This is a genomic window from Polaromonas sp. CG_9.7, from assembly GCF_015752205.1.
GTDB lineage: Bacteria > Pseudomonadota > Gammaproteobacteria > Burkholderiales > Burkholderiaceae_C > Polaromonas.
Window position 1 is genome coordinate 1 of record NZ_JADOVG010000002.1, and the last position, 55,416, is coordinate 55,416.

The following is a 55,416-nucleotide window of genomic DNA, read 5'->3' on the forward strand; positions in this document are numbered from 1 at the left end:
CATACGCACTGCGCGTTCGCGAACCTCGGGTGAAAACTTGTTTGACTTCTTCATGGCTCAATCCTCTCAGAGATTTGAGCCTCCTCAAAACCCGGGGCGATTCAGTTCAAACCCGGGGCGATTCAGTCTTCAACTTTGCGCCTGATGTTGCGCCCATCACTTTTTCAAAAGTCGAACTGCAAACAAACTGGTCAAAAACCTGCAGCGCTCTATACTGTATGCATGAACAGTATATTTTTGCTAACTCAACCGGTGCCTGTCTCCGACGCGCCGCTGTTGGCAAGGCTGCTGATCAGCCGGGTTTGTGCCGGTTTTCCATCACCCGCCGAAGACCTGGGCGCCCAGCGCATTGACCTCACGCAGGTGCTCATCACGCATCCGCAGGCAACCTTTTTATTGCGTGCCAAGGGGCATTCGATGGTGCAAGCGGGCATTTTTGACAATGACATCATGGTCGTGAACCGTGCTGTCGCACCCCGTCACAAGCATATCGTGGTGGCTGTGGTGGATGGCGAGTTCACCGTCAAGCGCTTGTACCAGCTGGGTGGACGCATCAAACTGCAGGCTGCCAATCCCACCTATCCTGACATCGTTCCGCATGACGACCAGACTCTTGAAGTCTGGGGCGTAGTCACTGCTTGCATCAAGCAATTCATTGCCTGAAAACAAGCAAAACGTGCTGTTTCCATGTACGCCCTGATCGATGGCAACAACTTTTATGTCAGCTGCGAGCGGGTGTTTCGTCCCAGCCTGGCAGGCCATCCGGTGGTCGTGCTCAGCAACAATGACGGCTGCGCCATTGCGCGGTCCAACGAAGCCAAGGCGTTGGGTATTGCCATGGGCGCGCCCTGGTTCGAAATCGAGCATATGGCCGAATCGGCGGGCCTTGTGGCTTTGTCGGCCAACTTTGCCTTGTATGGCGACATGAGTGACCGCATGATGAGCCTGGCCGCCGGACTGGGGCCTGCCCAGGAAATCTACTCGATTGACGAGTCGTTCATTGACCTTGCGGGTGTGCGAGGCTGCTTGGCAGACCGTGGCTTCAAGGTGAGGACGCGCATCCTGGACTGGATTGGCATTCCTTGCTGCGTCGGCATGGGCGCCACCAAGACACTGGCCAAGCTGGCCAACCATATTGCCAAGACCGCCGAACGCAAACCCGGCAGCTACCCGGCAGGCTTGGCCCAGGTGTGCAACCTGGCCGAACTCACGCCCGCGGCGCTCAATGAGGCGCTGGCCGCCACGGCGGCGAGCGAGGTCTGGGGTGTCGGGCGACGCATGACTGCGCAGCTCAAGGAAAACGGTGTGCATACGGCGCTGGATTTGGCCCGGCTGGACCCGGCGATGGTGCGCAGGCGCTGGTCGGTGGTGCTGGAGCGCACAGTGCGCGAGTTGCAGGGCATGGCGTGTATCGAGCTTGAGCTTGCACCGGCTCGCAAGCAGGAAATTGCCTGCACCCGTTCATTTGGGCAGCCGGTCACGGACCTGATCGACTTGAGCCAAGCCGTGACTGAATTTGCCAGCCGGGCAGCGCACAAGTTGCGCCGTCAGGGCAGTTTGTGCAATCAAGTGCTGGTCTTTGTCCGCACCAGCCCGTTTCGGCAAGCGCCCCAGTACAGCCGCTCGATCAGCATGCCGCTTCGCCGGCCCAGTGCGGATACGGGTGTGATCGTCGCGGCAGCGCTCAGGGGGCTTCGTGCCATCTACCGGCCGGGTTACCAGCTGGCCAAGGCAGGAGCCATGCTGCTGGAGTTGCAAGCCAATACGGTTCAACAGGCAGAGCTGGATCTGGACCACGGCGGTGTCCCTGAAAGAATCCAGAGAGAGCGCTTGATGACCGCAATGGACCAACTCAACCAGCGCTATGGCCGGGGCACGGTGCAGATGGCAAGTGGCACGCTGGCAGCAGACCCGAAGACCTGGGCCATGAAGCAAGAAAGGCTCACGCCGGGGTATACGACGTGCTGGGCAGACATGCCTGTGGCGAAGGCATAAATAACGGACCGGGTAAAGTTTGTCGTGGATGGCAGAAGGCATTCTCCTCTGACCGCTGCGCAGGCATTGCAACTGCGTCGTTCTTGATGTCCGCAACGCAGCGGGCTCGAATCAGATCAGCCGAGCAGGCCGATGATGATGTCCACGATCAGGTTGTTTTGCTGCTGCACCAGGACGATATCGCCACCGATTCGGGCGTAGCGATAGCCGTAGGGGGCAGGCGGCAGCAAGCGAATCACCGGTTGGGGAACGGTATAGACCATGACGCCCCTGGGCACCATCTGGCCGACTTGCCAGTTCCGGAGTTGCCCTGGAGGCATGCAGCCATTGTGTTTTTTGGCCAGTCCCGGAGGACAGTTTTTCCCATTGCCGTACGTCTGGAAATAATACTGGCGGACAACCGTGCGTTGCTGGTCATCAAAATAGCGGCCTTGCTTGATGTCTTCACGCTGGCGCTTTTCGGCGCGCTTTTCGGCCTTTTGATACTGCTTCTGGTCATCCTTGCGATCTTTGTAATATTCTTTTTCGGCGTGTTTTTGGGCTTTTTGGTATTCTTTCTGCGCGTGTTTTCCCTCGTCGTTTCCTTCATCGCCACGGTCTTTGGCAAAGCCGGGGGCAGCCGCAAGAAAAAGGGATGCCAGGGCCAGCGCGACAAGACGGCGTGGGGCGGTAGAGGGGCGGAAGTATGTCATTGTGTAGTCCATCGAGCTGGAAATAAGCTCATCAGTAAGTTTCACGCCGTTACGGACGGATAGCTGTAGGATACGCGCGCATATTGCTGCACCCGCTGGGTGCGACTTGCCCGGGCATGCGGCTAAAGGCACACCCATCCCGGAATGAAGCCCAAAGTCCTTCATCGTCCGGACAGGCTTTGCTGCCCCAACCTGCTCAGTCCAGAGAGTGGCGTGGCAGGTTGATGGTGAACGTGCATCCTGTGCCCGGCCTGTCCCGAACGCTCAGGGTGCCGCCGTCGGCCTCAATGCTTTTTCGGGCAATCGACAGGCCCAGGCCCATGCCCGTTTTGTCATCGCTGCGCTGACTGAACGGCTTGAACATCTTTTCTGTGTTTCCGGGTGGCAGGCCGCCGCAGTGGTCCTTCACGTCGATCAGGATGCGCTCGCCGACTGCGTAAGCCTCCAGCGTCACCTCGGTATGCCGGTGCGTGAACTTGAAGGCGTTGTGCAGCAGGTTCATCAGCGCGGCCAGTAGCAGGTCGTGGTTGACCTTGATGCCCAGGCGCGGGTCTACATCGGCCACGGTGAAGCGGCACCCTTGCGTGGTTGCATACAGGTCAGCGTCGCTTTTGGCGTCGGCAATGAAAGCTGCCAGCGAGAGGAGCGGCTGTTGTCCGGAAGCCTTGTTTTTAAGAGACACCTCGGCCAGGGCGTTGCTGATGAGACTGGCCATGGCCGCATGGCTGCGCCTCAACACCGCGCCTGTGGCCCCTGCCGGTGTCAGGTTGCCTATCTCCATGGCGGTGGCCGCAAGGCTGGCCGTGCCAAGCGCATTGCGCAACTCGTGCATCAAAAAGCCAAGCTGCTGGTTCTCATGGATGACGCGCTGCGCCGTGAGGGCCGCATCGCGCTGGGCGCTGAATTCGCTCACGGCGTCCGCAATGGCATTGTCCAGGCAACGGTTCAAGGTGCGGTATTCGTCAATGCTGAAAGGCGCATCCCGCTCGAAGGCCAGGTCGGTGATGGCCTGGCAGAGGTCGCCATAGTCATGCACGACCTGGTCCACGCTGTAGCCTAGGTGCAGCAATGCCTTGCCGTGCGCCGTCGCGGTCAGCCCCATCTCGGACAACCTGGAGACATCGCCGCCCGACGGGCCGGAAATTTGAAGGCTGATGCCGTCTTGATTGTCTTGCTCGGCCTTCAGTGTCCGGGTCAACTGGTCGATGAACATCGGAACGCCGTTTTTCAACTGCTGCTCGGTCGCGGCGCGTTTGGGCCTTCTGGCGACTTTTTCGATGCACCGGGCAATCAGGCTGTCGCGATTGTTGGCTAAAAACTCGTTCATCATGGTGTCAATGTTCCTTGCGTCAAGCATTTGTTTGCAATGAACGGAGTCCACTGACGTTGCGATCGCCCAATGCACAAGCGCTATCGGATCTGTGGAAACCAACGCAAATCACGCTGGATTTTCCTTGCAGCAGTGAATCTTCCTAGGCATTAACTGCTATAGAATTTATAGCTGCTGGCGCTTTCTGAACATGCGCTGCAAGCCTTTTTTATTCTGAAAACAGATGGACTGGCAAGAAAATACCTGTCAAGCCTCTCAGGTATTTCACACAAAAATTAACACATCGCAATGAAACAGTATGTGCGTTGCCGCACATAGCGGTCAACGTGCGCGCATTTGGTGCGCAGCAGACGGCTGGCCTGGCCAGGAAAAGGACGGAAAGGGCGCGCCCGCCTTAGGCGCAGGAAAGCAGGCGTCCTACATTTTCCGGCAGGACGCTGGTTACGCTTGTTCATGCAGTTGAGAATCTACATTGTTGAAGACAACCCGATCATTCTGGAGTGGCTGGCCGAAGCCCTTGAGGAATTGACCAGCACGCGTGTGATCGGCTCATCAGGAAGCGAATGCGAGGCCTGCCGCTGGCTGAGCACGCACCAGTGTTCCTGGGATGTGGTGGTGGTGGACCTGTGGCTTGCCCAGGGCAACGGGCTGGAGGTGATCAAGCGCCTTCACCCGACGCTTGCGCAGAAAGTTGTCGTGCTGACGAATTATCCGACCCCGCAAATGCGTGAACTGTGCATGTCTGCCGGTGCCAATGCATTTTTTGACAAGTCAACGGAACTCGACGAGTTCACGTCCTACGTATTTGAGGAAAGTGTCAATCATCAGGACGCACCCTGAGCCGAAAATACCTGGCGGCTCCGAATTGAAAACGTCCGCCATGCGTTTGCGAATTCCAGCCGGTGCATCTGGCCAAAGCCCTGTCTCGGACTTTGGCCTGTCGCAGTGAAGTGTGCAAGCCTGAAACCAGATTCAGGCCGGCCCCCAAGCCTTTAGCAGAAGTACTGCGACCAGTAGTAAGTACTGATGGTCGGGTTGTAGCCAGGGTTGGCGAATTTGGCCTTATACAACTTGTTGTTCGAATAGGTCACGATGCTGCCCGCCGCGTACTGCTTGCCCTGGCTCCAGCCGGCAGCGCTGCAGCTTCCCGCTATGGCGGTTTGCTGGGTTGGGGCTGGTGTTGAAGCTGAGGCCACAAAGCCGCCAGAAGACTTGAAGATGTTGTAGAACTGGAAGTCAGACTGCGCCACGCCACTGAACGATGACAGGTTGGTCGAGCCGTTGTAAGCCTGTGCGCGGTCTCTTTGAAAGGACCAGTAGGAAATCATGCCTACGCCGTTTTGCTTGGCAAAGTTGGCAACCATTTGCGCATCGTCAAGTGTGAAGCTCGAACCGTCGTCGTTCTTGCCAATCATCGGCGTGATGCCCATCATCGCGTAAAGCTGTGACTGGGTCTTGTTGCGAAAGATCGACGTCATCTGGTTGGCTGCAGCGCGGAATGTCATGAGCGACGCTTCGCCAACGCTGTTCGAGGGGACCATGGTGCGCAGGTTCGAGACGCCGAAGCTCTGCGCCATCACATTGACCATGTCGATTCGCACGCCAGCTGCAACGGTCGTGTTCAATAAATTAATGGAGTCGGGATTGAAGCCTAGCAGCCAGCCAGGCAGGGAAAAGGAAATATACAGGTCAGGATACTTCGCCTGCAGCCGCGCCAGAACACGCGCCCGGCGGGCCGTGGCGCCCACATCCTTGAGCTGAGGGCCTTCGATGTCGAAATCGAAGCGGCGGTTGTTCGAGTCGCGCATCAGGTTTTCCATCAGGCTGAACAGCTGGTCATCGTCCCTGCAGGCAACTTCGGCATACACGCCATTCGAACCGCCAAAGGAAATAAGCAAGCGTCCGCCGGACTCGACGAACTTGCGTGCGTCCGGGAGCTTGTTCGTCAGATCCGGAACCAGCGCGCAGTTGCCGTTGGTGACGGCAAAGGAAAGGATGGCACTGTTCATGCCGGCAGATTGTTTCGCATCATTCAGCGAACCGCCCCAGGAATGAAAATACGGGACTACTTCTGCAGCGCTGGCTGCCTGGCCCAGACAAAGGACAAGGGCGCCAGTCAGGGCTTTGGTGATCGAATTGAATTTGAAACGTGAATGCATCATGTTGAGTTTTGGGCGTGAAAGGATCATTTGATCCAATGAATGAACCGAACGACTGCGGATTAAATGGAAGCCTGGCAACCACACAATGCTGAAAATTCAGCTTGGCGCCGGGCAGCGAAGCCAGGGCTTGGCACGCGTTATCAGGCGATGCTTTCCCAGGCTGCAATTCATTCGAAGGCGGCCTATAAGCCGGTGAACGAAAAGTGATCGGATTTTGTCCGTCGAGCTAATGAGGGTCAACCAGCGTGAAGTAACACACGGTTTCTAGCGAAATAACAAGTAACCACAAGACCGGGTGGCCACGTCATGAAGTGCCGCTTGTGGTAGAGAATTCGTTAAAAAGGCTTGAAAAAGGACCGTGCAAGAGGAGAAAACAGTTCTGCAGCGAATTGACAGCGCGGTCTTGGAGCTTTAAAAACACGACAGTTTTTTCAGTGATTGTGTTAACGCGCCGTGAAGCTGCGGCAACAAATTGTTGCGATTGCGTAGAAGTGAAGCGAGGCTACACAGCTTTTATTCTGTTCTTGGTCCCTTTTTTTCCATGTATTTTCTGAAAATCCAGTCTGCTTGAAGGCGGCGCCTGATTTCAGCCCGCTAACACGGCCGTGACTTCGATTTCTACCTTGGCCTGGGTTTCAATCAACGCTGCGACCTGCACGCAGGTCATGGCCGGAAAATTTCGGCCCATGACTTCGCGGTAAACCGCACCGATTTCTTTCAGCCGGGTGGAGTATTCGACCCGGTCAACGATGTACCAGGTCATGCGCACCATGTGCTCGGGACCGGCGCCGCCAGCCTTCAGGACGGCCATGATGTTTTGCAGGGTCTGCCGGGTCTGGGCGACAAAGTCATCGCTTTCAAAGTGCTGCTGCGCATTCCAGCCGATCTGGCCGCCGACAAACAGCAGGTCGCCACGCGCGAGGATGCCGTTGGCATAGCCTTTGGGTTCTGCCCATTCGGGTGGCTGAAGTCTGGTGATCATGGTGTGGATTCCGAAGGTGTCTGGAGGAAGGGCTGCAGGGCAAGGCGCAAATCGTCCGGAATGCGCACCGTCTTGCCCTGCGGAACAGTTGAATGGACGACCACGCCTTGCGCTCTTAATTTAATAGCTGGTGGTGCGCCTGGGGTATGCGTTGGCGCATGAATTTCATAGTGCATGCCAAGGCTGGCGCCACCGATGCGCGTCAGTTCCAGCGTCAGGGTGAGCACATCGCCATGGCGGCACATGCCGAGGAATTCGGTCTTCATGTCGACGATAGGCAGGCCCATCCCTTTGGCAATCAGGTCGTGCTCGGGAAAGCCGATATGCGCCAGGAAATCCTCTTGCACCTCATGCAGCAGCACATAGAACTGCGGGTAAAAAACAATGCCCGCCGGATCGCAGTGCTGAAAGCGCACGCGCTTGTGGACGGTGAACTTCATGGCTTGCGCAGCTTGAAGCGCTGCAGCTTGCCGGTTTCGGTGCGCGGCAGCTGCGCCATGAAGGCGATCTGGCGTGGGTACTTGAACGGCGCGAGCATGGCCTTGACATGCTCTTGCAGGGCCTTGGCCAAGGCAGCATCGCCTATGTAACCAGGCCTGAGCACCACGAAGGCTTTCACAACCATGCCCCGGTCGGCATCGGGAATGCCGACCACGCCGCATTCGGCCACCGCCGGATGCTTGAGCAGTGCGTCCTCGACCTCCGGGCCGGCGACGTTGTAGCCGGCGGTGATGATCAGGTCGTCGTCACGCGCCTGGTAGAAAAAGTAACCGTCCGCGTCTTGCGTGAAGGCGTCGCCGGGGAAATTCCAGCCATCCTTCACATAATTACGCTGGCGCTCGTCGTCCAGGTAGCGGCAGCCGGTCGGGCCCATCACCGCCAGCCGGCCGATATGCCCAAGCGGCACTTCTGCGCCGTTGTCATCCACCACTTTCGCGCTATAGCCGGGCACGACCTTGCCGATGGCGCCCGGACGCACGTCGCCGGGTGTCGAGGAAATGAAGATGTGAAACATCTCGGTCGCGCCGATGCCATCGATGATCTCGATGCCGGTGGCGTCCTTCCAGAGTTGGCGCGTGGCGTCCGGCAGGCTTTCGCCCGCACTCACGCACAGCCGCAGGTCCGGTACGCCATGCAGCCGGGCAAACGCGGCCATCTGGCGGTAAAACGTTGGCGCGGTGTAGCAAATGGTCGCTCCGACCTGCTGGATGAGCTGGACCATCGCCTCGGGGGTGTAGGAAATCGACGGGTAGTACACCGACGCGCCAGCCCACATTGGAAAGATCAACAGGCCGCCCAGGCCGAAGGTGAAAGCCAGCGGCGGCGAACCCATGACGATGTCGTCAGGCCGGGCCTGCAGCACATGGCGCGGCCAGGCTTCGCAAGCGGCCAGCACGTCGCGGTGGCTGTGCACTGCCGCCTTGGGGCTGCCGGTGGTGCCCGAGGTGAAGGCCATCAGGGCAATGTCGTCGCTGGCGGTCGGGCAGGGCGTGAAACAGCCGTCTTTTTGCGCCGACAGCACCGCCATCGAGCCGGGGGCGTTCATCAGGTTGAAGGGAATGATGGTCTGCAGCGTGCCGCCGCGTGACTGTGCAATCTGCAGTTCTTCCAGCAACGCGCCGTCGCACAGCGCCAGCAGGGGCTGGGCCTTGGCAATGATTTCGCCCAGTTCCTTGGCGCGCAGCAGCGGCATGCCGGCAACAGCCACTCCGCCGGCTTGCACCACGGCCAGCCAGGCCAGCGCCATGCCGATGGAATTGCCGCCGCGCAGCAGCACGCGGTTGCCGGGCTGCAGCCCAAAATCCTCGGTCAGCACCTGGGCGATACGGTTGACGCGGTCCAGGGCATCGGCATAGCTCAGCGTGATGCGGTCCGAGCGCAGCATCGGCCGGTCGCCATTGCCGTTTTGAAAAGCCCGGTTGAACAGCACCTCGACCAGGTTGGCCTGCGCCGGAATGTCGCTGTCAGGCGGATACACACGCCGGGGCCACTGGTCTGGCGGCGGCAGGCGGTCATGCACAAAGCGGTCGGTCTGTGCAGACGCGGCACTGCCTGCCGGAGCGGTCGTTGAAGGGGAGGTCGTGTTCATGATTGCAGTACCGCCTTGCCAATGATGAGTTGCTGGACTTCGGTGGCGCCTTCGTAAATGCGCAATGCACGGATGTCGCGGTACAGGCTTTCGACCTTGGTGCCGACCTTCACGCCCAGGCCGCCGTGCAGCTGCAGCGCCATGTCGATGACGCGCTGGGCATTTTCAGTCGCGGTCATCTTGGCCATCGCGGCTTCTGCCGTGACCCGCACCGGGTTGCCCCGGCGTTCGCCTTCGTCGCGCAGCCAGGCGGCGCGGTAGGTCAGCAGCGCCGCCGCATCGATCAAGGCCGCCATTTCACCGATTTTGGCCTGCGTCAATTGAAAGTCGGCGAGCGTCTGGCCGAACATCTGGCGGGTTTTGGCATGTCGCACCGCCTCAAGCAGTGCGCGCCGTGCCATGCCCAGCGCCGCACCGGCCACCGAGGCGCGAAAGATGTCCAGCGTCTGCATCGCCAGCCGGAAGCCGCCGTTGAGCAGCCCCAGTTGCGCATCGCCTTCCAGCCGGCAATCGGTGAACTTCAGCGTGGCCAGCGGGTGCGGCGACATCACGGCGATGTGCTCGCTGGCGTCCAGGCCGGGCACGCTGGCGTCGATGATGAAGGCGGTGATGCCGCGTGTGCCCGCTGCCGGGTCGGTCTTGGCAAAGGTGACGTAGAAATCGGCAATGCCGCCATTGCTGATCCAGGTCTTGCTGCCGTTGACGGCCCATCCGCCTTCGGCCTGGGCCGCGCGGGTCGTCATGGCGCCGGCGTCCGACCCGGCATCGGCTTCGCTCAGGGCAAAGGCGGCTATTTTTTCGCCGCTGGCGACCTGCGGCAGGTAAGCGGCCTGCTGCGCCGGTGTGCCGGCCAGCGTGATGGCGCCGCTGCCCAGGCCTTGCATGGCGAACGCAAAATCAGCCAGCGGCGAATGAAAGGCCAGCGTTTCGCGCAGGATGACCAGCGCGCGCGAGTCGAGCGCGGGCAACGCACCACCCCATGCGCCGTCAGTACCCGCCGGTACGCAGTAGCGCAGCCAGCCCGCATCGCCCAGCCGCTGGACCCATTCGCGGCAGGCGCGCCGGTCGTCGTGTTCATCGACCTGCTGGCCGGGAATCCAGTCGGCCAGCCGCGCACCGAGTTCGCGGTGAACGTCGTCAAAGAAAGGCAGCGCCAGGTGGGTGGTTGTGGGGGTCATGGGCAAGGTCTTTCTGCGTGGGTGTGTTTGGGGCGGGTTCAGTCGCCTTGGAACACCGGTTTTTGTTTGGCGGCAAAGGCGTCGTAGGCACGTGTGAAGTCCTGCGTCTGCATGCAGATGGCTTGTGCCTGCGCCTCGGCTTCAATCGCCTGGTCCAGCGTCATGGCCCACTCCTGGTGCAGCATGGTCTTGGTCATGGCGTGCGCAAAGGTCGGGCCGCTGGCCAGGTCGCGCGCCAGCTTGTGCGCCGCCTGCATCAACGCCTCGGGCGCATGCAGCGCATTGAAAAAGCCCCATTGCAGGCCTTCCTCAGCGCTCATGGCGCGGCCGGTGAACAGCAATTCCGACGCCCGGCCCTGGCCAATCAGGCGCGGCAGCAGCGCACAAGCGCCCATGTCCGCGCCGGCCAGACCGACGCGGGTGAACAAAAAGGCAGTGCGGGCCTGCGCTGTTCCCAGCCGCAGGTCGGACGCCAGTGCCATCATCGCGCCGGCACCGGCGCAAATGCCGTCGATGGCCGCCACGATGGGTTGCGGGCAGGCGCGCATGGCCTTGATCAGGTCGCCGGTCATGCGGGTGAATTCAAGCAGCGCGGGCATGCGCATCCTGGTCAGCGGGCCGATGATTTCATGCACATCGCCGCCCGAGCAGAAGTTGCCGCCCGCGCCGGTCAGCACGATGACCTTCACGTCGGTGGCGTGGTTCAGTGCGCGAAACAGGTCGCGCAACTCGGCATAGGACGCAAAGGTCAGCGGATTCTTGCGCTCCGGGCGATTCAGCGTCAGTGTGGCAACGCCGTCGTCGAAGGCATAGGCGAAATGCTGCGCCTGGTAGGCGCCCAGCGCATCGAATTGCGCATGCATGGGGTTGGCCGGGCCGATGTAGTGTTTCATGCAGTTTCCAGTGGGGTGTCGAGTGAGGTGTCGTGGTGGTAATGCTGCTTGACCTTGCCCAGCAGCTGGTGCAGGGCTTCGACCTCGGCAGGCGACAGGCCGTCGAAAGCGGCGACGATCCAGCCTTCATGCTGGAGCGCCATGTCGGCGAACAGGGCGCGGCCGGGCGGCGTCAGGCGCACCCGGTAAGCGCGGCGGTCGCCTTCGACCTTGATGCGTTCGACCAGCCCTTCGGCCACCAGCTGGTCGGTGATGCCGGTGACGTTGCCGCCGGTCACCATCATGCGGCGCGACAGCTCGTTCATCTTCAGCCCCTCGGGCTGGCGTTCAAGCTGCGCCATCAAGTCAAAGCGCGGCAGCGTGGTGCCGAACTGCTCGCGCAACTGGGTGCGCACCTGCTTTTCAATCAGCTGCGTCAGCGTCAGCATGCGCAGCCACAGGCGCAGGGCTTCGGGGTGTTCGCTGTGGCCGCGTGCTTCCATGTCCATCGGTTTTTTCCTGTCGGTCATTAATGCTATATATTTGATAGCTGCTTGCGCTCGGCAGGATTGCGCTGAAGCCAAATTCTTCCTGAGTTTTTAAACAGCTGCCCAGCGCCCTGCATGCGCTTCATCTTCTCTTTTGTCGTTGCGGGCTTGACCCGCAATCCACAACCCCATGACTCCAACCCATTCAGCACCCGCTTGAAAGTTCCAGGCTGCGGTCGGCTTTGCACAGGTGGATCCCGGGTCTAGCCCGGGATGGCAACGCTTCCGGGATGACAATGCTTTTCGATCTTCAAACTCCTTATTTGATAGCTGCTTGCGCAGGTCCCGTCTGCGCCAGAGCCTCTTTTTGCTTGAAAATCTCGCGGTAAAGCTGGTCCCGGCCGCTCAAATACGGCTTGGGCCAGTCCACCTGCCGGCTTTGCAGTTTGGCTGCTTCATGCAGCGTCCAGGCCGGATCGGCCAGGTGCGGGCGGGCAATGGCGCACAGGTCGGCGCGGCCGGCGGCAATGATGCTGTTGACCTGGTCGGCCTCGGAAATCGCGCCGACGGCCATTGTCTGGATGCCGACTTCGTTGCGGATGCGGTCGGCAAACGGGGTCTGGTACATGCGTCCGTAAATCGGTTTGGCCGCGCGCGTCGTCTGGCCCGACGACACGTCGATGACATCGCAACCGGCCGCCTTGAACAGCCGGGCGATCTGCACGGCATCGTCGTCGGTGTTGCCGCCGGGCGCCCAGTCGTGGGCCGAGATGCGCACGCTCATCGGCAGGTGCGCAGGCCACACCGCCCGTATCGCGCTGAACACTTCAAGCGGGTAGCGGCAGCGGTTTTCCAGGCTGCCGCCATAGTCGTCGCCGCGCTGGTTGGTCAGCGGCGTAATGAAGCTCGACAACAGGTAGCCGTGGGCGCAGTGCAGTTCCAGCCAGTCGAAACCGGCTTCGACCGCCCGCTGTGCGGACTGCACAAACTTGTCCTTCAGGCGCGCCATGTCGGCGTGCGTCATGGCCTGCGGCATCTGGTTGGTCGGACCATAGGACACGGCGCTGGCGGCCAGCAGCGGCCAGTTGCCTTCAAGCACCGGTTCATCTGGTGATTCCCAGCCCACCTGCGTCGAACCCTTGGGGCCGCTGTGGCCCAGTTGCAGGCCGATCTTCGCGCCCGTGCCTGCAGCATGGACAAAATCGGCAATCCGCTTGAAGGCAACCATTTGCGCGTCATTCCACAAGCCGGTGCAGGCCGGCGTGATGCGGCCCTCGGGCTCGGGCGACGTCATTTCAACCAGTACCAGCGCCGCCCCGCCCAGCGCCCGCGCGCCCAGATGCACCAGGTGAAAGTCCTGCGGCACGCCATCGACCGCGCTGTACATGGCCATGGGGGAGACGACGATGCGGTTTTTCAGCGTCAGACCGCGCACTGTCAGCGGCAGCAACATCGGCGGGGGCGGAGTGGCCCTAACGCTCGCCACACTTCCCCGTTCGTCCTTAGCCTTTCGAGGGCCGCCATCCGACGAAGCCTTATTTTCCAAGACGGGGCCGCGGGACTGGCTTTGCCAGACCGCAGGCGCAGCGGCCCCCTCGGGGGGCAGCGAACCACACGAAGTGGGAAGCGTGGGGGTCATTCCTGCCAGCCACTGCTCATAGTCCTGCAGCCAGGCGGCGTCGCGCACGCGCAGGTTTTCGTGGCTGATGCGCTGCGAGCGCGTCATCATTGAATAGAAGAACTGCTCGGCTTCCAGGCCGCTGTAGCGTTCGACGTTTTCAAACCATTCGGTCGAATTGCGAGCGGCGTTCTGGATTTTCAGCACCTCGATCGAGCGCAGCGCTTCGTACGCCTGCAGCGCGTCGTCAGTTTCGGGGTGCGCTGCAAAGCAGCGCGCCAGCTCGATGGCGTCTTCAAGCGCCAGCTTGGTGCCGCTGCCAATCGAAAAATGCGCGGTGTGCGCCGCGTCGCCCATCAGCACGATGGGCACACGTTTGCCGTGTAGGGTTTCATGGTGCACCCAGCGCCCGCAGACCACGCGCGGAAAGCGGATCCAGATGGCCGAGCCGCGCACATGCGTGGCGTTGTTCATCAGCGGGTGGCCATTCAGGTATTTGGCAAAAAGGCGTTCGCAAAACGCAATGCCGTCTTGCTGGCTCATCTGGTCCAGACCGTGTGCCTTCCAGACGGCTTCGGGCGTTTCGACGATGAAGGTCGAGGTGGTGGCGTCGAACTGGTAGGCATGGGCGGCAAACCAGCCGTGCTCGGTCTGCTCGAAAGCAAAGGTGAAAGCGTCAAACGTCTGCTTTGTGCCCAGCCAGACAAAGCGGCAGTTGCGCAATTCCACATCGGGCTGGAAGGTGTCGGCATAGCGGCTGCGGATGCGGCTGTTCAGGCCGTCGCAGGCAATGACCAGGTCGGCGTTGTACTGCGCCGCGATTGCCTGGTCGTCGCTCACGTCGGTCTCGAACACCAGATCAACGCCGAGCGCCAGGCAACGGTCCTGCAGGATGTTGAGCAGCCGCTTGCGGCCGATACCGCAAAAGCCGTGGCCGCCCGAGCGCACTGCGGTGCCCTTGAAGAACATCTCGACGTCGTCCCAGTGGTTGAACGCGTCACCAATCAGTTTCGCACTGTCCGGGTCGGCGGACTGCAGATTGGCCAGCGTCTGGTCTGACAGCACCACGCCCCAGCCAAAGGTGTCGAAAGGGCGGTTGCGCTCAACCACCGTGACCTGGAGGGACGGGTCTTGCCGCTTCATCAGCAGGCTGAAATACAAACCGGCGGGACCGCCGCCCAGGCAAAGGATGTGCATGCAATGCGTGCCTCGTGAATTGATCTAGCCTTAATTGTTTAAGGTTAAAGTAAATTCGTCAAGCGGGTTTACGGCAGCCCCGCGCGGGGCTTGCGGACATGCAGGAAATAAAATGGAAATGGAGATGGAAATGAAAATGGACGCCTGGCGATGCAGGCGCACGGCCTGTCAGGGCGCCTGGAAGCCCTTAGCCCGGTAGGTCAGCACCAGTGTGTCGCGCACGCCGCCCTGACGGTCCTGGCCGTCGGCCGGGAAAATCGGCGTGGTTTCGTGGATCACACGTTCGTCATCCATAAGCAGCGCCGTCAGCGGCTCCTCCATCAAAAAACGCATGCCGTGCGGGCCGTGGGCATCGAAGACGCGGGTTTCGCCACCCTTGACGCCGCGCCGCGCCACCAGCAACACGACGACAAAATCCACGCCGTCGCGGTGCGCGCCCTCGGGCGTCGGCCGGCCCACGCCCTCGGTGGTGTCGATGCGGAACTGGTGCGCTTCGATGTGCCAGCGTGGCACCGCCCTGACTTGGGCAAACAGCCGGCCCAGGCTGGCCAGCAGTTCCCGCCACGCGGGTGCTTCGGCGACGGCCGCCTCGACCGGGTCGAACCAGCGCTCGAAGCCGCCATGCAGCGCGTTGTAGTCCAGCGGCTGCCAGTGCGCCCGGTGCGGCGTTTGCGCAAGCGCGTTGCTGTCCAGGTTCTGGATAAAGCAGGCATGGCGGCGGCGCCGGTAATTGCCACCATCCTTCAGGTGCGCATCGGTTGGCAGCCGGTCCCAGGAAGTGCTCAGCGCATCCCAGCCTTGCTGCCACTGCGGCGCCTCAAGCATCAGGCTGGCATAGAAATCAGCCGGTAGCAGCAGGCTCAGCCCGTCCTGGCGAAGCGACTGGTCGGCGGGTTTTTGGACGGTGACAATATTGAACATAGCCGCTATTTTGCGCGATGACCGGCAGCCTGAAGGGCGCCCGCCTGGCAAGGCCCGCTGGCCGCTGCGTGACATGGCAGCCACCTACATACACGTGCGCAGAAGCTGCGGATAATCACACCAGTGTTTCAACCTCAGGAGGCGTATTCGATGCTGTACAGATTCAAGTCAAAAAATATGGGTGATGTGATCATGCTGGAGCCCAATGGCCGGCAGATGCTGGAAATCATCGGCAAGACGCCTGGCCCGCGCGGCATTATCCTGCCCGAGCAGATGCCTGCCGCCATCAAGGCGCTTGAAGCCGCGATCAAGCTCGAAGAGTCGGGTGACGACAAGGACGGCGATGGCGTGCCCGAAGGCGTTGGACTGCACCAGCGCGCCAAGCCCTTCATCGACATGCTGCGCTGGAACATCCAGGCAAGCCAGGAAGTGGTCTGGGGCGTTTGAGCATGCTCGGGCCGCCACTGCGGTGAATTGAAAAAGCCCCGGCAACGGGGCTTTTTCTGCGTCTGGTGGCAAGTGCCGCGTCAATCGACCTTGGCGCCTGAGGTTTTCACCACCTGCGCCCATTTCTTGTGCTCGGCATTGATGAAGTCTGTGAACTGCGCGGGCGTGTTGCCACCGGGAACGGCACCCTGCGCGAGCAGTTTTTCCTTGATGGCCGGTGTTTTCAGCGACTTGGCCGCTTCCTGCTGGATGCGGCTGATGATGTCAGGCGGTGTGCCTGCAGGCGCCAGCAGGCCGAACCAGGAACTGGCCTCGAAGCCTTTGAACGCCGGGCCGCCGGCTTCCTCGACCGTTGGCACGTCGGGCAGCGCGGGGGAGCGCTGCGCGCTGGTCACGGCCAGCGCCTTGAGCCGGCCCGACTTGATCAGCTGCATCGACGACGGCAGGTTGTCGAACATCACGTCCATGTCGCCGGATGCCAGTGACATCAGCGCCGGGCTTGAGCCGCCGTAGGGAAAGTGGATCATGTAGGTACCGCTCATGGTCTTGAACAGCTCGCCTGCCATGTGGATCGAGGTGCCATTGCCGCTCGACGCCATGTTGAGCTTTCCCGGATTGGCCTTGGCCACACGGATGAAGTCAGCGACGTTGTTGATGCCGGCTGCCTTGGCTTTTTCAGCGTTCACGACCATGACATTGGGAACGCCGGCCACCAGCGTGATGGGCGCAAAGTCCTTTTGCGGGTCAAACGTCATGCGGCTGTACAGCGACTTGTTGATGCCGTGCGTGCCGACGGTTCCCATCAGCAGCGTGTAGCCGTCGGGCGCCGCCCTGGCCACCACGTCGGCGCCAATGTTGCCGCCCGCACCGGCGCGGTTTTCCACTACAAAGGGCTGGCCAAAGGCATTCTGCAACTCGGGTGCCATGGCGCGGGCCATGATGTCGGTGGTGCCGCCCGGTGCAAACGGCACGATGATCTTGACCGGGCGGGTCGGCCATGTCGTCTGGCTCAAGACCGGGTTTGCTACGAAAATAGTAGCTACAAGTGCAGTGTATGCGAGCGCAGAGCGGCGATTTGGCTTGAAAATTGGTGTCAACAGGGTCTCCGTAAATAGTCCAGCATCCACCTTAGCGGTGACCGGCCGCAGTTTCAACAGGGTTAATCCGGGCACCAATGAAAAAGCCGCTTGGCTTTCGCCGGGCGGCTTTGCAATGCAGCGGGTCGGGAGCGATCAGTCGGCGAATTTGCCGGCGGCTTCAATCACCGGCTTGAGCTTGTTGATTTGGGACGTCACGAAGGCCTTGTGCGCAGCAGGCTCGACACGGTTGTCGGCCACCAACACGGCGCCCAGGCCTTCCTGCTTCTGGATGAAGTCAGGGTCTTTCAGCGCTTTCTTCAGCGCAGCGTTGATCTGCGCCAGCACGGCAGGCGGTGTGCCTTTGGGTGCGTACAGGCCGTGCCAGATCGTCAGGTCAAAGCCCTTCAAGCCCATTTCCTGCAGGGTCGGCAGGTCCTTGAGCACTTTGTTGTTTGTCAGGGGCTTGGTGGTCGTGACTGCATAGGCCTTGACGCGACCGGCTTCGATCTGTCCGGTGGTGTTGGTGGTCTGGTCGCACATCATGTCGACCTGGCCGCCGACCAGTGCATTCATCGCCGGCGCGGTGCCACCGAATGGAATGGTGGTCATCGGTTCCTTGGCATTGATGGCCGACTGCCACATCAGGCCGCACAGGTGCGAGGCTGATCCCAGCCCGGCATGCGCGATGTTGAGCTTGCCAGCATTGACGCGAATGTAGTTTTCCAGATCGCGGTAGGTGTTGGCCTCCATCTGGGGCTTGCCAATCAGCGTCATCGGCACTTCATTGATCATGCCGAGGTATTCGAAATCTTCCAGCGGTTTGTACTGCAGTTTGCGGTACAGGCCGGGCGCAGCCGCCATGCCGATGTGGTGCAGCAGCAGCGTGTGGCCGTCGGGCGCTGCCTTGGCAGCCTTGTTGGCGCCGATGGTACCGCCGGCACCATTGACGTTTTCCACCACGAAGTTGGCGCCGCCCCCCATTGACTTGCGCATGGCTTCGGCCAGATCACGCGCCACGCGGTCGGTCGGGCCGCCTGCGGCAAAGGGCACGACGAAGGTGATGGGCTTGCTGCCCGGAAAGGTTTGGGCGCTGACCGAGAAGAAGGCAGCTGCTGCCACAGCAAGAACTAACAGGCGTTTCATGAACGTCTCCAGGCGAATAAGTGGATAGGGTGGAACTCTTGACCAGATGAGTCTAAGAGATCATTTTGTGTCGCATATCGCGGGAACTACTTACAAGGGAATCCCCTGTGTTCGCTATTTGTAGCTGCGAGCGTCTTCAATGACCTTGCCGTCGTTGGGCAAGCTGCCGGGAACCAGCAGCTCTACCGTGCCGCGCAGTTTGGTCACGTCGCGAATGGCGTCGCTGATGCGCTGGTCCAGCCCTGCCGGTGAAGAACGGGTCTCCACCCGCAGGCACATGCTGTCGTTTGCCATTTCGCCGCTGACCACCAGCCGGGCCTTGATGACTTCGGGAAAACGCCGGGCAATCTCGGCGACTTGCGCTGGATGCACAAACATGCCGCGCACCTTGGTGGTCTGGTCGGCACGGCCCATCCAGCCCTTGATGCGGGTGTTGGTGCGACCGCTCGGGCATTGGCCCGGCAGCACCGCCGACAGGTCGCCGGTGCCAAAGCGGATCAGCGGATAGTCGGGGTTCAGCGTGGTCACGACCAGCTCGCCGACTTCGCCCTCAAGCACCGGGTCGCCGGTACCCGGACGGACAATTTCAACGATCACGCCCTCGTCAACCACCAGGCCTTCGCGCGCTTCAGTTTCATAGGCGATCAGCCCCAGGTCGGCAGTGGCGTAGCACTGGTAGCCGGCAATGCCGCGTTCGGCCAGCCAGTCGCGCAGGCTGGGTGGAAAAGCCTCGGCCGACACCAGCGCCTTGGTCACGCTGGGCAACGCGACTTTCATTTCAGCGGCTTTTTCGACAATGATTTTCAGGAAACTTGGCGTGCCGATGTAGCCCGCAGGCTTGAGTTCGGCCATGGCCTGGACCTGCTGTTCGGTCTGGCCGGTGCCGCCGGGAAACACGCTGCAGCCCAGCGCGTGCGCGCCGCTTTCCATCATGGAGCCGGCCGGTACGAAGTGGTAGCTGAAGCAGTTGTGAACCAGCTCGCCTGGCCTGAAGCCCGCCGCAAACAGTGCGCGTGCCATGCGCCAATAGTCGCGGCGCGTGCCTTCCGGCTCGTACATCGGACCGGGGCTCGAAAAGACGCGCGGCATGGCAGCGCCAAAGCCCAAGGTGCTGAAGCCGCCGAACACGTTTTCAGCACGTCTGGCCTGCTGACGCGCCAGCAGGTCGGACTTGCGCGTGACGGGCAGCGTGGCCAGCGCGGTGCGGCTGGTGATTGCAGCCGGATCGATACCCGCCAGAATTTCGGCAAACGCGGATGAAGCGCTGCGCGCATGGGCAATCTGCGCAGGCAGGGCGGCCAGCAACGCGGCTTCGCGTTCGGCTGGGGCGCGGGTTTCCAGCGCATCCATGTGGAGTGATGTCATGAAAGGTATTGGGTTAAAGGTTAAAGCACGCAGGCGGACGGTGTTAGAAGCATCTGGCGAGCCCGAACCGGATTCGGGGAGGCCCCCATTCCAAGCTTCTCCCAGCGGAGAAGGAGAAAAACCAGGTGGAAAAAGAGGTATGCATGTGCCAGCCCTCTAGGAGAAGACAGCGCAGTCCGGGAATCGACAAACGTAGGAGCGATATCGTTCTAAGCCAGCAGGGGCCGCGGGACTGGCTTCGCCAGACCGCAGGCGCAGCGGCCCCCTCGGGGGGCAGGGAGCCACACGCAGTGGGCGACCGTGGGGGCAACATCAGGCCAGCCAGCGCTTGCGGCGCTTGTAGCTTTTCACGTCCTTGAAACTTTTGCGTTCACCGCCGCCGACGCCGAGGTAGAACTCTTTCACGTCCTCGTTATTGGCCAGGTCGCTGGCAATGCCGTCCATCACCACGCGGCCCGATTCCATGATGTAGCCATAGTCGGAATACTTCAGCGCCATGTTGGTGTTCTGCTCGGCCAGCAAAAAAGTGACTTTTTCCCTGGTGTTCAGGTCTTTGACGATGTTGAACACTTCTTCCACGATCTGCGGGGCCAGGCCCATCGACGGCTCGTCAAGCAGCACCATGCTCGGGTTGGTCATGATGGCGCGGCCAATCGCGCACATCTGCTGCTCGCCGCCCGAGGTGTAGGCGGCCTGCGACGTGCGCCGCGTCTTCAGACGGGGAAAGTAGTCGTAGACCTTTTCCAGGTTGGCCGCAATTTCAGCCTTGCTGGTGCGGGTATAGGCGCCGGTCAACAGGTTTTCTTCAATGGTCAGGTGGGCAAAGCAGTGCCTGCCTTCCATGACCTGCACCACGCCGCGCTGCACCAGATCGGCCGGCGACAGGTTCTCTATGCGTTCGCCGCGCAGTTCGATCGAGCCCTTGGTGACTGCGCCTCGCTCGCCTTGCAGCAGGTTGGAAATAGCGCGCAGCGTCGTGGTCTTGCCGGCGCCATTGCCGCCCAGAATGGCGACGATCTTGCCCTCGGGCACCTGCAGCGAGACGCCCTTGAGCACCAGGATCACATGGTTATAGATGACCTCGATGCCGTTGACGTTGAGAACGATTTTTTTGGGTTCCATAGGTTTCTCTTCTGTGTCTGTGCCAGGCGAGAAGCTTGCACGCAAGCTTCTCGCCTGGCGGCTCCGCAAGGAAGCCGCCAGGTCCCTGTCGCGACGTTGCTGCCGCGCCAGGGACCCATCCCGTCAGGACTGGCAGTCTGCCGGGTCGCGGCGCGTCAGCTTCTTGTCGGCCAGGTACTTGTCGGCGCCTGCCTTCACCAGAGGCTTGATGATCTGGTCATCCGACTGGTACCAGTCAGAGCTCATGGCCCATTTTTTGCCGTCCCAGGTCTGCACGCGTGCCCAAGTCGATCCCATGTGGTCGGCGCAGCTGGTGGAGATCGGGCGCATCACGCCGGCAAAGCCCAAGGCGTCAAGCCTTTTCTGGTCGAGGTTCAGGTTTTCCAGGCCCCAGCGCACCTGCTCGCCGGTCATGACCTTGCCCTTGCCGAAGCGCTCCTGCGCGCGGCGCACGGCCTCGATGCTCAGCATCTGGATGATCGCACCGCGCATGTAGAGCACCGAGCCGACTTCGTCCTTTGGACCCGTGCCCTGGCCCTTTTCATGCACCAGCTTGAGGATGTCCTGCATGACCTTGGATTCCTGGCCCGAGCCATTGAGCGCCAGCGCCTGGTAGCCCTTGGCGCCTTCGCCCACGTCACGCACATCGGGCTCTGCGCCGGCCCACCACACGCCATACAGTTTCTCGCGCGGAAAGCCGGTTGCCTGCGCTTCCTTCAGCGCGGTGGAATTCATCACGCCCCAGCCCCACAGCAGCACATAGTCAGGCTTGGCCTGGCGCACCTGCAGCCAGGCGGCCTTTTGCTCGACGCCGGGCGCCGTCACCGGCAGCAGCTGCAACTCGAAGCCGTGCATCTTGGCGCGTTCCTGCAACAGCGGAATCGGCTCCTTGCCGAACGGGCTGTCGTGGTAGACCAGCGCAATCTTTTTGCCCTTGAGCTTGTCCAGGCCACCGGCGTTTTTGCCGATGTGCTGGATCAGGATGTCGGCGGCGGTCCAGTAGCTGCCCATCAGCGGGAAGTTCCACTTGAAGGCCTGGCCGTCCTGCGCCACCGACAGGCCGTAGCCCAGCGTGACCAGCGGGATTTTGTCGGTCGGAACTTTTTCGGTCAGCGCAAAGGTGATGCCGGTGGCCTGCGGGTCGATCAGCGCCACGCCGGGCCTGTTTTTCAGGCGCTCGTAGCATTCCACGCCGCGGTCGGTGGCGTAGCCGGTTTCGCATTCTTCAAACGTCAGCTTGACGCCGTTGATGCCGCCGTCGCGCGCATTGACCATCTTGATGTAGTCCTGCTTGCCATTGGCCCAGGGCGTGCCGTTGGGCGCGTAGGGGCCGGTGCGGTAGGACAGCAGCGGGAAGAACTGCTCCTTGGCCTGCGCAAAAGCACTGGTGGACAGCGACGCCGCCCCAGCGGCGAGCACGGTCGCGGCAATCACGAGTTTCGAAAGCTTCATGGATGTCTCCTTGGAATAAAAATGTGGAAGCACGGTGAAAAAACGAGGGTCCTGCTATGAATGCAGTCAGTGGGGGAAAGGCCAGAGGCGCAGTTTCTGTTTGCCCATGGACCACAGCCGGGCCAGGCCGTGCGGCTCGACAATCAGGAACCAGACGATCAGCCCGCCAAAAATCATCAGTTCGGCATGCGACACGCCAGCGGTCGAAATATCGATGCCGAACAGTCCCATGAAGGCCGGCAAAAAGCGGTTCAGTGCAATCGGCAGCACAACGATGAATGCCGCGCCAAAGAACGCGCCCATGATTGAGCCCAGGCCGCCGATGATCACCATGAACAGGAGGCGAAACGAAATTTCGACGGAAAAGGCTGCTGGCTCCCAGGAGCCCAGGTACACAAAAGCCCATAGCGCGCCAGCCATGCCGATGATGAACGAACTGACGGCAAAGGCGCTGAGCTTGGCGTACATCGGCCGGATGCCAATAACGGAAGCGGCTACGTCCATGTCACGAATGGCCATCCATTCGCGGCCGATGGCACCGCGCACCAGGTTTTTGGCCAGCAGCGCGACGATCACCAGGATGCTCAAGCACAGCAGGTACTTGGATGCCGGACTCTGGATTGGCAGGCCGAACACCTGCAATCCGGTGACCGACACCGAGCCCGATGCCGAATCGTTGGTCAGCCACTTGATGCGCAAAAACATCCAGTCGCTGAAGAACTGCGCCGCCAGCGTGGCCACGGCAAGGTACAGGCCCTTGACGCGCAGGCTCGGCAGGCCAAACAAAATGCCAAAGGCCATGGCGCAAAACCCGCCCAATATGACCGTCGGGATCAGCGGCATGCCTGGAATGCGCACGAAAAAGTTGTAGGCGCCGTAAGCCCCGACCGCCATGAAGGCACCCGATCCCAGCGAGATCTGGCCGCAGTAGCCGACCAGGATGTTCACCCCGATCGCCGCCAGCGACATGATGACCAGCGGAATCAAAATCGAGGCGTAAAGGTAGTCGCTGGCCATCAGCGGCACGGCGACAAAGGCAAACAGCAGCACCAGGCCGATGGCAATGCGGTCCTGCGTGATCGGGAAGATCTGCTGGTCAGCCCGGTAGGTGGTCTTGAACTGGCCGTTTTCGCGGTAGAGCATGTGGGTTCCTTGTTCTTCTTGTCAGTTCAGACGCGATCGATGATCTTCTCGCCGAACAGCCCCTGCGGACGGAACAACAGGAACACCAGTGCCAGCACATAGGCGAACCAGATCTCGATGCCGCCGCCGACATACGGGCCGAGGTAGACCTCGGACAGCTTCTCGCCGACGCCGATGATCAGCCCGCCCAGAATGGCGCCCGGCACCGAGGTCAGGCCGCCCAGAATCACCACTGGCAGGGCGCGCAGTGCAATCGTCGTCAGCGAAAATTGCACGCCCAGTTTGGAGCCCCAGATCATTCCGGACACCAGCGCCACGACGCCGGCGACGCACCAGACGATGACCCAGATGCGGTTCAGCGGAATGCCGATGGACTGCGCCGCCTGGTGGTCATCGGCCACGGCGCGCAGGGCGCGGCCGGTGGTGGTTTTCTGGAAAAAGATGCTCAGCAAGATGACCATGGCAGCCGCGATGGCGGCGGCAATCACGTCTTCCTTGTTGACCAGGATGCCGCCCGGAAACACCGAGTCCAGCAGGAAGACCGGGTCTTTCGGCATGCCGATGTCGATCTTGTAGATGTTGCTGCCGAACAAGGTCTGGCCCAGGCCTTCGAGGAAATAGGCAATGCCCAGTGTGGCCATCAGCAGCGTCGCGCCTTCCTGGTTGACCAGGTGGCGCAGCACCAGCCGCTCGATCAGCCAGGCGACGACGAACATCAGCACGGCGGCAATCGCGAAGGCGATCAGGTTGGCGACGATCAGGTTGTCGATGCCGGTCCACTTCGGAATCCACTCCGAGAACCGGGCCATCGCCAGCGCCGCAAACAGCACCATCGCGCCCTGCGCAAAGTTGAACACGCCCGACGCCTTGTAGATCAGCACAAAGCCGAGCGCCACCAGCGAATACAGCATGCCGGCCATCAGGCCGCCAATCAGGGTTTCAAGAAAAAATGCCATGAAATCAAACTCCTAAAGATTCAGTGCGGAGCAGCGCAGCAAGCGTGATGGCATCCGTTTCCCACCAGCAGGGGCCGCGGGACTGGCTTTGCCAGACCGCAGGCGCAGCGGCCCCCTCGGGGGGCAGCGCAGCACACGAAGTGGCAAGCGTGGGGGCATGTATCGGGGTCATATCAATGGCTGGTGCCGAGGTAGGCGCTGATCACGTCCGGGTTGGCGCGGACTTCTTCGGGCTCGCCGTCGCCAATCTTCTTGCCGTAGTCGAGCACCACGACACGGTCGGAAATGTCCATCACCACGCCCATGTCGTGCTCGATCAGCACGATGGTGGTGCCGAATTCCTCGTTCACGTCGAGGATGAAGCGGCACATGTCCTGCTTTTCCTCGACGTTCATGCCGGCCATCGGCTCGTCCAGCAGCAGCACCTGCGGCTCCATCGCCAGCGCGCGCCCCAGATCGACGCGTTTTTGCAGACCATAGGGCAACTGGCCAACCGGCGTCTTGCGAAAAGCCTGGATTTCCAGAAAGTCGATGATGCCTTCGACATATTCACGGTGGCGTGTTTCCTCGCGCTCGGCAGGGCCGATGCGCAGCGCCTGCAGAAAGATGTTGCTTTTGATCTTCAGGTTGCGCCCGGTCATGATGTTGTCGATCACGCTCATGCCCTTGAACAGCGCCAGGTTCTGGAACGTGCGGGCCACACCCATTTCGGCCACCTGGCGCGAGGACATGTGTGAAAACTTCTGGCCGCGAAAGGTGATCGAGCCTTCCTGCGGCGTGTAGACGCCGTTGATGCAATTGAGCATCGAGCTTTTGCCGGCGCCGTTGGGGCCGATGATGGAGCGGATTTCATGCTCCTTCACATTGAAGGAAATGTCGGTCAGCGCCTTGACGCCGCCAAAACGCAGGCTGATGTTGTTGACGTCCAGGATGACGTCGCCGGTCTTCTTTTTTGTCATGGTTTTTTTTGTTCAGGCCGCAGCTTTGACCTGGGAAAAGGTTTTTGCGTCCGACAGTTGGAGCGTGGCGCTGACGCTGCCCGTGCGGCCGTCCTCGAACTTGACGACGGTCTCGATGTATTGCTCGGCCTTACCGGCATACAGCGCCTCGACCAGTACGCCGTATTTTTCGGCAATGAACCCACGCTTGACCTTGTTGGTCCGCGTCAGTTCGCCGTCGTCGGCATCGAGTTCCTTGTGCAGAATCAGGAAACGGCTGACCTGGCTTCCGGCCAGCAGCGCATCGCTGGCCAGGTCGGCATTGACCTTTTCAATGCATTCCTGCATCAGCTGGTAGACCTCGGGCTTTTGTGCCAGGTCGGTGTAGCCGGCGTAGGGCAGGTTGCGCCGCTCGGCCCAGTTGCCGACCGCATCGAAGTCGATGTTGACCATGACGCAAACGCGGTCGCGGCCGTCGCCCAGCGCCACGACTTCCTTGATGAAGGGGAAGAACTTGAGCTTGTTCTCGACGTATTTGGGCGCAAACATGGCGCCGTCGTTAGGCCCGCCCTTGATGCGGCCAACGTCCTTGACGCGGTCGATGATTTTGAGGTGGCCGTGCGCATCCAGGAAGCCGGCGTCGCTGGTGTGGTACCAGCCGTCGGCGGTCAGCACCTCGGCGGTGGCTGTCGGGTTTTTGTAGTATTCCTTGAGCAGGCCGGCCGACTTGACCATGATCTCGCCGTTGTCGGCGACTTTGATCTGGACGCCGCGAATTGGCACGCCCACAGTGTCGGCGCGCGCCTGGTTGTCGGGCTGCAGGCAGACAAATACGGCGGTTTCGGTCGAGCCGTAAAGCTGTTTGAGGTTGATGCCGATCGAGCGGTAAAAGCTGAACAGGTCGGGGCCAATGGCTTCGCCGGCGGTGTAGGCTACGCGCACCCGGTTGAAGCCCAGGGTGTTGCGCAGCGGACCATAGACCAGCACGTTGCCGATGGCGTATTTGAGCCGGTCCAGGCTGCCGACGGCTTCGCCATTCATGCGCGCCGGGCCAACGCGCCGGGCGACATTCATGCAAGCCTCGAACATCTTGCGCTTGAGTGCGCCAGCGTCTTCCATGCGGATCATCACGCTGGTCAGCAGGCCTTCAAAGACACGCGGCGGCGCAAAGTAATAGGTCGGGCCGATTTCCTTCAGGTCGATCGTCACGGTGCTGGCCGACTCGGGGCAGTTCACCACGTAGCCGCAGGCTAGCCACTGGGCGTAGCTGAAGATGTTCTGGCCAATCCAGGCGGGTGGCAAATAGGCCAGCACTTCTTCGGCATTTGTCAGCTTGTCGAATTCGGCGCCGGCGCTGGCGCGGTCAAGCAGCGTGCTGTGGGTGTGCACCACCCCTTTGGGGTTGCCGGTCGTGCCCGAGGTGAAAAACATGGCCGCCACATCGTTCGGCTGGAGCTTGGCGACTTCAGCCGCAAACCAGTTCGGGTTCTGGGCGATGAAGGCCTTGCCTGAGTCGATCAGCGCATCAAGCGAATCAAGCCCGGGCTCGTCATAAGTGCGCAGGCCGCGCGGGTCGTCATAGTAGATGTTCGAAATTTGCGGGCAGCGATCCCTGATTTCGACCAGTTTATCGACCTGCTCCTGGTCTTCGACCATGGCAAAACGCACTTCTGCGTTGTTCAGCGGAAAGACGCATTCGGCGCCGACCGCATCCTGGTACAGCGGCACCGGAACGCTGCCCAGCGACTGCACCGCCAGCATGGTGGCATACAGGCGCGGGCGGTTGGCGCCAATCACCACCATGTGTTCGCCGCGCCTGAGGCCAGCCTGGCTCAGCCCGGCGGCCAGCTGGCCGACCAGGGTGGCCAGGGCCGACCAGCTGTGCGCCTGCCAGATGCCGTATTCTTTTTCGCGCATGGCCGGTGCATCCGGGCGCTCGGCGGCATGTTTGAGCAGCAATTGGGGAAATGTGGTCTGCATCCGGTCCGTGTCTCCGTGTGGGGCCGACTGTTTAAGAAAGTCGGCTGTTGTGTATCGAATATTAGGACTGCGTTTGACGCCCTGGTGTCGTTGCAACGACAATTTACGGGTAAGTCCTAGTGGGGACAGCCCGGGGTTAGCCGCTTTTGGCCAATGAAGTTGCCGACATGCAAAGCCATGCGCATTCGGGGTTGCGGGGCAATGCGCCGCTGAGGCCACGTCGGCCGGAGGTTTTTAATTGACAATAAATCAGCATTTGGCCGACAATTTAAGGGTTTAACTTGACGCCTGCATGACATCCAGGTGTTTTCATGACCCATGTCAACTGACCTGACCCTTCACCAGCGCCGCCGAACTCCCTCGCCAGACGAGTTGCGCGGCATTCCCTGGCTGCCCTTGCTGCGTCCCGATGAACGGCTGCGCGCGGTGGCGAGCCTGCAGGTGGGCGATGCGGCCGCGGGCGATTACGTCTGCCGTGTGGGCAGGCCTGTGACCTACTGGTTTGGCGTGGTCGAAGGCTTGCTCAAGATGAGTTCGGACAATGCCCAGGGCATCACCATGACTTTTGCCGGCATGCCGCCCGGCGGCTGGTTTGGCGAAGGCACGGCGCTCAAGCGCGAGCCGTACCGCTACAACATCCAGGCGCTGCGCAAAAGCGTGGTGGCCGGCTTGCCCATTGACAGTTTTCACTGGCTGCTTGACCACTCGATCGGCTTTAACCGTTTTGTGATGAACCAGCTCAACGAGCGCCTGGGTCAGTTCATTTCAGCGCGCGAGATTGACCGCATGAGCAACCCCGACTTGCGCGTGGGGCGCAGCCTGGCCGCGCTGTTCAACCCGGTGCTTTATCCGGGCGTGGGAGAGGTGCTGCGCATCACGCAGCAAGAACTGGCTTACCTGGTCGGCCTGTCGCGCCAGCGTGTCAACGAGTCGCTGCGAACCCTGGAGGCGCAAGGCACGATTCGCGTCGAATACGGCGGTTTGCGCGTACTCGACATTGCCGCACTGCGGTCCAGCATATTTCAGGATAAAAACCAGTCCTGACGCAATATCGGCGGGCAACTACAGCTATTGAAAAAGTAGCTTTAATTTCGTTTGTTGTCGTGTTGCGAAGCAATTTTCAGAGGGCCGCGTTTGCGTTGGTTGCCGTTTCCGATGACCGCCGAAAATGCGGCGTTGGCCGGGAGCGCAACGACCCAGACAGCGCTTTCTTGCTCCGAGAAGCTGACTTTTTAATGTTCAATTCCGATGGTCAAAGTCACGTGCTTCATGACGCATCGCCAGGATGCGTACGTTGAGTTTCAAGCCGGCAATGCCGGTTTCCGGAGGTCTTGGTGCCGCCAGGCCGGTGCTATTATAAAAATGGACAACGAGCTAAACCCCAAACAAAACCGATTAACGGAGACAAAAAATGATCAAAAACTTTGCCTTGATGGGCTCACTACTCGCCTTCGGCGTTGGCCAGGCGTTCGCACAAGCTGCCCCGCCCCCGCCGATCTGGAAGCAAGGCATGACAGGCGAGATGGCCAGCTCGAAGCTCGCGCCCCATGCCGGCAAATTCACGGCCACCGCCGCGGACGACATCCCGATCCAGAAGCTCAAGCTGCCGCCCGGTTTCAAGGCAGAAGTCTGGTCGTCGGGCACACCTGGAAACCGTGCCATGGCCCGCGGCGAGAGTGGAAAAATCTACGTCGGCACGCGTGCACTTGGCCGCGTGTATGAAATCACCGACAACGGCACCGAGCGCACCAGCCGCGTGGTCGTTGACAAGCTGAACCAGCCGGCCGTCGCCATGCACAACGGTGCGCTTTATGTCATGGCCATCGACAAGGTGCTGCGTTATGACGGCATAGAAAAGAACCCCGATGTGCAGCCGGTTGACCTGACCGCCAAGTTCAATTTGCCGCCTGAACAGCACCACAACTGGAAGTACCTGCGTTTCGGCCCGGATGACAAGCTGTATGTTCCGTTTGGAGCGCCTTGCAACATCTGCGAGTTGCCTACCCAGGAGTACGCCCAGATCCGTCGCTACGATGCCGATGGCTCGAACATGGAAGTGATTGCGACCGGCGTGCGCAACACGCAAGGCTTTGACTGGCATCCTGTGACCAAGGAACTCTGGTTCACCAACCACGGTCGGGACTGGATGGGCGACGACAGCCCGCAAGACGGACTCAACCGCCTGAGCAAGGTGGGCCAGAACTTCGGTTTTCCGTACTGTCACGCCAGTGGCATTGCCGATCCCGACATCAAGAAGGACAAGCCGTGTGAGGGCGTGACGCCGTACGTGCAAGGCATGGGCGCCCACGCAGCCGCAATGGGCTTGCAGTTTTACACCGGCAACATGTTCCCGGCCGAGTACAAGAATGCAATGCTCGTTGCCCGCAAAGGCTCGTGGAACCGCACCCAGAAAAGCGGTTACGACGTGGTCATGGTTCGCACGGACGCCGATGGTAAAAATCCGAAGGTCACCCCGTTCATCACGGGTTTCCTGGACGAAAAAACCCAAGCCTTCTGGGGCCGCCCGACCTACATGCTGCAAATGCCCGATGGTTCCATGCTGCTCTCTGATGAGCAACTTGGCGCGATATACCGCATTTCGTATGCCAAGTAAGCGATCAGGCACGTTGACCATCAGCAGGGCGCTGTCAGCCGTCGCCCTGCTTTTTTACCTGGTTCCTGGCCAGGCCCAGCAACCCCCGCAACTGCCGCTGTGCATGGCCTGCCATGGCGCACAAGGCAACTCGCAGATTCCCTTGAACCCCTCGCTGGCTGGCCAGCCCAAGCTGTTTCTTGAAAACCAGATGGTGCTGATCCGGGAAGGCCTGCGCGATATTCCGCAAATGAAAGGGGTGCTGGATGGGCTGAAAGATGCAGAGCTTGTGGCGCTGGCAAGCTATTTTTCTGCGCAGACGCCGGTACGGGAACCCAAGCCTGTCAACAGCGTGACCTACCAGCGCGGTCAGGCTACCGCCCAAAAAATGTTGTGCGCAAGCTGCCACTTGCCGGACTATACCGGGCGCCAGCAGATCCCGAGACTGGCAGGGCAGCAGGAAGCGTTTTTGGTCTACTCGATGAAGCAGTTCCGCGACCACCCTGGCCTCGGACGCGACACCATCATGGCCGCGTCCCTGTATGGACTAAAAGACGACGATCTTGACGATCTGGCCCATTTCCTGGCCAATTTCAAATAGCACCCTGCCACTGGGGAATACAACCCCGTGGCTGGTGAACTGCACGTTGGTGATGTACCGCCATGGTTTGTCATGGCGGTGCAGGACCTGCTCAAAATGCGCAGTGACAAAGTTGACGGCACGGCATTCAAGCGCGAGCCCTACCGCTACAACACCTGCAGTAAAAACTGGAGCTTGACCCGGCCCAGCCGCAGTGCCTGCTGACGGAAACCGACGAGGGCTACCGGCTGGTCGCCTGAAATTCAGCAACTGCCCTGCATGCACAGACGTGGCCTTTCGAAAACTGTCGTTAACGGTTATCAGGTACGCAAAAGCCTTCCCATCCCGCCCGGTTAGATCATTCGTCCGGTTTGAGCGCCGTGATCCGCAGCCGCAGCGCATTGCTGATCACCGAGACCGAGCTCAGGCTCATGGCCACCGCAGCGACCATCGGCGACAGCAGCCAGCCGGTGAACGGGAACAGCAAGCCGGCGGCCAGCGGCACGCCCAGCAGGTTGTAGATGAAGGCAAAGCCGAGGTTTTGCTTCATGTTAGCCACCGTGGCGACCGACAGGGCCCGCGCCGTTGCGATGCCGCGCAGGTCGCCCTTGACCAGCGTGAGCTGCGCGCTGTTCATGGCCACGTCGGTGCCGGTGCCCATCGCAATACCGACGTCGGCTCTGGCCAGCGCCGGGGCGTCGTTGATGCCGTCGCCGGCCATCGCCACGATGCGGCCTTCCTTTTGCAGGCGTTCGACCAAATGCAGCTTGTCCTGCGGCTTGACCTCGCCATGCACCTCGTCGATGCCCAGGCGCTTGCCCACGGCCTGCGCGGTGGTCAGGCCATCGCCGGTGGCCATGATGATGCGCAGGCCCGACTTGCGCAGCGAAATCAAGGCTTCTTCGGTGCTGGCCTTGATTGGATCGGACACCGCCAGCAGCCCTGCCAGCTGGCCATCCACCGCCAAGTGCATGACGCTGGCGCCCGTGCTGCGCAGTTGTTCGGCCCGGTCGGCCAGGGGTGCCACGTCGATGCCGAGCTGCTGCATCAGCGTCGTGTTGCCGATGGCGAGCGACTTGCCGCCGACCACGCCCTTCACACCGATGCCCGACGCGGAATCGAAGTCCTCGGCTTTTTCCAGCGCCAGCTTGCGCTCCCGTGCCGCGTTGACGATGGCGGCCGCCAGGGGGTGCTCGCTGCCCTGGTCCAGGCTGGCGGCCAGGCGCAGCACCTCGTCTTCGCTGAAGCCATTGGCACCCAGCGCCACCTCGAAAGCCGGCTTGCCTTCGGTCAGCGTGCCGGTCTTGTCGACGATCAGCGTGTCGACCTTGCACAGGTTCTCGATGGCGGCGGCGTCCCGGAACAGCACGCCCTGCGTGGCGGCGCGGCCAGTGGCGACCATGATGGACATCGGCGTGGCCAGCCCCAGCGCACACGGGCAGGCAATGATCAGCACCGTCACCGCGGTGATCAGGCCATAGACCCAGCTCGGCTGCGGGCCGAAGAAGCCCCAGGCAAAGAAGGTCAGCAGCGCGATGCCCACAACGCCATAGACAAAATACCCGGCCACGACATCGGCCATGCGCTGCATCGGCGCCTTGGAGCGCTGCGCCTGCGCCACCATCTGGACGATCTGCGACAGCACGGTCGCCGAGCCAACATGCTCGGAACGCATCAGCAAGGCGCCGCTGGTGTTGAGCGTGGCGCCGATCAATTTGTCGCCGACCCGCTTGGTCACCGGCAACGGCTCGCCCGTCAGCATGGATTCGTCCAGTGCGCTGCTGCCTTCGAGCACTACGCCATCGACCGGCACCTTCTCGCCGGGGCGAACGCGCAGGCTGTCGCCTTCGTGCACGTCGGCCAGGGGAATGTCTTCCTCGCGGCCGTCCGGCTGCACGCGGCGCGCCGTCTTGGGCGACAGGCCAAGCAGTGACTTGATGGCTGCCGATGTCTTGGACCGCGCCTTCAATTCGAGCAGCTGGCCGAACAGTGTCAGCGAGATAATGACCACCGCCGCCTCGAAGTAGACCGCCACGCGGCCCATCGAGATGAACGAAGACGGAAAGACACCAGGCGCCAGCGTCGCGACCACGCTGTAGACGAAGGCGGCGCCCGTGCCCAGGCTGATCAGGGTCCACATGTTCGGGCTCCGGTTCACCACCGACTGCGCGCCGCGCACGAAGAACGGCCAGCCCGCCCACAGCACCACCGGCAGGGACAGAACCAGCTCGACCCAGCTTTGCGTGACCATGTCGAACCAGCCCAGCCGGTGGCCGAACATGGCCAGCGTCGTGACGATCACTGTCAGCGGCAGCGTCCACCAGAAGCGGCGGGTGAAGGACGCGAGTTCGGGGTTCTCGTCATCGTCGAGGGTGGGCATGACGGGCTCCAGCGTCATGCCGCATATCGGGCAATTGCCCGGATGGTCTTGCCGGATCTCGGGATGCATCGGACAGGTGTAAATCGTCCCTGCCGGCGCTGCCTTCGACGGTGCACTCGGTGCAGGCGGCTTGGCGGTGTAGGCCGACGGATCGGCCGAAAATTTCGATTGGCATCGGGCGCTGCAGAAGTAGTAAGGCCTGCCTTCGTGCGCCAGATGGTGCGGCGACGCCGCCGTCACGTCCATCCCGCAGACCGGGTCTTTCAGCTTGACGGCTCCTTCCGGCGCACCGTGAAGGGGATCCGTTTTTGCGGGGGCTGCGCTCGGCAATGGTGTGACAGGCATGTCCATCTAGGGTTCCTTCTGAAGGGGCGGCCACGGCCGCACAGGATGAATGGCCGATCCGGCCCGACAGGCGCAGACCGGCGCGAAGCTCAGGTGGGGACAGGAGCGGCCAACGCCGCACGCACGCGTTCAAGACGCGCCCGGACTTCAGCCGCCACCTTGGCAACCTCGGGGTCGTCGGTCATTTGCATCACCGCCACCGGGTCCATGAACCCCACCGTCTGGCCGCCGTGGGCCTCTTCCCGCACGATGACGTTGCACGGCAGGAGCAGTCCGATGTCCGGCTGGGCCGTCAGGGCACGATGTGCCAGCGGCGGGTTGCAGGCGCCCAGGATGCGGTAAGCGGGCATGTCGATATTCAGCTTGGCTTTCACCGTCGCCTGGATGTCGATGTCCGTCAGCACGCCGAATCCTTCGGCCATGAGTGCGTCGGTGACCCGCGCGATGGCCTCGGGAAAACGCATGTCCGCCAGGGTGCAATAAAAGCCGTAGGATTCACCGGGAGGGGTCGTGGCCGGAGGCCGGGGGGTGTTCATTGCGTACTCCTTCAAGGTTTGGCCGGGGCTGGCGGCATGCGGTCGGTCATCATCTGCATCATGGACTGCATCATCTGCATGTGCTTTTCCATCATCTGACGGTCCATGCCCATGCCCCCTTCCATGGCGCCTTTGCCATGCATGCCCGACATGGCGCCCATGCCACCCATGCCACCTTTTCCCATCATGCCGCCCATCATGGCCATGCTGTCCTGCATGACCTTCATGTGCTCGGCCATCAAGGCGCTGCGCTGTTCGGGCGTCATGGACTGCATCATCTTGTCGTGCATGGAATGCATGGTTTTCATCTGCTCATCCATGCGGGCCATGTGTTCACCGGAACCGCCCATGGGCATGCCCGCAGCGGGCGCGGCATGGGGAGGGGGTGCATTCCGGTCGACGGATGTCTGGGCACACCCGGCAAGGCCGAAGGTGAAGGCGGCGGCTGCAAAGGCCAGTGCGCGAAGTGACAACATGTGAAGGCTCCCGGAGTAGGTATGAAGAATGAAATCGCAGCAATGCAGGCAATACGGCCGGGTCTGTCTGACATCGAATCGACACGCCAGGCAATGGCTTGCTTGTAAACCTGAAGATTCAAGGCGTCTGTGCGGCAGCTTACACCCAGGCAGTTCAGTCAGGGCGCCGACGTCACGATTCAGCCGCAGCAGCAGCCCTTGCGTACCGGTGCGGCCGCGGGCGCCGCAGCCTGGGCTCCGTCCTGAATGGCCACGGGGGTGTAGCCCGCTTGCCGGATGACATCGCTCCATTGCCCGGCAGGGACGGTGTCGGATTCGATCTGGACGCGGTGGGCGCTGATGTCGATCTGCACGGTGGCGCCGGGGTCCCGCGCCTTCACTGCCTTCGTGATGGTGCTGGAACAATGGCTGCAGGTCATGTCCTTGACTTCAAACGTGTTCATGGGTGGGTCCTTGATGGGAACGGGTTGGAAAAGAGGTACTTTCGACCTTTCCACCGTGGGAAGGTCAAGCGACGCTCCTTGGCGACCCCCCTGGCAGTACGGGTATGCGGCAATGCACCTTGACCGTTGCCAGCATGAAAGCGCCCGGCCATGGAAGTCAATCCATGGCCGGGCTGCGTCCGGACCAGCTTGATGCGCAGGCTTCAGGCCATGGCGCCGTCGCCTCGCCGTCGCCTCGCCGTCGCCCGATCGTGATGCCAGACAAGGCCGGTGGCAGGCTTGTCAACTGTTCAGCGCCGCAGGTTCGGTGTCTTCCGGGGACGTCACGCCGATGGACTCGATCTCCCGGGGCTCCAGTGTCTCGGACGTGCTGGCAATCAGCGCATTGACCGCAGCAATGAAGGAGCCGGATGGCCCGCCCCCGCCGCCTGCGCCACCGGTTCCACCGCCACCCACCGTCGTGCCACCGTCGCCACAGGCGCCCAGTGCCAAAGCCAGTGCCACGGCAGCGGCGCCCTTGAAAAAAAGCTGATGGTTCATCATTTTTTCCTTAGTTGTTGAAATTGCCGGGAATTGGCGTGTTGAGGTACGGGAACGCTGACTTGAACGTGGTGGCATCCTTGCGCACGCCGTCGGTCAGGGGCAGCGCGCCTGCCGGTGCATCGGCAGGCTTGCAGCCTACCTTGAGGGTGTCCCCGGCACCTGTCAATGCGCACAGCGCACCCATGGCCACCCGCAGGGACAAGTCCACCACATCGTCGCCAGGGCGCCGTCCGTTCGGAAAACCGGCCTTGTCGTTCGCTGCCACGCCCAGCGGATTTTGAGCCGCCGGGGCAACCGGGGCAATGGTGGTGTTCAGGCGCAACATTTCCGAAGCAACGACGTTTTTCGGCTGGTTCAGGCCTTCAAGGCCTTTCAGGAACACTGTGACCAGGTCGGTCCTCGGGAAGTTGGTGGGCGCCTTGGCTGCGGGAAACAAGGTTTGCACCACGGCAGGCAAGGTCGGGTTGGTGACGTAGTTGATGAACTGCGCGTCGCCCGACGGCTTGGACGCGTTGAAACGGTCTTTGTCATCCATGCCGATCACCACCTCGTTGACCAGCGGCATGCCGACGCGGGACACCTGCGCCCAGGGGCCGCCTTCCTTGGTGGCATTGTTCAGGCCTTTGGGCGAAGGATTGATCAGGCGTCCCTGCCGAACGCTGGCCGTGGTGTAGGCCCCGATGACCGGCTCGCCTGCCGTGGTCAGGCAGGAAATCGGCACTTCCAGGGCAATCGAGCTGATGTTCTTGTTTTCCAGGTCGTTTTTATTGCCGTTGACTTCAGCGCCCAGCGGATTGAGGTTGAAGAGGTCAAAAATCTTGCCAACGGCGATGTAAAACGGCTCCTTGCGCTGGCCGACGAAAACGCGCCCTGGCGCGGCGCAACCAGGAATCGCGACGTTGTAGATGTGCTTGTTGGCATAGACCTCGTAACAGGTGGCGCCGCAAAATGTCTTGTCACCGATATTGTCGACCGGCTTGTCGAATTCGGTCCCGCCGCCGGCTGCGTTTGTCAGGCTGGTCTTGGAGCCACTGCGGCGGTCGCCCCTGACCAGGTCCACGGTGTAGGTTTCACGCACATTGAGCTTCGCATCGTTGACTTCGCTCACAGTACCGGAATTGATAAGCGGAATCGGCACATCCTTGTCACCCACCTTGAGGGTGAGTTTCTTCGAGGTGTTCTTGAACCGGAACTGGAACGTCAGGTGCTCTTTTGCATCCCCCACGTTGTCAACATGAATTTCGTACAAGGCGTTTTGGTCAAACTGGTAAAAAAACGGTCCTCCTTGCGGATCCTGAAAAGGAATGTAATTGGCAATCATCGTCACGTAGTCCTGACGGCCCGCCTCGTAGCTGCGAAACATATACAGGTCAGTGCCGTCCACCTTGGGCTGGTTGGTGATGAACGGTGCTTCACGGTGGCTGGAAGCCTGCGCAGGCAAAGCGCTGGCAAGCGCGAGAGCGCTGATAACCGCAGCGGCTAAAACGTTTTTCTTGGCGAAACCGGGCATGTGTGTCTCCTGAAAAGATGGAAAAATTCCACCTTCATGGTGTTGATGCCCCTGCTCTGATTTTTGTAGGCAGTCCTTTCCAGCGCGAATAGGACAGATTGCTGATCAGCAATCAGTAATCACTGATCATTGACTGCTTCATCAAGACAAACGCGCCCATCCAGCGTGCAACGCTGGCGCAAAACATGCCCTTGGATTGCCCCTTCAACAGGTGGCTGGTCGTTCCATGCAAGCCTACAGGCGTAGCCGACTTTTGGCTACGCCTGTCTGTGCAGTGCGGTGGGAAGATGCAAACTTTCACAGGTGAAGGCAAATGAATCCCTATCGACGTTTTGTGGCGATGATCGTCGTCTCGACCCTTGTGATGTTCGGTCTGATGTACCTGAACACCTACCAGCTGGACCATGTGTTCTTCAGCGAGACGCGGGCGTACATGGCCTTGCTCATGGGCGCCACCATGGCCATCGTCATGCTGGCGTTCATGACCCACATGCTTGAAAATCGCAGCGCCAACCTGGGCATTGCGGTGGTCAGTGCCGTGGTCTTTGCCGGATCGTTGTGGCTGGTCCGAAGCCAGGCGACGGTCGATGACGTGTCGTACATGCGCGCCATGATTCCCCACCATTCAATTGCCATCATGACCAGCACGCGCGCCCGCATCTCCGACCCCAGAGTTCGCAAGCTGGCCGATGGCATTGCCCAAGCCCAGGTCCGCGAGATTGCAGAGATGAAGCAGCTCATCCGGGACATCGACGCAAGGCGCTGAGCCTGATACGTCATCTTGGGCCCCCTGTTTTCAGGGGCGGAAGATTTTTGGCAAGCACTAACCGAGACTTGAAATTTGTCAGGATTGCGCAGCGGTTCGGAATGACATCACGGTACAGGGTGAATGACCTCCGTTGGCCTGCATTCCTGTTTTCGCTTAGCGGGCGAAGATGCGAGCGTGGGCAAGTCATCGGGTTCAGGCTTGTGAACGGCCTGTGCATTATTCAAATTCAAGCAAAAAATGGCTTACCCGCAAGCCCACAAAGAACTTGCAGCTATTGATTCAGGAGCGAATCACCACGGGCTGGACCGGCGTTGGAAAATACAGCACGCGGTCCATGCCGCTGCGTCTTTCTGCCAGCGCCAGCTTCAGCTCACGCTCCACCCGGCGCTTTTCACTGGCGCCGAGTTGCGTGGCCACCTCGATCCGAAGCGGACTGCAGCACAGCCACAAGCGGTCCTTTCGGGCACCGCCGCGCTCCAGCCGGGCCCAGGCCGGGTTCATGCAGTAGTGCCGGGTGTTCAGCCCGCGCACCACCTCGATGTCCAGCTGGCCATCCGGACCGAAGCTGATCTGCTCGCCGTCTGCCGCATGCACCATATAAAAAAGGTAGAGCGTTCCGGCCACGCTGATCTCCAGCAGGCACCACAGGGGAATCATCCACACGCCGTACCAGCCGAAGGGCAGGGCAACGGCTGTGCTGAACATTGCCAGCGCAACAAAGCTCATCAAGAGCTGGCGCGGCGTCAGCGCGCAGCGCCGTTTGAGCCGCCAGCGGGGCGGGTCAACGCCGGCATCTGCCGCAGGCGGACGGTCGGCTTCTGTGGATGAAAAAGCGTTCATGGCGTGGGTCGATGAGGTGGCGGCAGCAGCTCCGGCTTCTGCGCAGGGTTTGCATTGGCGCAGCGGAACGCAAAATATACCTGCGCCGGGCAAAAAGTAAATGCGCTGTCGGTAACGGCCCCAAGTCACGCGGCTGTGCGGGTTGCCGCAGCCCGCCCCACCCAGGCCAACTGCAAAGGCAACTGGGCGAAAAACCACGTTCCCCGTGCAGACTGACAGGCCAGGGCAAGGGCCGTCCTAAAATACCGTCCAGCCATGTCCGATCAAAATTTCCCCAAACCTCCCGCTTCCGGCGCCGTGCGTGTGCGCGCCGTGCCGGCCGATGCCAATGCGCCCGCGCCAACGGTCCGCCTGAACAAACGCATGGCCGACCTGGGCCTGTGCTCTCGCCGCGAGGCCGACGACTGGATTGCCCGGGGCTGGGTGCGCGTCAACGGCGTGCCTGCGGTGATGGGCCAGCCGGTGGCGGCCACTGCGCGCATCGACGTTGCCCGCGAAGCCGAGCAGCAGCAGCGCCAGCAGGTCACCATTTTGATCAACAAGCCGGTCGGCTACGTCAGCGGCCAGGCCGAGGACGGCCACGAGCCTGCCGTTGCGCTGGTGCAGCCGGAAAACCGCTGGCGCGAATGCAACAGCCGCATGCGCTGGGGCTTTGAGCAACTGCGCGGTCTGGCGCCGGCCGGCCGGTTGGACATCGACTCGATTGGCCTGCTGGTGCTGACGCAGGACGGCCGCGTGGCGCGCCAGCTCATCGGCGAGGACTCGGAGATGGAAAAGGAATACCTGGTGCGCGTCAGCTACGGGCATGAGAACGTCAACGTGCAGGCGGCGTTTCCGGCGGAGCGGCTGGCCGCGCTGTGCCACGGGCTGAGCCTGGACGGCAAGCTGCTGCGCCCGGCGCAGGTCAGCTGGCAAAACCCCGAGCAGCTGCGCTTTGTGCTGAAAGAAGGCAAGAAGCGCCAGATTCGCCGCATGTGCGAACAGGTCGGCCTGTTTGTCACCGGCCTGAAACGCGTACGCATCGGCCGTGTCAACCTGGGCCACCTGCCGATTGGCCAGTGGCGCTACCTGGCGCCGCACGAGCAGTTCTGAGACGGGCGCTAGCTTAGGATTTATACAAGATCGGTATTTAAAACGAAACTGGCTGGCTATTTGCTGTCGCGCAGAACCATTGCCAAAGAGGCGTACCAAGCCGATAGGTCGTCAATCTCCTGATCGCTCAGGGGTTTTGCAATCACGCTCATGACCTCATGGGTGCGCTTGCCACTGCGGTAATTCTTGAGTTGCTCGGTCAGATAAATCTGGGGTTGGCCTGCCAAATTGGGCGCATTGGGCAGCGTTGCGACGCCTTGAACGCCATGGCAGACCGCGCAGGCTGCATCGGCCTTGGCTTTGCCGGCCTCGAGGTCGGCGGCTGCTGCAAGCGTCAGGGCGCAGGAGGCCCCCAGTGCAAGCAGAATCTTCAGCATTCTCATTTTTTTAATTCCTGGGTAGCCCATGAAAAGACCCGTTCAGGCTGGTTGCGCCAGCCTGAACACCGGGTCTTTGAAAGTCAGTTAGTTAGCGTAGGTTACGCGGTAAATGGCGCCCGCATAGTCATCCGAAATCAGCAGCGAGCCGTCTTTCATCGGCGCCACATCCACCGGGCGACCGCGGTAAACACCAGTTTCGCTGTCAAGCCAGCCGTCGGCGAATACCTCGGATTTGCCAGCCGAGCCATCGGCGTTGACAGGAACGAAGTTGATTAGCGCTCCAGTGGCCTTGGTGCGGTTCCATGAGCCATGGGCAGCAACGAACATGCCTCCCTGGAATTTGGCTGGAAACTGCTTGCCGTTGTAGAAGTTCATCCCCAATTGCGCCTGATGCGCTGGAAACTCGACTTGGGGAAACACCGCCTTGGCAGGCTCTTTCATGTCCTTGAGATCAAGTGCCGCTGACGAGCCGGCCACCTTGACCTTGCCGACCCAGTAAGGGTAGCCAAAGTGCTGGCCAACCGCAGTCGCGCGGTTCAGCTCGCCCGGAGGGGTTTCATCACCCATGCCATCGGTCTGGTTGTCGGTAAACCACAAGGTTTTGTCCTTGGGATTGAAGTCCATGCCGACCGAGTTGCGCACGCCCCGGGCAAACACTTCTCGCTTGGAGCCATCAAACGCGTCCATGCGAATAATGCCGCCAATGCCCAGTTTGTCGTACAGATCCACTTTGCCGGCGGGCTGCACATTGTGCGGCTGACCCAGGGTGATGTACAGCTTGCCATCGTCGCCAACCCGGCAGGTGCGGGCGCCGTGGTTGTAGGACTCTTCCTCGACCGGAATCAGATTGCCCTGGCCCACGACTTCAATCACGGCGACATCCGGGCCTTCATAGAAAAACTCGGCCGCCGGGAAGTTGAGCACGCGGTTGTGCTCCACCACCACCAGGAAACCGTCCTTGGTCCAGCACACGCCATTGGGCACCTTGAAATTGAGCGAAGGCGCAAAAGCCTTGACCTCGGTGGCCGTGCCGCTGCTGTTCCGGTCGGTCACAGCCCAGACCGTGGTTTTTCGGGTACCGACAAAGAGCATGTTGGTCGATGGCGCGACGGCCATATGGCGCGCATCGGGCACCACGGCATACAAATCGATCTTGAAGCCCGGCGGCAGCTTGATTTTTTTCAGGTTGGCGCGAATCGCATCGGCGTTCTTGCCTTCCTGGGGAACCGACGGAATGTTCAGGTCCGTGCCCGACACCTTCATTTGCTTGAGATTGGCAATATTGTCCTTTGGTGCCTGGGCCGCAGCCCCCAGCGCCAGCCCACCCGCCGCCAGCGCAAGCAACAATTTCGCAACTTTCATGAAGTCTCCTGTTTAGATGGTTTTGTCAATGCATGAAGCCACACAGCATGGCGTCTCATTAACCGCCATCATTTCCAAAAAATCAATAGCTCGATGCCTGGATGCGCTACGGTTTCGGGTAAATACCAATCGGGTAAATACCCGTCTGAAAAAGCTTGCTAAACGGCAGATAACCACCGCGCCGGACACTGCCGGTTTGAAGTTGCGCCAGAGGCGCAGCGGCTTCGCCCAGAAACATCAGCGCGATTCAGCTGCTATTGAAAAAATAGCTATAAATGCCCGCCGGTATTGCGCAATCGATATATTTTGCATAAAAACAAGTTTCCGGACACGGCCGCTGCGGCCACTGGCTGGCGCAGGGTTGAAAATAGCGGGTTGCGGGCGCATCTGTTGCGCTGTCTTTTATTCATCCTGACTGAGCCAAACCCATGCAAAAACAAACCCGTCCCTTTCAAGCCGAAGTTGCACAGCTGCTCAAGCTGGTCACGCATTCGCTGTACTCCAACCCTGAAATCTTTTTGCGCGAGCTGATTTCCAACGCCTCGGATGCCTGCGACAAGCTGCGCTTTGAATCGTTGAACGACGCCGGCCTGTACGAAAACGACAGCGAACTGAAGGTGCGCGTCAGCTTCGATGCCACCGCCAAAACCTTGAGCATCACCGACAACGGCATCGGCATGTCGCAGCAGGAGGCGATTGACCACCTCGGTACGATTGCCAAGAGCGGCACGCGCGACTTCGTGTCCAGCCTGTCGGGCGACCAGAAGGCCGATTCGCAGCTGATCGGCCAGTTCGGCGTCGGCTTTTACTCGGGCTTCATCGTCGCCGACAAGATCACCGTCGAAAGCCGCCGCGCCGGTCTGCCTGCAGCCCAAGGCGTGCGCTGGGTCAGCGACGGCACGGGCGAATTCGAGGTCGGCGAGATCGAGCGCGCCGAACGCGGCACCAGCATCACGCTGCACATGAAAGAAGACGCCAGCGAGTACCTGAACGCCTGGAAGCTGAAAAGCGTCATCAACAAGTATTCCGACCATATTTCGCTGCCCATCATGATGGAAAAAGAAGAGTGGAAGGAAGGCGAAAACGACCAGCCGGGCGAGATGGCCAAAACCGGCGAATGGGACACCGTGAACCAGGCCGCCGCGCTCTGGACGCGCGCCAAGAAAGACATCACGCCCGAGCATTACGCCGAGTTCTACAAACAGATCAGCTACGACAGCGAAGCGCCGCTGGCCTATACGCACAACCGCGTCGAAGGCGCGACCGAATACACGCAGTTGCTGTTCATCCCGGCCAAGGCGCCAATGGACATGTTTCAGCGCGACAAGGCCGCCGGCGTCAAGCTCTACGTCAAGCGCGTCTTCATCATGGATGACGCCCAGGCGCTGCTGCCCAGCTACCTGCGTTTTGTCAAAGGCGTGGTCGATTCGTCCGACCTGCCGCTGAACGTGTCGCGCGAACTGCTGCAGGAAAGCCGCGCCGTCAAAGCCATTCGCGAAGGCAACACCCGCCGCGTGCTGTCGATGGTCGAGGACCTGGCGAACAACGAGCCGGAAAAATTCACGGCCTTCTATGCCGAATTCGGCGCGGTGCTGAAGGAAGGCCTGGGCGAAGACCATGCCAACCGCGAGCGCCTGGCCAAGCTGCTGCGCTTTGCCAGCTCGACCACCGACACCACCAGCGTGAGCTTTGCCGACTACAAGGCGCGCATGAAGGACGGCCAGGACGCGATTTACTACATCACCGCCGACACGCTGGCCGCCGCCAAGAACAGCCCGCAGCTGGAAATCTTCCGCAAGAAAGGCATCGAGGTGCTGCTGATGGCCGACCGGGTCGACGAGTGGGCGCTGAATTACCTGAATGAGTTTGACGGCACGCCACTGCAGTCGGTCGCCAAGGGCGCGGTCGATCTGGGCAAGCTGCAGGACGAGGACGAGAAAAAAGCCGCCGAAGAAGCGCAAACCCAGTTCAAGCCAATTTTGGACAAGCTGAAGGAAGCGCTGAAAGACAAGGCGTCCGACGTGCGCGCCACCAGCCGCTTGGTCGATTCACCGGCGTGTCTGGTGGTGCAGGACGGCGACATGTCCACGCAACTGGCGCGCATGCTCAAGCAGGCTGGCCAGAGCGTGCCAGAAGTCAAGCCGATTCTGGAAGTCAATGCCCAGCATCCGCTGGTCAGGAAGCTCGAAGCGAGCAGCGAATCGGCCAGTTTCGACGACCTGGCCAACATCTTGTTCGACCAGGCGCTGCTGGCCGAAGGCGGCATGCCGGCGGATCCGGCGGCCTATGTGCGCCGGGTGAATGCGCTGCTGGTGTGAACGCGTCACCGCACTGAATGCACAAGGCCCCGGATCACGCCGGGGCCTTTTTTTTTGGTAACTATTCAGTACCCTGAAGCGCTTCGCATTCTCTTTTTTATTGCGGATTGAGTATGCCCCGGGCTTGATCCGGGGATCCGCAATCCATGACGCCGCCTTGGGAAAAGGCATGGATCCCGGGTCGAGCCCGGGATGACAGTAGAGCCCCGGATTAGCGCAATACCTGTCTTGCGCTTTCCCCTGAAAAGCGCGCTGAAGAATTGCCTTGTACATCATTAAAAATGCCATTGGCGCCCGTCAGTAAAACGCAAGCAGCTATTTAATTAATAGCATTATGGCCATTTTCAGGGTGCCATGAAGGCGCATTGGCAAGCCGACTTCAAGGCTGGCGCCCGCCCAGGTAGGGGAAGGGGTTGACCGGCTCGCCTTTCCACCACTGCTTTTCGGGGCCGAGCCAGAAAATGGCGAAATGCAGATGCGGCGCGTCCGTATTGGCATTGCCGGTGGCGCCAACGCAGCCGATCACGCTGCCGCGCCGTACCGCCGTACCGCCGTACCGCCTGGCACTCGGCCAGCCCGTCGGCATAGCGTTCCAGGTGTGCGTAGTAATAGGCGAGTCGCCCGCTTGGGTCGAACGGGTAGACGGTGATGCCGCCGGGCTTGCTGAGGAACAGCCTGGCGATGTGGCCGTCGTCTGCCGCCAGCACCAGCGTGCCGGTGGGCGCCAGGATGTCGATGGCCTCGTGGCCGCCTTCCCGGCCATCGCCAAAGGTGTCGCGCAACTCGCGGGGGGTAATGCCCTGCACCGGCACCAGCAGGGGGGGGGCGGCTCGGCAAGCGTGCCGGAGATTGCCGCACGGGCCAAAGCGTCTGCCGGCGCAGCGGCCCAGGCGCTGGCGACTTCCGCCAGGCAAAGCATCGCTGCCATGCACCAGCCCCTGGCTCGGTGGGCCGGCGGATGCTCAGGCATGGACAGGCGCATCCACAAGGCGCTCAGCCTGTGCCTGCCCAGGCGACGTCAGCGCCTGCAAGGTAGTGCCGGCTGCCACTGAAGGCGAAATCGCCGCCTCGCCGCCTCAGGCCACCAGCGGCGGCGCCTGCATCGCCTCGGTCTGTTCGACGAGCATGTCCACCTGGCCTTTCCAGTAGTCGCTCGAGCCAAACCACGGAAAATTGATTGGAAAGATCGGGTCGTGCCAGCGCTGCGCCAGCCAGGCGCTGTAATGCACCAGGCGCAGCGTGCGCAGCGGCTCGATCAGCACCAGCTCGCGCCGGTCAAATTGGCCGAATTCGTCATAACCATCGACCAGCGCGCCCAGCTGGCGCAGCTGCTGGGGCCGGTCGCCCGACAGCAGCATCCACAAGTCCTGGACCGCCGGGCCGCTCCTCGCGTCGTCCAGATCGACAAAATGCGGCCCGGCCAGCGGCATGCCTTCGGGCGTCCACAAAATGTTGCCGGGGTGGCAGTCGCCATGCAGGCGCAACTGGCGCGCCTGCGGAACGCTGTCGAACACACCTTTCGCAACCACCATGGCTTCGTCGAAGGCCTTGAGCCAGCGTGACTCCATGTCCAGCGGCAGGTAGCCGCCCGCCAGCAGGGCATCGCGCGAGTCGTTGCCAAACGTCTGCAGGTTCAGGGCAGGGCGGTGCTCGAAAGGCCGGCCCGCGCCCACCGTGTGGATGCGCGCCAGGAAGCGGCCAATCCATTCGAGCACGTCAAGGTTGTCCAGCTCGGGGCGCCGGCCGCCACGGCTGGGCGACACGCTGAAGCTGAAGTCGTTGAAGGGGTTCAACGTCGTGCCGTTCAGCAGCAAAGGGCCGACCACCGGGATTTCAGCGGTCATCAGCTCGGCGGCAAACGCATGTTCTTCCAGGATTTGCGCGTCGCTCCAGCGCTTGGGACGGTAGAACTTGACCACCACGATCTCGCCTGCCCGCTCGGCGCTGCCCACGGGGCTTTCCAGGTGCACCTGGTACACCCGGTTTTCATAGCTGGACAGCGCCATCAGGCGGCCGTCGCCGACCAATCCGACGCTGGCCAGCGCGTCCAGCACGACGTCGGGCGTCAGGTGTTCGTAAACATGGATGTCGTGGCGTGCTGCAGGCGCCTTGTTGTAATCGGTCATGCCCGATTGTGGCCCCACCGCAGGGCCTGTTTCAAGCGCCAGCGGCAGGCGCAAAAAAGCCCGCCGGTTGTCAAGCGGGCGGGCCTGGGGTGCGGCCTGGGCCTGCGCGCTTATTTCAGCGTCAGCGTCACGTCGATGTTGCCGCGTGTGGCGTTCGAGTACGGGCACACCTGGTGCGCGGCATCAATCAGGTCTTGCGCTGCGGCAGCGTCCATGCCGGGCAGGGAAATTTCCATGCGAACGGCAATGCCGTAGCCATTCGGAATCTTGCCCAGGTCCACGCTGGCGTCAATGCTGATGTCGGCGGGCAAAGTAATGTTTTTCGTGCCGGCGACGGCCTTCATCGCCCCGATGAAGCAGGCGGAATAACCGGCAGCAAACAGCTGCTCGGGGTTGGTGCCGTTGCCGGTGGTGCCGGGCGAGCTCAGGTTGACGTTCAGGCGGGCATCGCTGGATTTGGCCTGGCCGTCGCGGCCGCCGGTGGTGTTGGTCTGGGCGGTGTAAAGCACCTGGTCAAGTTTCGTGGTCATGCGTTTCCTTGGAAATGCCCCGGAATCGGGGCGGGTTGAAAAATCGGAATAGGGGGATTGAGGCTATATGCTCAGGCCCGCAATTGCTGGCGCAGGGCTTGTACCTGCCGTGTCAACGATAGCAGTTCGGATGTCGTGCAATGGGTGGCGCGCCGGATGCAGTCGGGGATGTTGGCGGCCTGCGCCTTCAGCGCACGGCCGGCAGGCGTCAGCGTGATGTGAACGCAGCGCTCGTCATCAACCGCACGCAGGCGCGACACCAGACCCGCCGATTCAAGCCGCTTGAGCAAGGGCGTGAGCGTTCCCGAATCGAGAAAAAGCCGCTCACCCAGTTCGGACACGGACAAGCCGTCGCGCTCCCACAGCACCAGCAGCGCCAGGTACTGCGGATACGTGATGCCCAGCGCCTGCAGCAGCGGCTGGTAGCGCCGCGTCATGGCGAGAGAGGTCGAATACAGCGCAAAGCACAACTGGTTGTCCAGCAGCAGCATGGCGTCGGCTTTCGCCTGTGTATCGGTCGGGGATTGATCGGACATGGGTTTTATTATTGCACACAACTTAATTACGTGCAATTTGGTTGCTGAAAACTCAAGCACGGGATCCTCCTGGGGCAGGCAAAGGCTGCAAAAACAGCACGCGGCTAAACTGGATGGCCATGCAAAAATCCAGTTCACCTACCCCCGTAAAACCCAGCGACAAATCCACCGGCAAGACTTCGCGCAAGGCCCTGGCTGCCGCCCATGCGGCAAAGCCGGTCCAGGTGATTGAAGAACTCCGGCCCGGCCAGTCAATCGAGCTGCTGCAGGAGCTGCACATCCTGACCCGTGAAGGCAAGCTCAACCAGGACACGCGGCGCAAGCTCAAGCAGGTCTATCACCTGTACCAGTTCATTGAGCCGCTGCTGAAGGAAGTGTCGGCCAACGGCCACGGCTTCACGCTGGCCGACCACGGCGCCGGCAAGTCCTATCTGGGTTTCATCCTGTACGACCTGTTCTTCAACGTGGCGCACCAGGGCGAAAAGGTCAACGGCCATGTCTACGGCATTGAAACCCGCGCCGAACTGGTGGAAAAATCGCGCGCGTTGGCGCTGCGGCTGGGTTTTGCGAACATGTCCTTTTTGAACCTGTCGGTGCAGCAAGCCACAAGCGCCGCCGACCTGCCGCCGCAGGTGGACATCGTCACCGCGCTGCATGCCTGCGACACCGCCACCGACGACGCCATCGCCTTTGGCCTGGCCAAGCAGGCGCGCCACATGGTGCTGGTGCCCTGCTGCCAGGCCGAGGTGGCCGGCGTGCTGAGAAAAACACGCGCCTTGAACCTGAACAAGAACCCGCTGGCCGAGTTGTGGCGCCATCCGCTGCACACCCGCGAATTCGGCAGCCAGATCACCAACGTGCTGCGCTGCCTGCAGCTGGAGGCCAACGGCTACCAGGTCACGGTGACCGAACTGGTTGGCTGGGAGCATTCGATGAAAAACGAACTCATTCTGGCCAGCCGCCCGGCCCTGTCGAACGGAGCCCATGCGGCAAAGACCCGCGCCGCGCAGACGCGCTTGCAGCAGGTGCTGGCCGAACTGGGCCTGGGCGAGTTGACGGCGCGCTTCGCGGTGGCGGCCGGGGACGCCGGGCCAGCGTGACAGCTGGCCGGGGCGGAATTCTGCATCAGCACGCGCAAACCAGTGCTGCCCAAAGTACCCAGTCGGTGTGGGCGACAGCCGTGCGTGAAGCGAAAGCTAAAAAAAGCAGGCGGCCGGTGAGTGTTCTGTTTTGTCACAGGTGTCTCGGAACGGAACGTTGCATGGCGCCTCAAGCCGGCGCATGTGACACAAACTGCGCAAGAGCGCTTTGGTTTTGATTCAGTGAAAGCTATTTTTGATTAAAAATGGCTCTGGCGCAATTTCAGTAGATGCAAGCAGCTATGAATTAAGGAGCAAAATTGATCCGATGGCCTGTGCGCCGTGAGGCAAGGGCTGCAAAAGGATAGCGAAATATCCGGGAAACGGGCGAGCAATGCGGGTTTTCCGTCTTCGCCCCGCTGGCACGTTCCTTGATACTGATGCAGTACCCGCAAGGAAGGCCATTTCGCCATTGACCCGAAAAAGGAGACCCATGATCTACGCAGCACCCGGCGCCCCGGACGCCCCGCACACCTACAAAGCCCGGTACGACAACTTCATCGGCGGCGAGTGGCTTGCGCCGGCCAAGGGGCAGTACTTCGACGTGATCAGCCCGGTCAATGGCAAGCCTTACACGCAGGTCGCCCGTTCCACCGCCGAAGACATCGAAAGCGCCCTTGACGCCGCCCATGCGGCCGCCGACACATGGGGCCGCACCTCTGCAGGCGAGCGCTCCAACGTGCTGCTCAAGGTGGCCGACCGCCTCGAAGCCAACCTCGAACTGCTGGCCTGGGCCGAAACCGTGGACAACGGCAAGCCGATCCGCGAAACGCTGAATGCCGACATTCCGCTGGCCATTGACCACTTTCGCTATTTCGCCGGTTGCATCCGCGCGCAGGAAGGCGGCATCAGCGAGATCGACGAGAACACCGTCGCCTACCACCTGTACGAGCCGCTGGGCGTCGTCGGCCAGATCATTCCCTGGAACTTCCCGATCCTGATGGCCGCCTGGAAACTGGCCCCGGCGCTGGCCGCCGGCAACTGCGTGGTGCTCAAGCCCGCCGAATCCACGCCCATCAGTATTTTGTTGGTGGCCGAACTGATTGCCGACCTTCTGCCCGCCGGCGTGCTCAACATCGTCAATGGCTACGGCCGCGAAGCCGGCATGCCGCTGGCCACCAGCAAGCGCATCGCCAAGATCGCCTTCACCGGCTCCACCTCGACCGGCCGCGTGATTGCGCAGGCAGCGGCCAACAACCTGATTCCGGCCACGCTGGAGCTTGGCGGCAAATCGCCCAACGTCTTTTTTGCCGATGTGATGGACAAGGACGACAGTTTCCTGGACAAGGCCATCGAAGGCCTGGTGCTGTTTGCCTTCAACCAGGGCGAGGTCTGCACCGCGCCGTCGCGTGCGCTGATCCAGGAATCGATTTACGACGCTTTCATGGAGCGCGTGCTTCAGCGCGTCGCCGCCATCAAGATGGGCAACCCGCTAGACACCGACACCATGATGGGTGCGCAGGCGTCCAAGGAGCAGCTCACCAAGATCATGTCCTACCTCGAACTGGGTCGCCAGGAGGGCGCCGAGGTGCTGATTGGCGGCGAGCAGGCCGAGCTGGGCGGCGATTACGAAGGCGGTTATTACGTCAAGCCCACGCTGTTCAAGGGCCACAACAAGATGCGCATCTTCCAGGAGGAAATCTTTGGCCCGGTGCTGGCCGTGACCACCTTCAAGGACGAGGCCGATGCGCTGGCCATTGCCAACGACACGCTCTACGGCCTGGGTGCCGGCGTGTGGAGCCGCAACGGCAATGTCGCCTACCGCATGGGCCGCGCCATCAAGGCCGGCCGCGTCTGGACCAACTGCTACCACGCCTACCCGGCGCACGCGGCGTTTGGCGGCTACAAGGAATCGGGTCTGGGCCGTGAAAACCACAAGATGATGCTGGGCCACTACCAGCAGACCAAGAACCTGCTGGTCAGCTACAGCGAGCAAAAGCTCGGGTTCTTCTGATATTTTTGACCTGTTGCTGAACGGTCGGCCCAAGGCCGCGCAGCATTCACGGGGACGGGCAACCGTCCCTTTTTGCGTTTCATGGTGTTTTAACGGGAGATCGAGATGGTTGAAAAAGTCATTGCCACCCCGGCGGCGCTCGAACTGGTCGAGCAGCTCCAGGCGAAACATGGCACCGTCATGTTCCACCAGTCCGGCGGCTGCTGCGACAACAGTGCGGCCAATTGCTACCTGCCGGGCGAGATCACGATGGGCGCAGGCGATGTCTTTCTGGGCGAGATCGGCGGTGCGCGGTTTTACATCGGCAAGTCGCAGTACGCGTCCTGGAAGCACACGCAGCTGATCATCGACGTCATTGACGGGCATGGCGGCACGTTCTCGCTCGAAGGCCCCGAGGGCAAGGCGTTTCACACGCGTTCGCGGGTCTTCACCGAAGCGGAACTGGAAGAAATCGAAAGGCAGGATGCCGCGCAATCCGGGGCACAAGCCTTGTGAATCTCTGACCTGGTTCAAGGCAAGCCAGCTTTGGCGGGATTGATGCCTTGCGTGTGCCGGTAGGTCACACATTCGCGTTTGATTGAATCGCCAGAAAAAGGCGAGAACTTCTTTGGGCTCAAGGGTTGGTGCTGTTGTGCGCCTTTGTTGTCGTGTTGCAGAATGGGGTCGTTCCAAGCATTCGTCCGCCGTAAGACGGGCCGGGCCGAATCGCAAGGCAAGGACACCAAAAGGTCTCGCGCCATATTTCGCGCAGGTCGCACACGCAATTCAAGGAGAGGAGGATGAGCATTCCGGCTACCCGCTATTCACCTTCCCGCGCAGACTCGCCAAGCGGCTACGAAACAGAAGACGAACGAAAGCGCGTGCTGATCGACGCGTCTCACCAGCGTTCGCAGTCCTTCGGTATTGCCAGTTCCGACCCCCCCGATTTTTCTCTGCCCAGCCAAATCGTCCTGACGCAGACGGTGGAAGAAAACCGTTTTTTGATGCTGCATGCCGCGCCCGCCATGGAAACGCTGTATGGGCAGATCGCCAACACCCACAGCATGGTGCTGCTGACGTCGGCCAAGGGCGTGGTGTTGCACTCGCTGGGCGACAGCGACTTTCTGGAAAAGGCCTCGCAGGTGGCGCTGACGCCCGGCGTGGACTGGTCTGAAGACAGCAAAGGCACGAATGCCATCGGCACCGCGCTGCGCGAGGAGCTGCCCGTCATGGTGCATGGCGGCGAGCACTACATGAACGCCAACAAGTTCATGAGTTGCTCGTGCGCACCCATCATGGACCCCTACGGCCAGCTGATCGGGGCGCTGGACGTGAGCGGCGACCACCGCAGCGTTCACCCGCACACGATGGCGCTGGTGCGAATGACGGCGCAAATGGTTGAAAACCACATGTTCGCCGACATCTTCCCGAAGGCTGTGCGCCTGCATTTCCACAGCCGTCCCGAATTCATCGGCACGCTGGTCGAGGGCATCGTGGTGTTTTCCCCTGAAGGGCACTTCCTGTCGGCCAACCGCAGCGCGCAGTTCCAGCTGGGCTTGTCCCACAACGCGCTGAAGGCACACACTTTTTCGTCACTGTTCGGCATTGCCATGTCGCAACTTTACGAGCTCTGCCGGGGCGGTATTCCCCGGCTGCATGCAATGTGCCTGCACAACGGCGTGACGGTGTCCTGCCGGGTCAGAATCAAGCAGGCAGTGCAGTGGTTTGGGGGTCACGACGCGAGCCATGTCGCCGCGCTAGGCCTGCCGGCCGACCCGGACATCAACCGGAACACTGCGACGCGCAAGCTGCAGTTGTCCACGCTGCGTTACCTCGACACCGGCGACCCGCAGGTGTCGGCAGTGATCCGCAAGCTCCGCATGGTGCGCGGGCGCGACATCCCGATCATGATCCTGGGAGAAACCGGCACCGGCAAGGACCTGATGGCGCAGGCCATTCATGGCGACTCCGACCGGGCTGCCAAGCCCTTTGTGTCGGTCAATTGCGCGTCCATTCCCGAAACCCTGATCGAGTCCGAACTGTTTGGCTACGAGGACGGCGCCTTCACCGGGGCGCGCAAGAAAGGCGCCATCGGCAAAATCCAGCAGGCCAACGGCGGCACCCTGTTTCTCGATGAAATCGGCGACATGCCCCGGCATTTGCAGGCACGCCTGCTGCGCGTGCTGCAGGACCGCCGCGTCAGTCCGCTCGGCGCCAGCAGGGAAGTGGACGTCGATATTGCCATCGTGTGCGCCACCAATAAAAGCCTCAAGGACATGATCGCGCGCGGCGAGTTCCGGGAAGACCTGTATTACCGGCTGAACGGTCTGGTGGTGCGCCTGCCGGCGCTGCGCGAGCGAACCGACTTTGATCTGGTCCTCAGCAAGATCATCGGCAGCCTGTGCGACAAGGGTGCGAAGGTCGGGCTGGCGGCCGACGTGCAGGCCATGTTCCGCGCCTACCACTGGCCTGGCAACTTCCGCCAGTTGCACAACCTGCTGCGCACTGCCGTGGTCATGATCGGCTGCGAGGGGCTGATCGAGCGCATTCACCTGCCCGACGACTTTCTTGAAGAACTGGCGCAACCGCCCGCCGGCCAGCCGTTGGAGAAAACGCCGGCCGCCAGCGCCGTCCCGGAGATTCGGCATGTCCCGGTGCATGAACGGCCGGTCTGCGAAGCCGCTGGTCACAGCCTGCAGGATGTCGCCTTGTCCGCCATGGCCCGGATGCTGCGCCAGCACCAGGGCAACGTGTCGGCTACTGCCAAGGCGCTCGGGGTTTCGCGCAATACCATCTACCGCAAAAAAGACCAGCTGCCGCCGGATGTCTGGAAATGATGCTGTGCCGTCGTCCTGCGCTATGGGGTGTCGGTCAGCGCGAAATTACCCCGGATTTTCTCTGGACGATTGGCTTTTATTGCTACTGAATTAATAGCTGTTGAGGAATTCAGGATAAGCGCAAAATGCCTTTTTGATACAAAAAATCATCGACTTCCTGAAGTCAAGCCCTGTGGGTCTGGCTCCGGCCGGTTTCGTGTCTTGAAAATTTCAAGGGGCCGTGCGGGGCTGGCGGACTGCCTTTGCCAGCGTGTCGCGCACACCCGGCTCGCTGGCCAGATGGCCTGCCAGCGGCCAGTGCGCTCTGGCCAGTCCGTTTCGCAGCGCTTCCTGCTGTGCCACCCAGCGGCGGGTGTTCCTGGGTGGACAGACCGCATCAAAGCGGCCATGCACCCAGTCGCTGGGAATTGCGCGCAGCGCCAGGCGGCGTACGGCGCTGTCCAGCGTGCCGGGGCGCACAAAGCCTTTGTGCCTGAGGTAATGGCCCTGAATCCGGAATTTTTTCCAGCCACTTTGGTCCGTGCGGCTGGTACGCGCCTGTTGGAGGTTGGCCAGGCTGCGCCGCTGCTGGCGTTTGATCTGCGCCCAGGCGCGGCGGTGCGCATTGGCGCGCTGTCGCGGGTCGCCCGGTGGCGCATTCTCCACACTGGCCGAGTGGACCACGCTGCGCCACAAGCCGCTCAGCGCCGAGCGCAACTCCAGCAAATTCCAGCAGCGCACAACGTTCCGTGCGGCGACACCGGGCGTTGCCGATTGCAGCATCTGCCCAAGCCGTGCAAGCACCCGCGCGTCGCCGCTGTAGGGCGCGCGCGGCCAGTAAGGGCTCTGCAACACCGCGCGGTCGCGCCTGGGATCGGGGCGGAGAAGGCCAAAAATTTCCCGGCGCGTGAGCGCAAAAGCGCCGCGCAGTACCAGCCGCGTGACCCTGTCCGGGTGCGCCTGGGCATAGCGCAAGGCCACCACGGTGCCCCACGAGCCCGCCAGCAAGGCCCAGCGTTCAATGCCCAGGTGGCGGCGCAGGGTCTCCAGGTCAGCCACCAGCTGGTCGGTGTGGTTGCCCGCCAGCCGGGCTGCCGGGCGCGACCGGCCAGCGCCGCGCTGGTCAGGCAGCACGGCGCGCTGGCGGCTGAGTTGAAAGGGTGCAAGCAAACCCGGATGGCACGAGGCGCCAGGCCCGCCATGCACCACCAGCCAGCATTCGCCGTTTGGCGCCCCGCAGTCGCGGTAAGCCATGCGCGCACCGCGACCGGTTGCCACAAAGTGGGGTGAATGCCAGCCGGTATCCGGTTTGGCCTTTACGGCTGGAGGGGTAGGGGGCGTGGTTTGATTTGGCATTGAAGTTGCATTACAGTGGGCGAGCCGGTTGCTGCCGAAAGCGGTGACAGGTTTGTAATCATCCCTTATTCCAACCACTGGAGACTCATCATGCAATGGACCGCCCCTTCTTTCACTGACCTGCGTTTCGGTTTCGAAATCACGATGTACATCGCAAACCGCTGAGCCATTTATACCGCCGGGGAACGCAAGCTTTTGCGCTCTCCGGCCGGTTTTGGCTGGTTTTCTTTTTTTCCGGAATTTGATTCATGCATTTACGCGTTCTAGGCTCGGCAGCAGGCGGCGGTTTTCCCCAGTGGAATTGCAATTGCCCCAACTGCGATGGATTCAGGCGCGGCACGTTGAATGCGCAAGCCCGCACCCAGTCGTCGATTGCCGTCAGCGCCAACGGTGAGGACTGGCTGCTGGTCAACGCCTCGCCCGATGTCCTGACCCAGATCCGCGCCCATCCCGAATTGCAGCCTGCCCGCACAGTGCGCGACAGCGGCATTGCCGCCGTGCTGCTGATGGATGCGCAGATCGACCATGTCACCGGATTGCTGATGCTGCGCGAACGCGCCAGCCCCTTGCCCCTGCTGGCTACCCCTGAAGTGCTTTCAGAGCTTGGTGAAGGCTTCCCCATCACCCGCATCCTGTCGCATTACTGCGGCATTCAGGCGCTGCCGCTGCGGCCCGACGCCAGCTTGCAAACCGTCCCCGGATTGCCTGGCCTGGCGCTGAGGCCCATCGTCCTGTCGTCCAAGCCTCCGCCTTATTCTCCGTTTCGCAATTGCCCGCGTCCGGGCGACAACATTGGCCTGGTGATTGAAAATCCTGAAAGCGGCGCGCGCGTGTTTTATGCGCCTGGCCTGGGCGAGGTCACGCCTGATCTTCTGGACCTGATGGGTAAATGCCAGATGGTGCTGGTCGATGGCACGTTCTGGACCGAAGACGAAATGCAGCGCCTGGGCTTGTCAAAAAAGAGCGCTGCCGCAATGGGCCACCTGCCGCAAAGCGGTCCCCAGGGCATGATTTCCCAGCTTGACCGACTCCCGCCGGGCGTTCGCAAAATACTCATTCATATCAACAACACCAATCCCATCCTCCAGGAAGACTCCGCCGAACGCGCCCTGCTGGCCGCGCATGGCATCGAAGTCGCCTGGGATGGCATGCAACTGGTTTTCTGACTGCCGATTTATTTCATGGAACTTGCGCAAACCCAACAGCCCGATTTGGCCGGCGACCTGGCCGCGGCCTGGACGCGGACAGAGTTCGAGGCTCGCCTGCACGCCCAGGGCGCGGGCTACCATATCCACCACCCTTTCAATGTCCGCTTGAACAGCGGCCAGTGCGCCCCTGAAGAAATACGCCACTGGGTCAGAAACCGCTTTTACTACCAGATCTGCATTCCGCGCAAGGACGCTGCTGTCCTGGCCAACATGCCCGACCGCGACCACCGCCGGCTGTGGATCGAACGCATCCTGGACCATGACGGTTATGGCGACTACACCGGTTCGGCCGCTGGCGGCATTGAGGCGTGGACGCGCCTGGGCGAAGCCGTCGGTATCCCGCGTGAAGAGCTCTGGTCGCTGCAGGGCGTCGCGCCCGCTGTGCGTTTTGCCTGCGATGCCTATGTGAATTTCGCGGCCAGTGCGCCCTGGCAGGAAGCCGTGTGCTCGTCGCTG

The 55,416-nt window shown here is 61.4% G+C and carries 55 protein-coding genes (1 of these 55 only partly in view); 21 read left to right on the top strand and 34 right to left on the bottom strand.

Going from position 1 to position 55,416, the window contains the following annotated elements; genetic code table 11:
- Positions 1-222 precede the first annotated feature (222 nt).
- Positions 223-663, top strand: a complete 441-nt coding sequence (locus IWX87_RS01990) for a LexA family transcriptional regulator (RefSeq protein WP_196861847.1) — start codon at positions 223-225, stop codon at positions 661-663.
- Between the two features lie 24 nt (positions 664-687).
- Positions 688-1,995, top strand: coding sequence for a Y-family DNA polymerase (locus tag IWX87_RS01995; protein ID WP_196861848.1), 1,308 nt, complete (start codon positions 688-690; stop codon positions 1,993-1,995).
- Between the two features lie 116 nt (positions 1,996-2,111).
- Here the strand turns inward: IWX87_RS01995 and IWX87_RS19985 are convergent, their stop codons facing one another.
- Together IWX87_RS19985 and IWX87_RS02005 are read right to left on the bottom strand one after the other, a co-directional pair.
- Positions 2,112-2,732, bottom strand: a complete 621-nt coding sequence (locus tag IWX87_RS19985) for an RcnB family protein (protein WP_196861849.1) — start codon at positions 2,730-2,732, stop codon at positions 2,112-2,114.
- A gap of 151 nt (positions 2,733-2,883) precedes the next feature.
- Positions 2,884-4,017 (bottom strand): HAMP domain-containing sensor histidine kinase, encoded by a 1,134-nt coding sequence (locus tag IWX87_RS02005; protein ID WP_348535229.1) that lies wholly within the window; start codon positions 4,015-4,017, stop codon positions 2,884-2,886.
- Between the two features lie 453 nt (positions 4,018-4,470).
- Between IWX87_RS02005 and IWX87_RS02010 the strand changes: the two genes are divergently transcribed.
- Positions 4,471-4,857 carry a response regulator transcription factor gene (locus tag IWX87_RS02010; RefSeq protein ID WP_196861850.1) on the top strand — a complete coding sequence of 129 codons (387 nt, stop codon included), beginning with the start codon at positions 4,471-4,473 and terminating at the stop codon, positions 4,855-4,857.
- A gap of 152 nt (positions 4,858-5,009) precedes the next feature.
- Here IWX87_RS02010 and IWX87_RS02015 read toward each other — a convergent pair whose 3' ends face one another.
- Positions 5,010-6,026, bottom strand: coding sequence for a hypothetical protein (locus IWX87_RS02015; RefSeq protein WP_196861851.1), 1,017 nt, complete (start codon positions 6,024-6,026; stop codon positions 5,010-5,012).
- A 216-nt stretch (positions 6,027-6,242) separates the two neighbouring features.
- On the opposite strand from IWX87_RS02015, the gene IWX87_RS19520 reads away from it, so the two are divergent.
- Positions 6,243-6,386: a hypothetical protein gene (locus tag IWX87_RS19520; RefSeq protein ID WP_231376509.1), complete on the top strand. Its 144-nt coding sequence runs from the start codon at positions 6,243-6,245 to the stop codon at positions 6,384-6,386.
- Between the two features lie 379 nt (positions 6,387-6,765).
- Here the strand turns inward: IWX87_RS19520 and IWX87_RS02020 are convergent, their stop codons facing one another.
- The 8 genes from IWX87_RS02020 to IWX87_RS02055 form a co-directional block, all read right to left on the bottom strand.
- Positions 6,766-7,161 carry a RidA family protein gene (locus IWX87_RS02020; protein ID WP_196861852.1) on the bottom strand — a complete coding sequence of 132 codons (396 nt, stop codon included), beginning with the start codon at positions 7,159-7,161 and terminating at the stop codon, positions 6,766-6,768.
- The gene (locus IWX87_RS02025; protein ID WP_196861853.1) at positions 7,158-7,601 is read right to left on the bottom strand and encodes a thioesterase family protein; all 444 of its coding nucleotides are present in this window, start codon (positions 7,599-7,601) and stop codon (positions 7,158-7,160) included. The genes IWX87_RS02020 and IWX87_RS02025 overlap by 4 nt, the downstream gene beginning before the upstream one ends.
- Entirely contained in the window at positions 7,598-9,250 is a 1,653-nt protein-coding gene (locus tag IWX87_RS02030) for an AMP-binding protein (RefSeq protein WP_196861854.1), read from the bottom strand. Before IWX87_RS02030 ends, IWX87_RS02025 begins: the two co-directional genes overlap by 4 nt.
- Positions 9,247-10,428: an acyl-CoA dehydrogenase family protein gene (locus IWX87_RS02035; RefSeq protein ID WP_196861855.1), complete on the bottom strand. Its 1,182-nt coding sequence runs from the start codon at positions 10,426-10,428 to the stop codon at positions 9,247-9,249. Before IWX87_RS02035 ends, IWX87_RS02030 begins: the two co-directional genes overlap by 4 nt.
- Before the next feature lie 38 nt (positions 10,429-10,466).
- A complete protein-coding gene (locus tag IWX87_RS02040) occupies positions 10,467-11,321 on the bottom strand; it encodes an enoyl-CoA hydratase family protein (protein ID WP_196861856.1) in 855 nt (284 codons plus the stop codon).
- Positions 11,318-11,809, bottom strand: coding sequence for a MarR family winged helix-turn-helix transcriptional regulator (locus IWX87_RS02045; protein ID WP_196861857.1), 492 nt, complete (start codon positions 11,807-11,809; stop codon positions 11,318-11,320). Before IWX87_RS02045 ends, IWX87_RS02040 begins: the two co-directional genes overlap by 4 nt.
- 298 nt (positions 11,810-12,107) lie before the next feature.
- Positions 12,108-14,603: a bifunctional salicylyl-CoA 5-hydroxylase/oxidoreductase gene (locus tag IWX87_RS02050; RefSeq protein WP_196861858.1), complete on the bottom strand. Its 2,496-nt coding sequence runs from the start codon at positions 14,601-14,603 to the stop codon at positions 12,108-12,110.
- Between the two features lie 168 nt (positions 14,604-14,771).
- Positions 14,772-15,524, bottom strand: a complete 753-nt coding sequence (locus tag IWX87_RS02055; RefSeq protein WP_196861859.1) for a 2OG-Fe dioxygenase family protein — start codon at positions 15,522-15,524, stop codon at positions 14,772-14,774.
- A gap of 150 nt (positions 15,525-15,674) precedes the next feature.
- Here IWX87_RS02055 and IWX87_RS02060 point away from each other — a divergent pair, with 150 nt between their 5' ends.
- Positions 15,675-15,971: a DUF1840 domain-containing protein gene (locus IWX87_RS02060; protein WP_196861860.1), complete on the top strand. Its 297-nt coding sequence runs from the start codon at positions 15,675-15,677 to the stop codon at positions 15,969-15,971.
- An 80-nt stretch (positions 15,972-16,051) separates the two neighbouring features.
- On the opposite strand, the gene IWX87_RS02065 is transcribed toward IWX87_RS02060, so the two are convergent.
- From IWX87_RS02065 to IWX87_RS02105, 9 genes are all read right to left on the bottom strand, one after another.
- The gene (locus IWX87_RS02065) at positions 16,052-17,005 is read right to left on the bottom strand and encodes a tripartite tricarboxylate transporter substrate binding protein (protein ID WP_280757869.1); all 954 of its coding nucleotides are present in this window, start codon (positions 17,003-17,005) and stop codon (positions 16,052-16,054) included.
- A gap of 198 nt (positions 17,006-17,203) precedes the next feature.
- Positions 17,204-18,193 (bottom strand): tripartite tricarboxylate transporter substrate-binding protein, encoded by a 990-nt coding sequence (locus IWX87_RS02070; protein WP_196861862.1) that lies wholly within the window; start codon positions 18,191-18,193, stop codon positions 17,204-17,206.
- Positions 18,194-18,307: 114 nt separating this feature from the next.
- The gene (locus IWX87_RS02075; protein WP_196861863.1) at positions 18,308-19,558 is read right to left on the bottom strand and encodes a phenylacetate--CoA ligase family protein; all 1,251 of its coding nucleotides are present in this window, start codon (positions 19,556-19,558) and stop codon (positions 18,308-18,310) included.
- Positions 19,559-19,870: 312 nt separating this feature from the next.
- On the bottom strand, positions 19,871-20,680 hold the full coding sequence (locus IWX87_RS02080) for an ABC transporter ATP-binding protein (RefSeq protein WP_196861864.1): 810 nt from the start codon (positions 20,678-20,680) through the stop codon (positions 19,871-19,873).
- A 123-nt stretch (positions 20,681-20,803) separates the two neighbouring features.
- The gene (locus IWX87_RS02085) at positions 20,804-22,132 is read right to left on the bottom strand and encodes an ABC transporter substrate-binding protein (protein WP_196861865.1); all 1,329 of its coding nucleotides are present in this window, start codon (positions 22,130-22,132) and stop codon (positions 20,804-20,806) included.
- Positions 22,133-22,198: 66 nt separating this feature from the next.
- Entirely contained in the window at positions 22,199-23,275 is a 1,077-nt protein-coding gene (locus IWX87_RS02090) for a branched-chain amino acid ABC transporter permease (RefSeq protein WP_196861866.1), read from the bottom strand.
- A gap of 26 nt (positions 23,276-23,301) precedes the next feature.
- The gene (locus IWX87_RS02095) at positions 23,302-24,231 is read right to left on the bottom strand and encodes a branched-chain amino acid ABC transporter permease (RefSeq protein WP_196861867.1); all 930 of its coding nucleotides are present in this window, start codon (positions 24,229-24,231) and stop codon (positions 23,302-23,304) included.
- Between the two features lie 173 nt (positions 24,232-24,404).
- A complete protein-coding gene (locus IWX87_RS02100; RefSeq protein WP_196861868.1) occupies positions 24,405-25,190 on the bottom strand; it encodes an ABC transporter ATP-binding protein in 786 nt (261 codons plus the stop codon).
- A gap of 12 nt (positions 25,191-25,202) precedes the next feature.
- Positions 25,203-27,149: a long-chain fatty acid--CoA ligase gene (locus tag IWX87_RS02105; protein ID WP_196861869.1), complete on the bottom strand. Its 1,947-nt coding sequence runs from the start codon at positions 27,147-27,149 to the stop codon at positions 25,203-25,205.
- 318 nt (positions 27,150-27,467) lie between these two features.
- Here IWX87_RS02105 and IWX87_RS02110 point away from each other — a divergent pair, with 318 nt between their 5' ends.
- The 4 genes from IWX87_RS02110 (at position 27,468) to IWX87_RS19990 (ending at position 30,547) form a co-directional block, all read left to right on the top strand.
- A complete protein-coding gene (locus IWX87_RS02110) occupies positions 27,468-28,193 on the top strand; it encodes a Crp/Fnr family transcriptional regulator (protein ID WP_196861870.1) in 726 nt (241 codons plus the stop codon).
- Positions 28,194-28,560: 367 nt separating this feature from the next.
- Complete coding sequence (locus IWX87_RS02115) at positions 28,561-29,763, top strand: sorbosone dehydrogenase family protein (protein ID WP_196861871.1); 1,203 nt, start codon at positions 28,561-28,563, stop codon at positions 29,761-29,763.
- Positions 29,753-30,343, top strand: a complete 591-nt coding sequence (locus tag IWX87_RS02120; protein ID WP_231374558.1) for a c-type cytochrome — start codon at positions 29,753-29,755, stop codon at positions 30,341-30,343. The genes IWX87_RS02115 and IWX87_RS02120 overlap by 11 nt, the downstream gene beginning before the upstream one ends.
- A 27-nt stretch (positions 30,344-30,370) precedes the next feature.
- Positions 30,371-30,547, top strand: a complete 177-nt coding sequence (locus IWX87_RS19990) for a hypothetical protein (protein WP_196861872.1) — start codon at positions 30,371-30,373, stop codon at positions 30,545-30,547.
- 133 nt (positions 30,548-30,680) lie between these two features.
- On the opposite strand, the gene IWX87_RS02130 is transcribed toward IWX87_RS19990, so the two are convergent.
- The 6 genes from IWX87_RS02130 to IWX87_RS02155 form a co-directional block, all read right to left on the bottom strand.
- Positions 30,681-33,047: a heavy metal translocating P-type ATPase gene (locus IWX87_RS02130; protein ID WP_370583752.1), complete on the bottom strand. Its 2,367-nt coding sequence runs from the start codon at positions 33,045-33,047 to the stop codon at positions 30,681-30,683.
- An 89-nt stretch (positions 33,048-33,136) separates the two neighbouring features.
- Positions 33,137-33,583, bottom strand: a complete 447-nt coding sequence (locus IWX87_RS02135) for a DUF302 domain-containing protein (protein WP_255532109.1) — start codon at positions 33,581-33,583, stop codon at positions 33,137-33,139.
- Between the two features lie 11 nt (positions 33,584-33,594).
- Positions 33,595-34,059 (bottom strand): hypothetical protein, encoded by a 465-nt coding sequence (locus IWX87_RS02140; RefSeq protein ID WP_231374557.1) that lies wholly within the window; start codon positions 34,057-34,059, stop codon positions 33,595-33,597.
- Positions 34,060-34,238: 179 nt separating this feature from the next.
- Positions 34,239-34,502, bottom strand: coding sequence for a heavy-metal-associated domain-containing protein (locus IWX87_RS02145; protein ID WP_196861874.1), 264 nt, complete (start codon positions 34,500-34,502; stop codon positions 34,239-34,241).
- A 282-nt stretch (positions 34,503-34,784) separates the two neighbouring features.
- Positions 34,785-35,042: a hypothetical protein gene (locus IWX87_RS02150; protein ID WP_196861875.1), complete on the bottom strand. Its 258-nt coding sequence runs from the start codon at positions 35,040-35,042 to the stop codon at positions 34,785-34,787.
- 10 nt (positions 35,043-35,052) lie between these two features.
- Complete coding sequence (locus tag IWX87_RS02155; RefSeq protein ID WP_196861876.1) at positions 35,053-36,555, bottom strand: DUF4331 domain-containing protein; 1,503 nt, start codon at positions 36,553-36,555, stop codon at positions 35,053-35,055.
- A gap of 313 nt (positions 36,556-36,868) precedes the next feature.
- Between IWX87_RS02155 and IWX87_RS02160 the strand changes: the two genes are divergently transcribed.
- On the top strand, positions 36,869-37,321 hold the full coding sequence (locus tag IWX87_RS02160) for a DUF305 domain-containing protein (protein WP_196861877.1): 453 nt from the start codon (positions 36,869-36,871) through the stop codon (positions 37,319-37,321).
- Between the two features lie 282 nt (positions 37,322-37,603).
- On the opposite strand, the gene IWX87_RS02165 is transcribed toward IWX87_RS02160, so the two are convergent.
- Positions 37,604-38,164: a DUF2244 domain-containing protein gene (locus IWX87_RS02165; protein ID WP_196861878.1), complete on the bottom strand. Its 561-nt coding sequence runs from the start codon at positions 38,162-38,164 to the stop codon at positions 37,604-37,606.
- Between the two features lie 255 nt (positions 38,165-38,419).
- Between IWX87_RS02165 and IWX87_RS02170 the strand changes: the two genes are divergently transcribed.
- Positions 38,420-39,256, top strand: coding sequence for a pseudouridine synthase (locus IWX87_RS02170; RefSeq protein ID WP_196861879.1), 837 nt, complete (start codon positions 38,420-38,422; stop codon positions 39,254-39,256).
- A 56-nt stretch (positions 39,257-39,312) separates the two neighbouring features.
- Here IWX87_RS02170 and IWX87_RS02175 read toward each other — a convergent pair whose 3' ends face one another.
- Both IWX87_RS02175 and IWX87_RS02180 read right to left on the bottom strand, forming a co-directional pair.
- Positions 39,313-39,633: a cytochrome c gene (locus IWX87_RS02175; RefSeq protein WP_231374556.1), complete on the bottom strand. Its 321-nt coding sequence runs from the start codon at positions 39,631-39,633 to the stop codon at positions 39,313-39,315.
- A gap of 87 nt (positions 39,634-39,720) precedes the next feature.
- Positions 39,721-40,998, bottom strand: a complete 1,278-nt coding sequence (locus tag IWX87_RS02180; RefSeq protein ID WP_196861881.1) for a sorbosone dehydrogenase family protein — start codon at positions 40,996-40,998, stop codon at positions 39,721-39,723.
- A 28-nt stretch (positions 40,999-41,026) separates the two neighbouring features.
- Here IWX87_RS02180 and IWX87_RS02185 point away from each other — a divergent pair, with 28 nt between their 5' ends.
- Together IWX87_RS02185 and htpG are read left to right on the top strand one after the other, a co-directional pair.
- A complete protein-coding gene (locus IWX87_RS02185) occupies positions 41,027-41,413 on the top strand; it encodes a hypothetical protein (RefSeq protein WP_196861882.1) in 387 nt (128 codons plus the stop codon).
- A gap of 13 nt (positions 41,414-41,426) precedes the next feature.
- Positions 41,427-43,316 carry a molecular chaperone HtpG gene (gene htpG / locus IWX87_RS02190; RefSeq protein WP_196861883.1) on the top strand — a complete coding sequence of 630 codons (1,890 nt, stop codon included), beginning with the start codon at positions 41,427-41,429 and terminating at the stop codon, positions 43,314-43,316.
- Positions 43,317-43,695: 379 nt separating this feature from the next.
- Here the strand turns inward: htpG and IWX87_RS02195 are convergent, their stop codons facing one another.
- Positions 43,696-43,842, bottom strand: coding sequence for a hypothetical protein (locus IWX87_RS02195; RefSeq protein ID WP_196861884.1), 147 nt, complete (start codon positions 43,840-43,842; stop codon positions 43,696-43,698).
- Between IWX87_RS02195 and IWX87_RS02200 the strand changes: the two genes are divergently transcribed.
- The gene (locus IWX87_RS02200; RefSeq protein ID WP_196861885.1) at positions 43,820-44,368 is read left to right on the top strand and encodes a hypothetical protein; all 549 of its coding nucleotides are present in this window, start codon (positions 43,820-43,822) and stop codon (positions 44,366-44,368) included. The genes IWX87_RS02195 and IWX87_RS02200 overlap by 23 nt on opposite strands.
- Before the next feature lie 24 nt (positions 44,369-44,392).
- On the opposite strand, the gene IWX87_RS02205 is transcribed toward IWX87_RS02200, so the two are convergent.
- The 3 genes from IWX87_RS02205 to IWX87_RS02215 form a co-directional block, all read right to left on the bottom strand.
- Positions 44,393-45,442, bottom strand: coding sequence for a serine/threonine protein kinase (locus tag IWX87_RS02205; RefSeq protein WP_196862192.1), 1,050 nt, complete (start codon positions 45,440-45,442; stop codon positions 44,393-44,395).
- 110 nt (positions 45,443-45,552) lie between these two features.
- The gene (locus IWX87_RS02210; protein ID WP_196861886.1) at positions 45,553-45,972 is read right to left on the bottom strand and encodes an organic hydroperoxide resistance protein; all 420 of its coding nucleotides are present in this window, start codon (positions 45,970-45,972) and stop codon (positions 45,553-45,555) included.
- Between the two features lie 71 nt (positions 45,973-46,043).
- The gene (locus tag IWX87_RS02215; RefSeq protein WP_196861887.1) at positions 46,044-46,508 is read right to left on the bottom strand and encodes a MarR family winged helix-turn-helix transcriptional regulator; all 465 of its coding nucleotides are present in this window, start codon (positions 46,506-46,508) and stop codon (positions 46,044-46,046) included.
- Positions 46,509-46,627: 119 nt separating this feature from the next.
- Between IWX87_RS02215 and IWX87_RS02220 the strand changes: the two genes are divergently transcribed.
- The 4 genes from IWX87_RS02220 (at position 46,628) to IWX87_RS02235 (ending at position 52,417) form a co-directional block, all read left to right on the top strand.
- A complete protein-coding gene (locus IWX87_RS02220) occupies positions 46,628-47,608 on the top strand; it encodes an SAM-dependent methyltransferase (RefSeq protein WP_196861888.1) in 981 nt (326 codons plus the stop codon).
- A 472-nt stretch (positions 47,609-48,080) separates the two neighbouring features.
- Entirely contained in the window at positions 48,081-49,601 is a 1,521-nt protein-coding gene (locus IWX87_RS02225) for an aldehyde dehydrogenase family protein (RefSeq protein ID WP_196861889.1), read from the top strand.
- Positions 49,602-49,706: 105 nt separating this feature from the next.
- Positions 49,707-50,096, top strand: coding sequence for a DUF779 domain-containing protein (locus IWX87_RS02230; RefSeq protein ID WP_196861890.1), 390 nt, complete (start codon positions 49,707-49,709; stop codon positions 50,094-50,096).
- 284 nt (positions 50,097-50,380) lie between these two features.
- Positions 50,381-52,417: a sigma-54-dependent Fis family transcriptional regulator gene (locus tag IWX87_RS02235; protein WP_196861891.1), complete on the top strand. Its 2,037-nt coding sequence runs from the start codon at positions 50,381-50,383 to the stop codon at positions 52,415-52,417.
- A 210-nt stretch (positions 52,418-52,627) separates the two neighbouring features.
- Here the strand turns inward: IWX87_RS02235 and IWX87_RS02240 are convergent, their stop codons facing one another.
- Positions 52,628-53,752: an alpha/beta fold hydrolase gene (locus IWX87_RS02240; RefSeq protein ID WP_196861892.1), complete on the bottom strand. Its 1,125-nt coding sequence runs from the start codon at positions 53,750-53,752 to the stop codon at positions 52,628-52,630.
- Positions 53,753-53,842: 90 nt separating this feature from the next.
- Here IWX87_RS02240 and pqqA point away from each other — a divergent pair, with 90 nt between their 5' ends.
- From pqqA to pqqC, 3 genes are all read left to right on the top strand, one after another.
- The gene (gene pqqA, locus IWX87_RS02245; protein WP_084181563.1) at positions 53,843-53,917 is read left to right on the top strand and encodes a pyrroloquinoline quinone precursor peptide PqqA; all 75 of its coding nucleotides are present in this window, start codon (positions 53,843-53,845) and stop codon (positions 53,915-53,917) included.
- An 83-nt stretch (positions 53,918-54,000) separates the two neighbouring features.
- The gene (gene pqqB, locus IWX87_RS02250; RefSeq protein ID WP_196861893.1) at positions 54,001-54,918 is read left to right on the top strand and encodes a pyrroloquinoline quinone biosynthesis protein PqqB; all 918 of its coding nucleotides are present in this window, start codon (positions 54,001-54,003) and stop codon (positions 54,916-54,918) included.
- Between the two features lie 15 nt (positions 54,919-54,933).
- On the top strand, positions 54,934-55,416 hold the 5' portion of the coding sequence (gene pqqC / locus IWX87_RS02255; RefSeq protein WP_196861894.1) for a pyrroloquinoline-quinone synthase PqqC. Its footprint extends 294 nt past the window's final position; 483 of the gene's 777 nt are visible here — the first part of the coding sequence; its start codon is at positions 54,934-54,936; its stop codon lies off the right edge, out of view.

What these genes read in the sequence shown, in the direction of transcription:
- pqqB (WP_196861893.1), top strand. Translation starts at nt 54,001, where the DNA reads ATGCATTTACGCGTTCTAGGCTCGGCAGCAGGCGGCGGTTTTCCCCAG.
- IWX87_RS02055 (WP_196861859.1), bottom strand. Translation starts at nt 15,524, where the DNA reads ATGTTCAATATTGTCACCGTCCAAAAACCCGCCGACCAGTCGCTTCGC.
- IWX87_RS02060 (WP_196861860.1), top strand. Translation starts at nt 15,675, where the DNA reads ATGCTGTACAGATTCAAGTCAAAAAATATGGGTGATGTGATCATGCTG.
- IWX87_RS02005 (WP_348535229.1), bottom strand. Translation starts at nt 4,017, where the DNA reads ATGATGAACGAGTTTTTAGCCAACAATCGCGACAGCCTGATTGCCCGG.
- IWX87_RS02140 (WP_231374557.1), bottom strand. Translation starts at nt 34,059, where the DNA reads ATGTTGTCACTTCGCGCACTGGCCTTTGCAGCCGCCGCCTTCACCTTC.
- IWX87_RS02035 (WP_196861855.1), bottom strand. Translation starts at nt 10,428, where the DNA reads ATGACCCCCACAACCACCCACCTGGCGCTGCCTTTCTTTGACGACGTT.
- IWX87_RS02155 (WP_196861876.1), bottom strand. Translation starts at nt 36,555, where the DNA reads ATGCCCGGTTTCGCCAAGAAAAACGTTTTAGCCGCTGCGGTTATCAGC.
- IWX87_RS02185 (WP_196861882.1), top strand. Translation starts at nt 41,027, where the DNA reads ATGCATGAAGCCACACAGCATGGCGTCTCATTAACCGCCATCATTTCC.
- IWX87_RS02170 (WP_196861879.1), top strand. Translation starts at nt 38,420, where the DNA reads ATGTCCGATCAAAATTTCCCCAAACCTCCCGCTTCCGGCGCCGTGCGT.
- IWX87_RS02225 (WP_196861889.1), top strand. Translation starts at nt 48,081, where the DNA reads ATGATCTACGCAGCACCCGGCGCCCCGGACGCCCCGCACACCTACAAA.
- IWX87_RS02090 (WP_196861866.1), bottom strand. Translation starts at nt 23,275, where the DNA reads ATGCTCTACCGCGAAAACGGCCAGTTCAAGACCACCTACCGGGCTGAC.
- IWX87_RS01990 (WP_196861847.1), top strand. Translation starts at nt 223, where the DNA reads ATGAACAGTATATTTTTGCTAACTCAACCGGTGCCTGTCTCCGACGCG.
- IWX87_RS02240 (WP_196861892.1), bottom strand. Translation starts at nt 53,752, where the DNA reads ATGCCAAATCAAACCACGCCCCCTACCCCTCCAGCCGTAAAGGCCAAA.
- IWX87_RS02130 (WP_370583752.1), bottom strand. Translation starts at nt 33,047, where the DNA reads ATGCCTGTCACACCATTGCCGAGCGCAGCCCCCGCAAAAACGGATCCC.
- IWX87_RS02040 (WP_196861856.1), bottom strand. Translation starts at nt 11,321, where the DNA reads ATGAAACACTACATCGGCCCGGCCAACCCCATGCATGCGCAATTCGAT.
- IWX87_RS02085 (WP_196861865.1), bottom strand. Translation starts at nt 22,132, where the DNA reads ATGAAGCTTTCGAAACTCGTGATTGCCGCGACCGTGCTCGCCGCTGGG.
- IWX87_RS02135 (WP_255532109.1), bottom strand. Translation starts at nt 33,583, where the DNA reads ATGAACACCCCCCGGCCTCCGGCCACGACCCCTCCCGGTGAATCCTAC.
- IWX87_RS02235 (WP_196861891.1), top strand. Translation starts at nt 50,381, where the DNA reads ATGAGCATTCCGGCTACCCGCTATTCACCTTCCCGCGCAGACTCGCCA.
- IWX87_RS02045 (WP_196861857.1), bottom strand. Translation starts at nt 11,809, where the DNA reads ATGGACATGGAAGCACGCGGCCACAGCGAACACCCCGAAGCCCTGCGC.
- IWX87_RS02215 (WP_196861887.1), bottom strand. Translation starts at nt 46,508, where the DNA reads ATGTCCGATCAATCCCCGACCGATACACAGGCGAAAGCCGACGCCATG.
- IWX87_RS02100 (WP_196861868.1), bottom strand. Translation starts at nt 25,190, where the DNA reads ATGACAAAAAAGAAGACCGGCGACGTCATCCTGGACGTCAACAACATC.
- IWX87_RS02080 (WP_196861864.1), bottom strand. Translation starts at nt 20,680, where the DNA reads ATGGAACCCAAAAAAATCGTTCTCAACGTCAACGGCATCGAGGTCATC.
- htpG (WP_196861883.1), top strand. Translation starts at nt 41,427, where the DNA reads ATGCAAAAACAAACCCGTCCCTTTCAAGCCGAAGTTGCACAGCTGCTC.
- IWX87_RS02025 (WP_196861853.1), bottom strand. Translation starts at nt 7,601, where the DNA reads ATGAAGTTCACCGTCCACAAGCGCGTGCGCTTTCAGCACTGCGATCCG.
- IWX87_RS01995 (WP_196861848.1), top strand. Translation starts at nt 688, where the DNA reads ATGTACGCCCTGATCGATGGCAACAACTTTTATGTCAGCTGCGAGCGG.
- IWX87_RS02145 (WP_196861874.1), bottom strand. Translation starts at nt 34,502, where the DNA reads ATGAACACGTTTGAAGTCAAGGACATGACCTGCAGCCATTGTTCCAGC.
- IWX87_RS02015 (WP_196861851.1), bottom strand. Translation starts at nt 6,026, where the DNA reads ATGAACAGTGCCATCCTTTCCTTTGCCGTCACCAACGGCAACTGCGCG.
- IWX87_RS02230 (WP_196861890.1), top strand. Translation starts at nt 49,707, where the DNA reads ATGGTTGAAAAAGTCATTGCCACCCCGGCGGCGCTCGAACTGGTCGAG.
- IWX87_RS02070 (WP_196861862.1), bottom strand. Translation starts at nt 18,193, where the DNA reads ATGAAACGCCTGTTAGTTCTTGCTGTGGCAGCAGCTGCCTTCTTCTCG.
- IWX87_RS02210 (WP_196861886.1), bottom strand. Translation starts at nt 45,972, where the DNA reads ATGACCACGAAACTTGACCAGGTGCTTTACACCGCCCAGACCAACACC.
- IWX87_RS02175 (WP_231374556.1), bottom strand. Translation starts at nt 39,633, where the DNA reads ATGCTGAAGATTCTGCTTGCACTGGGGGCCTCCTGCGCCCTGACGCTT.
- IWX87_RS02075 (WP_196861863.1), bottom strand. Translation starts at nt 19,558, where the DNA reads ATGACATCACTCCACATGGATGCGCTGGAAACCCGCGCCCCAGCCGAA.
- IWX87_RS02150 (WP_196861875.1), bottom strand. Translation starts at nt 35,042, where the DNA reads ATGAACCATCAGCTTTTTTTCAAGGGCGCCGCTGCCGTGGCACTGGCT.
- IWX87_RS19520 (WP_231376509.1), top strand. Translation starts at nt 6,243, where the DNA reads ATGGAAGCCTGGCAACCACACAATGCTGAAAATTCAGCTTGGCGCCGG.
- IWX87_RS02030 (WP_196861854.1), bottom strand. Translation starts at nt 9,250, where the DNA reads ATGAACACGACCTCCCCTTCAACGACCGCTCCGGCAGGCAGTGCCGCG.
- IWX87_RS02220 (WP_196861888.1), top strand. Translation starts at nt 46,628, where the DNA reads ATGCAAAAATCCAGTTCACCTACCCCCGTAAAACCCAGCGACAAATCC.
- IWX87_RS02095 (WP_196861867.1), bottom strand. Translation starts at nt 24,231, where the DNA reads ATGGCATTTTTTCTTGAAACCCTGATTGGCGGCCTGATGGCCGGCATG.
- IWX87_RS02105 (WP_196861869.1), bottom strand. Translation starts at nt 27,149, where the DNA reads ATGCAGACCACATTTCCCCAATTGCTGCTCAAACATGCCGCCGAGCGC.
- IWX87_RS02020 (WP_196861852.1), bottom strand. Translation starts at nt 7,161, where the DNA reads ATGATCACCAGACTTCAGCCACCCGAATGGGCAGAACCCAAAGGCTAT.
- IWX87_RS02165 (WP_196861878.1), bottom strand. Translation starts at nt 38,164, where the DNA reads ATGAACGCTTTTTCATCCACAGAAGCCGACCGTCCGCCTGCGGCAGAT.
- IWX87_RS02180 (WP_196861881.1), bottom strand. Translation starts at nt 40,998, where the DNA reads ATGAAAGTTGCGAAATTGTTGCTTGCGCTGGCGGCGGGTGGGCTGGCG.
- IWX87_RS02110 (WP_196861870.1), top strand. Translation starts at nt 27,468, where the DNA reads ATGTCAACTGACCTGACCCTTCACCAGCGCCGCCGAACTCCCTCGCCA.
- IWX87_RS02160 (WP_196861877.1), top strand. Translation starts at nt 36,869, where the DNA reads ATGAATCCCTATCGACGTTTTGTGGCGATGATCGTCGTCTCGACCCTT.
- IWX87_RS02050 (WP_196861858.1), bottom strand. Translation starts at nt 14,603, where the DNA reads ATGCACATCCTTTGCCTGGGCGGCGGTCCCGCCGGTTTGTATTTCAGC.
- IWX87_RS02205 (WP_196862192.1), bottom strand. Translation starts at nt 45,442, where the DNA reads ATGACCGATTACAACAAGGCGCCTGCAGCACGCCACGACATCCATGTT.
- IWX87_RS02115 (WP_196861871.1), top strand. Translation starts at nt 28,561, where the DNA reads ATGATCAAAAACTTTGCCTTGATGGGCTCACTACTCGCCTTCGGCGTT.
- IWX87_RS02120 (WP_231374558.1), top strand. Translation starts at nt 29,753, where the DNA reads ATGCCAAGTAAGCGATCAGGCACGTTGACCATCAGCAGGGCGCTGTCA.
- IWX87_RS02010 (WP_196861850.1), top strand. Translation starts at nt 4,471, where the DNA reads ATGCAGTTGAGAATCTACATTGTTGAAGACAACCCGATCATTCTGGAG.